This window comes from Nostoc foliaceum FACHB-393 (assembly GCF_014698505.1).
Lineage (GTDB): Bacteria > Cyanobacteriota > Cyanobacteriia > Cyanobacteriales > Nostocaceae > Nostoc > Nostoc foliaceum_A.
In genome coordinates this window covers 1-57,671 of the sequence record NZ_JACJTD010000028.1, presented here as the reverse complement: position 1 = coordinate 57,671, position 57,671 = coordinate 1, and the positions used below count along the sequence as shown (strand labels likewise).

44 protein-coding genes and 1 pseudogene (1 of these 45 running past the window's edge) are annotated in these 57,671 nt (G+C 42.6%); 27 read left to right on the top strand and 18 right to left on the bottom strand.

Translation table 11 applies throughout. The features are described 5' to 3' along the window. From H6G92_RS21965 to nifJ, 10 genes are all read left to right on the top strand, one after another. Positions 1–4,707, top strand: partial view of a HAMP domain-containing protein gene (locus H6G92_RS21965; RefSeq protein WP_190895718.1) — the 3' portion only. 1,890 nt of this gene lie to the left of the window's left edge; only the last 4,707 of its 6,597 coding nucleotides appear in the window; its start codon lies off the left edge, out of view; it ends in the stop codon at positions 4,705–4,707. 49 nt (positions 4,708–4,756) lie between these two features. Next, entirely contained in the window at positions 4,757–5,734 is a 978-nt protein-coding gene (locus H6G92_RS21960; protein ID WP_190895717.1) for an SDR family NAD(P)-dependent oxidoreductase, read from the top strand. A 106-nt stretch (positions 5,735–5,840) separates the two neighbouring features. Continuing rightward, on the top strand, positions 5,841–8,180 hold the full coding sequence (locus H6G92_RS21955) for a cation:proton antiporter domain-containing protein (RefSeq protein WP_190895716.1): 2,340 nt from the start codon (positions 5,841–5,843) through the stop codon (positions 8,178–8,180). Positions 8,181–8,526: 346 nt separating this feature from the next. Beyond that, positions 8,527–9,129 carry a TetR/AcrR family transcriptional regulator gene (locus H6G92_RS21950; RefSeq protein WP_190895715.1) on the top strand — a complete coding sequence of 201 codons (603 nt, stop codon included), beginning with the start codon at positions 8,527–8,529 and terminating at the stop codon, positions 9,127–9,129. 270 nt (positions 9,130–9,399) lie between these two features. After that, positions 9,400–10,689: an ABC exporter membrane fusion protein gene (locus H6G92_RS21945; RefSeq protein WP_190895760.1), complete on the top strand. Its 1,290-nt coding sequence runs from the start codon at positions 9,400–9,402 to the stop codon at positions 10,687–10,689. 153 nt (positions 10,690–10,842) lie between these two features. After that, positions 10,843–11,178 (top strand): DUF2834 domain-containing protein, encoded by a 336-nt coding sequence (locus H6G92_RS21940; protein WP_190895714.1) that lies wholly within the window; start codon positions 10,843–10,845, stop codon positions 11,176–11,178. Positions 11,179–11,192: 14 nt separating this feature from the next. Next, positions 11,193–12,359, top strand: a complete 1,167-nt coding sequence (gene devC / locus H6G92_RS21935) for an ABC transporter permease DevC (protein WP_190895713.1) — start codon at positions 11,193–11,195, stop codon at positions 12,357–12,359. A gap of 65 nt (positions 12,360–12,424) precedes the next feature. Continuing rightward, positions 12,425–13,177, top strand: coding sequence for a DevA family ABC transporter ATP-binding protein (locus H6G92_RS21930; RefSeq protein ID WP_190895712.1), 753 nt, complete (start codon positions 12,425–12,427; stop codon positions 13,175–13,177). 26 nt (positions 13,178–13,203) lie between these two features. Beyond that, positions 13,204–14,061: a nucleotidyltransferase family protein gene (locus H6G92_RS21925; protein WP_190895711.1), complete on the top strand. Its 858-nt coding sequence runs from the start codon at positions 13,204–13,206 to the stop codon at positions 14,059–14,061. 319 nt (positions 14,062–14,380) lie between these two features. Next, positions 14,381–18,019, top strand: a complete 3,639-nt coding sequence (gene nifJ, locus H6G92_RS21920) for a pyruvate:ferredoxin (flavodoxin) oxidoreductase (RefSeq protein ID WP_190895710.1) — start codon at positions 14,381–14,383, stop codon at positions 18,017–18,019. Between the two features lie 24 nt (positions 18,020–18,043). Here the strand turns inward: nifJ and H6G92_RS21915 are convergent, their stop codons facing one another. Beyond that, positions 18,044–18,958 carry a DUF1338 domain-containing protein gene (locus H6G92_RS21915; protein WP_190895709.1) on the bottom strand — a complete coding sequence of 305 codons (915 nt, stop codon included), beginning with the start codon at positions 18,956–18,958 and terminating at the stop codon, positions 18,044–18,046. A 100-nt stretch (positions 18,959–19,058) separates the two neighbouring features. Then, positions 19,059–20,378, bottom strand: a complete 1,320-nt coding sequence (locus H6G92_RS21910; protein ID WP_190895708.1) for an acetyl ornithine aminotransferase family protein — start codon at positions 20,376–20,378, stop codon at positions 19,059–19,061. Positions 20,379–20,654: 276 nt separating this feature from the next. Between H6G92_RS21910 and H6G92_RS21905 the strand changes: the two are divergent. The 5 genes and pseudogenes from H6G92_RS21905 to H6G92_RS21885 form a co-directional block, all read left to right on the top strand. After that, positions 20,655–20,910: pseudogene (locus H6G92_RS21905) on the top strand (DUF4277 domain-containing protein); the annotation flags it as partial. 458 nt (positions 20,911–21,368) lie between these two features. After that, complete coding sequence (locus H6G92_RS21900) at positions 21,369–24,719, top strand: PAS domain-containing protein (protein ID WP_190895706.1); 3,351 nt, start codon at positions 21,369–21,371, stop codon at positions 24,717–24,719. 314 nt (positions 24,720–25,033) lie between these two features. Beyond that, positions 25,034–25,531: a response regulator gene (locus H6G92_RS21895; protein ID WP_190895705.1), complete on the top strand. Its 498-nt coding sequence runs from the start codon at positions 25,034–25,036 to the stop codon at positions 25,529–25,531. Continuing rightward, a complete protein-coding gene (locus tag H6G92_RS21890) occupies positions 25,497–27,386 on the top strand; it encodes a hybrid sensor histidine kinase/response regulator (protein WP_190895704.1) in 1,890 nt (629 codons plus the stop codon). Before H6G92_RS21895 ends, H6G92_RS21890 begins: the two co-directional genes overlap by 35 nt. Positions 27,387–27,489: 103 nt before the next feature. Beyond that, positions 27,490–27,873, top strand: coding sequence for a nuclear transport factor 2 family protein (locus tag H6G92_RS21885; RefSeq protein ID WP_190895703.1), 384 nt, complete (start codon positions 27,490–27,492; stop codon positions 27,871–27,873). A 137-nt stretch (positions 27,874–28,010) separates the two neighbouring features. Here H6G92_RS21885 and pyrR read toward each other — a convergent pair whose 3' ends face one another. From pyrR to H6G92_RS21870, 3 genes are all read right to left on the bottom strand, one after another. Beyond that, a complete protein-coding gene (gene pyrR, locus H6G92_RS21880) occupies positions 28,011–28,559 on the bottom strand; it encodes a bifunctional pyr operon transcriptional regulator/uracil phosphoribosyltransferase PyrR (RefSeq protein WP_190895702.1) in 549 nt (182 codons plus the stop codon). A 64-nt stretch (positions 28,560–28,623) separates the two neighbouring features. Next, the gene (gene cbiB, locus H6G92_RS21875) at positions 28,624–29,595 is read right to left on the bottom strand and encodes an adenosylcobinamide-phosphate synthase CbiB (protein WP_190895701.1); all 972 of its coding nucleotides are present in this window, start codon (positions 29,593–29,595) and stop codon (positions 28,624–28,626) included. A 57-nt stretch (positions 29,596–29,652) separates the two neighbouring features. Beyond that, a complete protein-coding gene (locus H6G92_RS21870) occupies positions 29,653–30,093 on the bottom strand; it encodes an Rrf2 family transcriptional regulator (protein WP_190895700.1) in 441 nt (146 codons plus the stop codon). 384 nt (positions 30,094–30,477) lie between these two features. Here H6G92_RS21870 and H6G92_RS21865 point away from each other — a divergent pair, with 384 nt between their 5' ends. Continuing rightward, the gene (locus H6G92_RS21865; RefSeq protein ID WP_190895699.1) at positions 30,478–30,891 is read left to right on the top strand and encodes an AbrB family transcriptional regulator; all 414 of its coding nucleotides are present in this window, start codon (positions 30,478–30,480) and stop codon (positions 30,889–30,891) included. 61 nt (positions 30,892–30,952) lie between these two features. On the opposite strand, the gene H6G92_RS21860 is transcribed toward H6G92_RS21865, so the two are convergent. Further along, positions 30,953–32,857, bottom strand: coding sequence for a chloride channel protein (locus H6G92_RS21860; protein ID WP_190895698.1), 1,905 nt, complete (start codon positions 32,855–32,857; stop codon positions 30,953–30,955). Positions 32,858–33,313: 456 nt separating this feature from the next. On the opposite strand from H6G92_RS21860, the gene H6G92_RS21855 reads away from it, so the two are divergent. From H6G92_RS21855 to H6G92_RS21845, 3 genes are all read left to right on the top strand, one after another. After that, the gene (locus tag H6G92_RS21855; RefSeq protein WP_190895697.1) at positions 33,314–33,700 is read left to right on the top strand and encodes a hypothetical protein; all 387 of its coding nucleotides are present in this window, start codon (positions 33,314–33,316) and stop codon (positions 33,698–33,700) included. A 162-nt stretch (positions 33,701–33,862) separates the two neighbouring features. Next, a complete protein-coding gene (locus H6G92_RS21850; RefSeq protein ID WP_199344922.1) occupies positions 33,863–33,973 on the top strand; it encodes a DUF3303 domain-containing protein in 111 nt (36 codons plus the stop codon). Between the two features lie 215 nt (positions 33,974–34,188). Next, positions 34,189–34,800: a hypothetical protein gene (locus tag H6G92_RS21845; RefSeq protein WP_190895756.1), complete on the top strand. Its 612-nt coding sequence runs from the start codon at positions 34,189–34,191 to the stop codon at positions 34,798–34,800. Between the two features lie 105 nt (positions 34,801–34,905). Here H6G92_RS21845 and H6G92_RS21840 read toward each other — a convergent pair whose 3' ends face one another. After that, positions 34,906–35,274, bottom strand: coding sequence for a Dethiobiotin synthetase (locus H6G92_RS21840; protein WP_190895696.1), 369 nt, complete (start codon positions 35,272–35,274; stop codon positions 34,906–34,908). Positions 35,275–35,475: 201 nt separating this feature from the next. On the opposite strand from H6G92_RS21840, the gene H6G92_RS21835 reads away from it, so the two are divergent. After that, complete coding sequence (locus tag H6G92_RS21835) at positions 35,476–35,712, top strand: hypothetical protein (RefSeq protein ID WP_190895695.1); 237 nt, start codon at positions 35,476–35,478, stop codon at positions 35,710–35,712. A gap of 41 nt (positions 35,713–35,753) precedes the next feature. Here the strand turns inward: H6G92_RS21835 and H6G92_RS40420 are convergent, their stop codons facing one another. Next, a complete protein-coding gene (locus H6G92_RS40420) occupies positions 35,754–35,876 on the bottom strand; it encodes a hypothetical protein (RefSeq protein WP_277926771.1) in 123 nt (40 codons plus the stop codon). A gap of 422 nt (positions 35,877–36,298) precedes the next feature. On the opposite strand from H6G92_RS40420, the gene psaC reads away from it, so the two are divergent. The 3 genes from psaC to H6G92_RS21820 all read left to right on the top strand — a co-directional run bounded on the left by psaC (position 36,299) and on the right by H6G92_RS21820 (position 39,514). Beyond that, complete coding sequence (gene psaC / locus H6G92_RS21830; RefSeq protein WP_012411495.1) at positions 36,299–36,544, top strand: photosystem I iron-sulfur center protein PsaC; 246 nt, start codon at positions 36,299–36,301, stop codon at positions 36,542–36,544. A 417-nt stretch (positions 36,545–36,961) separates the two neighbouring features. After that, complete coding sequence (gene glmS, locus H6G92_RS21825; protein WP_190895694.1) at positions 36,962–38,851, top strand: glutamine--fructose-6-phosphate transaminase (isomerizing); 1,890 nt, start codon at positions 36,962–36,964, stop codon at positions 38,849–38,851. An 87-nt stretch (positions 38,852–38,938) separates the two neighbouring features. After that, on the top strand, positions 38,939–39,514 hold the full coding sequence (locus H6G92_RS21820) for a Uma2 family endonuclease (RefSeq protein WP_190895693.1): 576 nt from the start codon (positions 38,939–38,941) through the stop codon (positions 39,512–39,514). An 83-nt stretch (positions 39,515–39,597) separates the two neighbouring features. Here the strand turns inward: H6G92_RS21820 and H6G92_RS21815 are convergent, their stop codons facing one another. Next, complete coding sequence (locus H6G92_RS21815) at positions 39,598–42,705, bottom strand: HEAT repeat domain-containing protein (protein ID WP_190895692.1); 3,108 nt, start codon at positions 42,703–42,705, stop codon at positions 39,598–39,600. Between the two features lie 75 nt (positions 42,706–42,780). Continuing rightward, a complete protein-coding gene (locus H6G92_RS21810) occupies positions 42,781–43,161 on the bottom strand; it encodes a CU044_2847 family protein (protein ID WP_190895691.1) in 381 nt (126 codons plus the stop codon). A 737-nt stretch (positions 43,162–43,898) separates the two neighbouring features. Here H6G92_RS21810 and H6G92_RS21805 point away from each other — a divergent pair. Continuing rightward, on the top strand, positions 43,899–44,258 hold the full coding sequence (locus tag H6G92_RS21805) for a hypothetical protein (protein ID WP_190895690.1): 360 nt from the start codon (positions 43,899–43,901) through the stop codon (positions 44,256–44,258). A 104-nt stretch (positions 44,259–44,362) separates the two neighbouring features. On the opposite strand, the gene H6G92_RS21800 is transcribed toward H6G92_RS21805, so the two are convergent. From H6G92_RS21800 to H6G92_RS21775, 6 genes are all read right to left on the bottom strand, one after another. After that, positions 44,363–45,667 carry a hypothetical protein gene (locus H6G92_RS21800; RefSeq protein ID WP_190895689.1) on the bottom strand — a complete coding sequence of 435 codons (1,305 nt, stop codon included), beginning with the start codon at positions 45,665–45,667 and terminating at the stop codon, positions 44,363–44,365. 569 nt (positions 45,668–46,236) lie between these two features. Beyond that, on the bottom strand, positions 46,237–47,157 hold the full coding sequence (gene prmA, locus H6G92_RS21795; protein ID WP_190895688.1) for a 50S ribosomal protein L11 methyltransferase: 921 nt from the start codon (positions 47,155–47,157) through the stop codon (positions 46,237–46,239). A gap of 164 nt (positions 47,158–47,321) precedes the next feature. After that, complete coding sequence (serA, locus tag H6G92_RS21790; protein ID WP_190895687.1) at positions 47,322–48,902, bottom strand: phosphoglycerate dehydrogenase; 1,581 nt, start codon at positions 48,900–48,902, stop codon at positions 47,322–47,324. Positions 48,903–49,665: 763 nt separating this feature from the next. Then, entirely contained in the window at positions 49,666–51,276 is a 1,611-nt protein-coding gene (locus H6G92_RS21785) for a histidine kinase N-terminal 7TM domain-containing diguanylate cyclase (protein WP_190895686.1), read from the bottom strand. 138 nt (positions 51,277–51,414) lie between these two features. Continuing rightward, complete coding sequence (locus tag H6G92_RS21780) at positions 51,415–52,269, bottom strand: HIT family protein (protein ID WP_190895685.1); 855 nt, start codon at positions 52,267–52,269, stop codon at positions 51,415–51,417. Between the two features lie 135 nt (positions 52,270–52,404). Continuing rightward, positions 52,405–53,229, bottom strand: coding sequence for a Uma2 family endonuclease (locus tag H6G92_RS21775; RefSeq protein ID WP_190895684.1), 825 nt, complete (start codon positions 53,227–53,229; stop codon positions 52,405–52,407). Positions 53,230–53,291: 62 nt separating this feature from the next. Between H6G92_RS21775 and H6G92_RS41175 the strand changes: the two genes are divergently transcribed. After that, positions 53,292–53,468, top strand: coding sequence for a hypothetical protein (locus tag H6G92_RS41175; RefSeq protein WP_390625448.1), 177 nt, complete (start codon positions 53,292–53,294; stop codon positions 53,466–53,468). A gap of 14 nt (positions 53,469–53,482) precedes the next feature. On the opposite strand, the gene H6G92_RS21770 is transcribed toward H6G92_RS41175, so the two are convergent. Continuing rightward, the gene (locus H6G92_RS21770) at positions 53,483–53,950 is read right to left on the bottom strand and encodes a MarR family winged helix-turn-helix transcriptional regulator (protein ID WP_190895683.1); all 468 of its coding nucleotides are present in this window, start codon (positions 53,948–53,950) and stop codon (positions 53,483–53,485) included. Positions 53,951–54,027: 77 nt separating this feature from the next. Beyond that, positions 54,028–55,677, bottom strand: a complete 1,650-nt coding sequence (locus tag H6G92_RS21765; RefSeq protein ID WP_190895682.1) for an ArnT family glycosyltransferase — start codon at positions 55,675–55,677, stop codon at positions 54,028–54,030. A 128-nt stretch (positions 55,678–55,805) separates the two neighbouring features. Between H6G92_RS21765 and H6G92_RS21760 the strand changes: the two genes are divergently transcribed. Together H6G92_RS21760 and H6G92_RS21755 are read left to right on the top strand one after the other, a co-directional pair. Continuing rightward, positions 55,806–56,450 carry a class I SAM-dependent methyltransferase gene (locus H6G92_RS21760; protein ID WP_190895681.1) on the top strand — a complete coding sequence of 215 codons (645 nt, stop codon included), beginning with the start codon at positions 55,806–55,808 and terminating at the stop codon, positions 56,448–56,450. Between the two features lie 134 nt (positions 56,451–56,584). Next, entirely contained in the window at positions 56,585–57,040 is a 456-nt protein-coding gene (locus H6G92_RS21755) for an EVE domain-containing protein (RefSeq protein ID WP_190895680.1), read from the top strand. Positions 57,041–57,671 lie beyond the last annotated feature (631 nt).

Here is a 57,671-nt window from a genome sequence, read left to right as displayed (position 1 = left end):
GGGAAGTTGGGCGTGCAAGCAGAAGTTAAAGGAGTTGCTGGCACTTGGAAAGATTTAACTGACAGCGTGAATTTCATGGCGGGAAGCTTAACGGCACAAGTGCGGAATATTGCCGAAGTGACTACCGCCGTTGCAACAGGCGACCTTTCCAAGAAAATCACTGTCGATGTCAAAGGTGAAATTCTGGAGTTGAAAAACACCATTAATACAATGGTGGATCAACTCAGTTCCTTTGCAAGTGAAGTGACGCGGGTGGCGCGTGAGGTGGGAACTGAAGGTAAATTGGGTGTACAAGCAGAAGTGAAAGACGTTGCGGGTACTTGGAAAGATTTAACCGACAGCGTGAACTTCATGGCGGGAAGTTTAACGGCACAGGTGCGGAACATTGCCGAAGTTACAACTGCGATCGCCAATGGTGATCTATCTAAGAAAATTACTGTTGCTGTCAAAGGCGAAATTCTGGAACTCAAGAATACCATCAATATCATGGTGGATCAACTCAACTCCTTTGCATCGGAAGTAACGCGGGTTGCCCGTGAGGTGGGAAGCGAGGGTAAACTGGGTGTACAAGCAGATGTGCGCGGCGTGGCTGGTACTTGGAAAGACTTAACCGACAGCGTGAACTTCATGGCGGGAAGTTTAACGGCACAGGTGCGAAACATTGCCGCCGTCACCACCGCCGTAGCTAATGGCGACTTATCTAAGAAAATCTCCGTTGATGTCAAAGGTGAAATTTTGGAGTTGAAAAACACCGTCAACACAATGGTGGATCAACTCAACTCCTTTGCAAGTGAAGTGACGCGGGTAGCGCGGGAGGTGGGAACAGAAGGGAAGTTGGGCGTACAAGCGGAAGTTAAAGGTGTAGCCGGAACTTGGAAAGATTTAACTGACAGCGTAAACTTCATGGCGGGAAGTTTGACGGCGCAAGTGCGGAACATTGCCGAAGTTACTACGGCGGTAGCAAATGGCGACTTATCCAAGAAAATCACCGTTGATGTGAAAGGTGAAATTCAAGAGCTTAAAAACACCATTAATACAATGGTGGATCAGCTAAATTCTTTTGCATCGGAAGTTACAAGGGTTGCCCGTGAAGTGGGAACGGAAGGGAAATTAGGCGTGCAAGCTTACGTCAGAGGAGTAGCAGGCACTTGGAAAGATTTGACGGATAACGTTAACTCGATGGCGGGTAACCTCACGGGACAAGTTCGCAACATCGCGGAAGTTACCAAAGCGGTAGCTAATGGCGACTTATCTAAAAAAATTACCGTCGATGCCAGAGGCGAAATTTTGGACTTGAAGAACACCACCAACACAATGGTGGATCAACTTAGTTCCTTTGCATCAGAAGTAACGCGGGTGGCGCGGGAAGTAGGAACTGAAGGGAAGTTGGGCGGACAAGCGCAAGTGCAAGGTGTTGCAGGGACTTGGAAAGATTTAACAGATAACGTTAACTCGATGGCGGGGAACTTAACGGCACAAGTGCGCGGTATCGCCAGAGTTGTAACGGCAGTTGCTAACGGTGACTTGAAACGGAAACTGATGTTAGATGCCAAGGGAGAAATTGAAACCTTGGCAGAGACAATCAACGAGATGATTGATACCCTAGCGACATTTGCCAATCAAGTAACCACAGTGGCGCGAGAAGTGGGAATTGAAGGGAAGTTGGGAGGACAAGCGAGAGTCCCTGGGGCGGCTGGGACTTGGAAAGATTTGACAGATAATGTGAACGAACTCGCTGCTACACTGACAACCCAGTTGCGAGCGATCGCAGAAGTTGCTACAGCTGTAACTAAGGGCGATTTAACTCGTTCAATTGCCGTCGAGGCACTAGGCGAAGTAGCGATACTCAAAGACAATATCAACCAGATGATTGCCAACCTGCGGGAGACAACGCAGAAAAATACTGAGCAAGATTGGTTGAAAACTAACCTAGCCAAGTTTACCCGAATGCTGCAAGGGCAGCGAGACTTGGAAACCGTATCTAAACTAATTCTCTCAGAACTAGCACCCTTGGTAGGAGCGCAACACGGCGTATTCTTCCTGATGGACTCAGCAGAAAATACAGCGTATTTGAAACTAATTAGTAGCTACGCTTACCGGGAACGCAGACATCTGGCTAACCGCTTCCACTTGGGTGAAGGTTTGGTGGGACAATGCGCTTTAGAAAAAGAGCGAATTCTATTGACCGACGTACCAAGTGATTATGTCAGAATTACCTCTGGTTTAGGAGAAGCGTCTCCACTTAACGCGGTGGTGTTACCTGTACTCTTTGAAGGACAGGTGACAGCAGTCATAGAATTAGCTTCCTTCCGTCGCTTTAGTGAAATTCATCTAACATTCTTCGACCAGCTTACCGAAAGTATAGCGATCGTCCTCAACACGATCGCAGCATCCATGCGAACCGAAGAACTACTAAAGCAGTCGCAATCTTTGGCTGAAGAACTCCAAACCCAGCAAAATGAACTCCGGGAAACCAACAAGCGCTTAGAACAACAAGCCCAATCACTCAAAACCTCAGAAGACTTACTCAAAGGACAACAAGAGGAGTTGCAACAAACTAACGCTGAGTTAGAAGAAAAGGCAGAGTTGTTAGCCATACAAAAGCAAGAAGTCGAGCGCAAAAATCGGGAAATCGAACAAGCAAGAATGTCTTTGGAAGACAAGGCTGAACAACTAGCCCTTTCTTCAAAATATAAGTCTGAGTTTCTCGCCAATATGTCCCATGAACTGCGGACACCGTTGAACAGCTTGTTGATTTTGGCGAAGTTGTTGGCAGATAACATTGATCACAACCTCACTGCCAAGCAAGTCGAATACAGCCAGACAATTTACTCAGCAGGTACTGATTTGTTGGCGTTAATCAATGACATTCTGGATCTCGCTAAAATTGAATCTGGAACTATGTCGATTGACATGACCCAAATGCCATTATCAGAGTTGGGCGACCAGATTGAGCGTACCTTCCGGCAAATAGCTCAGAACAAAGGACTTGCCTTCGCAATTGAATTTACTCCCGAATTGCCAAACAGCATTTATACAGATGTCAAACGCTTACAACAGGTGTTGAAAAATCTGCTCTCCAACGCTTTTAAATTTACAGAGCAAGGAGAAGTCCGCTTGCGGATTGCGGTAGCGAAGCAAGGATGGAGCAATGACCAGGAAACTTTGAATCGCGCCCAAAATGTCATCGCCTTCTCAGTCAGCGATACAGGTATTGGCATTGCCCCCGACAAGCAAAAAGTAATTTTTGAGGCATTTCAGCAAGCCGATGGCTCTACCAGTCGGAGATACGGTGGTACCGGATTGGGCTTATCAATTAGCCGCGAAATCGCTCGTCTCTTTGGCGGCGAAATTAAACTGGTCAGTCAACCAGGTCAAGGTAGCACCTTTACGTTCTTTTTCCCACAATTGATTTCTGACTCTACATCGACATTTCCCACTCCTGGTTCAGCACAGACGCGATTAATTGCGTCTGTACCTACTACTTCCCACTCCCCACTCCTAAATGACGATCGCGCTGCAATTGAAAGAGGCGATCGCGTGTTACTAATTGTCGAGGATGACATTAATTTTGCGCGCATCCTTCTAGAGATGGCGCAACAGCAAGGATTCAAGGTGATCACAGCCCAAACAGGCAGTACAGGTTTGATGCTAGCGCAGCAATTCCAACCTTCAGCCGTTTTGCTAGATATCAGGTTGCCAGAAATGGATGGTTGGACGGTATTAGATCGTCTGAAACATGACCCAAATACCCGTCACATTCCTGTACATATCATGACAGTTGAGGAAGGGAGACAACGCGGTTTGCAACTAGGTGCGATCGCATATCTGCAAAAGCCCTTAACCAGTGAAACAATATCTGAGGCGTTGGCCAAAATTAAAGGTTTTGTTGAGCGCCAAATAAAAAATTTGTTAGTAGTCGAAGACGACGACACTCAACGGCTTAGTATTGTTGAGTTAATTGGCAACAGCGATGTTGCTACTACTGCTGTAGGCACAGGTACAGCAGCTCTAGAAGCTATTCGCTCCCAGCATTTTGATTGCCTCGTTCTCGATTTAGGGCTACCCGACATGACCGGGTTTGAACTGATCGAGCAGATAAAGCTTCTACCCCACGGCAAAAATTTACCAATTATTGTCTATACAGGTAGAGAAATTAGCAAAGTTCAAGAAACGGAACTCAGACGGATTGCCGAAACAATCATCATTAAAGATGTGCGATCGCCCGAACGTCTCCTTGATGAAACAGCATTATTTTTACACCGAGTCCAAGCAAATTTACCTGCACCCAAACGCCAAATACTTGAACAACTGCATTCCATAGACTACTTACTCGCTGGCAAGAAAGCGCTAATTGTCGATGACGATGTGCGTAATATTTTTGCGCTGACAAGTATGCTAGAGCGTTATCAAATACAGGTTTTATATGCTGAAAATGGCATTGCGGGGATTACTCTGTTGGAAACTACACCAGATATTGATGTCGTTTTGATGGACGTAATGATGCCAGAAATGGATGGTTACGAAACAACACGCTTAATCCGCCAAAACGAGCAATTTCAATCTTTGCCAATCATTGCGCTGACCGCTAAAGCCATGCAAGGCGATCGCGAAAAGTGTATTGAAGCCGGTGCATCAGACTACATCACCAAACCCGTGGATACTGAGCAACTGCTTTCACTCTTGCGGGTTTGGTTATACCGATGAAGGAGGCAGGGGGCAGGGGGTAGCAAGAGAGCAGAGAAAAGGGATTATTATGAGACATCTTGAGGGTAGAGTGGCATTAGTCACAGGTGCTACGCGGGGGATTGGTAGGGGAATTGCTATTGGCTTGGGTGAGGCTGGGGCAACTGTATATGTTACCGGGCGCAGCCTCAATAACTCTTCCAGTGATGCAGTTTCAGGGAGTCTTAGCGAAACGCAATCAGCCATAGAGGAAGTTGGTGGTGTGTGCATTCCCGTCCGAGTAGACCACAGCGACGATGAGCAGGTGCGTTTACTGTTTGAGCGCATCCAAGATGAGCAGGATGGACAACTCGACCTACTGGTGAATAATGCTTACTCAGGAGTTCAGGCATTAAAAGACGCTTATGGGCAGCCCTTTTGGGATTGTGAACCAAGTCTTTGGGATGCTAGTAATAACGTTGGTCTTCGTAGCCACTATGTTGCGAGTGTTTTTGCTGCCCGAATGATGACCAAGCGGAACTCTGGACTAATTTGCACCATTTCCTCGTGGGGTAGTATGTCTTATATATTTAATACAGCATACGGTGCTGGGAAAGCAGCTTGCGATCGCCTAGCAGCTGATATGGCTGTTGAGTTAAAACCCCATAATGTCGCTTCTGTTTCAATTTGGCCAGGTATTGTTGGTACTGAGCTTTTTTCCCGTTTTGCTTCTGAAATGAATCAAACCAATGATCCTGAAAAGAATAACTCATTTCTTAGCGATCGCTACAACTGGGAAACTCCCTTATTAACTGGACGGGTGATTGCTGCACTTGCTTGTGAGCCAAATGTCATGAGCCGTACAGGGCGTGTACAGATTGTTGCCGAACTAGCTAAGAAATATGGAATTGTAGATGAAAATGGCGATCGCCCTGCATCTCTACGCTCTTTACGTTTTGTGCTGCCGGCTGCATTACCTCTACTGAGAAATTACTCATGGCTCATACCCGATATTAAAGTGCCGTGGTCACTGCTGCTACTGAATGCCCTTAGCTCGCCTAAAATTTAATGCCCAATATGCAAATTTTGTCGCACCTTCACCAAACAAGCTGTTTGCGATCGTAAAAGTTTGTATCCTGAATTAATAGGTCTTAATTAAAGTTCTTTTAAAACTGGTGCAAGAAGATTTTAGGCTAATTGTTGATTTAGTTTTAGTTTTGGGTGTTGCAGCCTGCGGTGGGCTGTTGGCGGCACTTTTGCGGCAACCTGTGCTGTTAGGGTATCTGATTGGCGGGATGATCATTGGCCCAGCCGGACTGGGATTGATTAAAGAACTTATTCAAGTAGAGACTCTGGCACAGTTCGGGGTTGCCTTTTTATTATTCGCCTTGGGTGTGGAATTTTCCTTTGCGGAACTCAAGAAGGTAAAAGCGATCGCTCTTGGCGGAGGGGGACTTCAGATTGCTCTGACAATTTTGGTGACAGTTGTAGTATGCGCATTAACCGGAGCCTGGGGAGCCTTACCTGCTAAGGGCATGTTTTTGGGGTGTATTCTGTCCTTGTCTTCCACAGCCGTTGTTCTCAAGTGCTTGATGGAACGCAACGAAACAGAAACGCCTCACGGGCAAGTGATGCTAGGGATTTTGGTAGTACAGGACTTGGCACTGGGACTGATGTTAGCAGTCTTGCCAGCCCTCAACCAACCCGCAGAAACCATTGGTATCACTGTCCTCACAGCGCTAGCTTCGATTGGTTTATTTGCTGCTGGTGCAATAGCTGCGGGGATTTGGCTAATACCGCCTTTGTTGCGACTGTTAGCCCGTACCGAAAGCCGAGAACTATTTTTATTAGGAGTTGTAGCCCTGTGTTTAGGCATTGCCCTATTGACAGAGCATTTGGGGCTGTCGATTGAAATGGGGGCGTTTGTCGCGGGTTTGATGATTTCTGAGGTGGAATACGCCGATCAAACCCTGACTTATGTGGAACCACTGCGAGATATCTTTGCCAGTTTATTTTTTGCCGCTATTGGGATGTTAATTGACCCAGTGTTTCTGTGGAATAATCTGGAATTGATTTTAGGATTGGTGGCGCTAGTTTTCGTAGGTAAATTTCTGATTATCACGCCCTTAGTAAAGCTGTTCCGCTACCCTTTGAAAACAGCCATAATCGCCGGTTTGGGACTGGCGCAAATTGGGGAATTTTCTTTTGTTCTCGCCAGTGAAGGGCAATCATTAGGGCTGGTGTCCCGGCAGATATACTTATTAATTTTGGGAACCACCGCAGTCACTCTCATGCTTACTCCCTTTGTCCTGCGGTTAGTGCCATTTTTATTTAATTTTGCCGAATCAATGCCTTGGTTGAAACCGTATTTACAAGAAGATCAGGTACGGGATGTGTCGGAAGATTTGCCTTTCAAAGACCATGTGGTAGTCTGCGGCTATGGGCGAGTGGGCAAGAATTTGGTGAAGTTGTTGCAGCAACACGACCTGCCGATGGTAATCATCGACCAATCAGAGAGTAGAATTCAACAGTTACGTGAGGCTGGGCTGCCTTATGTCTATGGCAATTGCGTGAGTTTACATGTTTTGGAAACCGCCGGGGTGAATCATGCCAAAGGAATGGCGATCGCACTTCCAGACCCCATGAGTACCCGTCTTTGCTTGAAACGCGCTCTGGAATTGTGCCCAGAATTAGATTTGGTTGTCCGTGCTACCCAGGATAAAAATATTGAGGTGCTGTATCAATTGGGAGCAAAAGAAGTTGTCCAACCAGAGTTTGAAGCCAGCTTAGAAATGGCAACTCATTTATTAACAAGCTTAGGCTTGTTGTCGCCAGCTGTCGTCCAACGCGAAATGCAGCAAATCCGCAACGATCATTATTTAGATTTGCGACCAGAGCGTTCTGCAACTGAAGTAGCCCGCGATTTGCGCCAAGCAACTCGCGATCTAAATCAGCGCTGGTATCCTCTACCATCTAATTCGCCCTTAATTGGTATGAGTATAGAGGAAGCAGATATGCGCTACTTAACAGGAGCGAGTTTGATGGCAATTCGCCGCGCTAATGGTGATGAAATCGATTATCCCAATAATCAAACTAGATTAGAGGATGGCGATCGCTTGCTGGTAGTCGGAGCAGATGAAGAACTGGCAGCTTTGGCAGAATTTGCTAAAGGACAAGCTGCTGTTCCCGGAGAAAATAGTGCTTGCCAGTGGATTACAGTTAATGCAGATACGCCAACCCTAGGTAAAACCCTTGCAGATTTAGATATCAGCAAGCAATTTGGAGTACAGGTACAGGCGATCCGGCGCGATGGCAAGTTTATCCGCTATCCTGATGGCGGCATGGATTTGCGAGTTGGCGACCAAGTATTATTATGTGGTGGCTTGACAGGTCTGAGCCAACTACAACAGTTATTTGCGATCGCTAGTTCAGTACCTCTTTCTATCCCAGTGGTGAAAGCTGCTGAGGCAGAAGCCCTCAAAGAGTTTCTGCCTGCGGATAGTGTAATTGATTAACTAATTCGGAATTTGGGTGAGGGCGAATACCTGATTAACAGCAGCCGTCGATGCGCCGGATGCTAAAATCCCTATGGAAATGATGTGCTTGCCGATGAAGTAGGAATCGCATCAATACGGTTCGGATAAGGTTTTTTGATGAAAGTTATAGATCACAAAGACGCGATAAATCGCCGCGCCGTTTTTACAATAATCAGTCCTTTGTAGAGACGGCGATTTATCGCGTCTCTTCCCTTAACCGAACCGTATTGCAAGGTAAATCAATCAACTATGTATTTACATATCACTAGCAAAGATGTTACTCTAATGCATAACGAGCGTTCGATATAAAATAAATAACTGAGACATGCCTAAGATTGTTGACCATGAGCAATACCGTAAAGAACTGCTCGATAAGTGCTTTGATTTATTTGCCCAAAAAGGCTATGGTTCCATCACTATGCGCCAAATTGCTGAAGGATTAGGGGTTTCTACTGGTACGTTGTACCACTATTTTCCTAGTAAACAAGCTCTATTTGAGCAATTGGCCCAAGAGATATGTGAGCAGGATTTAAGTGCAGCATTAGCTGAACTAGAAGGAGCACAAACTTTGCAAGAGTCGATGGAAGCACTAGGAAGATACTTAGTAAAAAACGAAGATTACTTCATTAAATGGACTTACATTTGGATTGATTTTTGTCAACACAAAGACTCTAAGGAAATGTTAAACAATAGTGTTTTTAAGCGGACTAATAAGCTTTATCAGCAGGCAGCCTGTGATTTTTTGGGTATTCAAGACCCGGTATTAGCTTCCTTTGTCTTGAGCTTTGTCAATGGTTTAATTCTAGAGAAATTATGGGGTGATGAAACAATTGATTTTATTGAACAATGTGCATTATTAGGAAAAATGCTAACGGCATACTTGCCCCAATATGTAGTAGGAACCAGTAGTGTAAGTAAGTCGGCGTAAATAATTATTGTTGCAATAAGGCAGGGAGCAGGGAGAGAAAGAATTTGAGCTTTATTTACTTTTATTTACATAGTTTGGTTTTATTGCACCGACTTACTTAATAGGCTTTTTATAATGTTTGATAGCTATATTTCGTACCTCTCTAATTTCCAAAATGCTTTATATATAAGAATGAGAAATAATTGTATTCAAACAAAATTGATAACTTTTGGTTATCATTAGCAATTAAATTTTTACACAAAAAACAAAACTTTTATGAGAACAAAAGAGATGGTTGAAAAGCTGTCATCCAAAGCTTCCAGTAAAGGGTTAATTTCATTAGTAATTGCAGCTACTGCTATTACAGGTGGAATTGTTATTTATGGGATTTCTCAGTTTGGGCTAGTTGGTCAAACTGAGAAATCTGAGCCAGTTGAAACCACGCCCAAAATTCAAAAAGTGGCCGCCTTAGGACGGCTAGAACCGGAAGCAGAGGTAATTAGCTTGTTTGCGCCCTTAGCATTGGATGGCGATCGCATTGCCCAAATTTTAGTCAAAGAGGGCGATCGCGTTAAAGCCGGACAGATTGTGGCAATATTAGATGCTCGCGATCGCTTGCAAACTGCTGTAATACAAGCTCAACAACAAGTTAGAGTTACTCAAGCTAAACTCGCTCAAGTTGAAGCAGGAGCAAAAGCAGGAGAAATTCAGGCCCAGCAGGCAAGTGTTGAACGCCTCCAAGCTCAATCTCAAGGAGACAAAACAGCGCAACAGGAAGCGATATTCCGCATAGAGGCACAGTGGCAAGGAGACAGAATAGCGCAAGAGGCAACCATCAAGAAGCTAGAGGCAGAACTCAAAAATGCCGAAGCTGAATATCAACGTTATCAGCAGCTATATTCTCAAGGTGCAGTTTCTAATTCTTTGTATGATAGTAAGGGCTTGACCGTAGAAACTGCCAAACAGCAAGTAGACGAAGCTAAAGCAGTTCTCAACCGAATTAACACCACAGCTAGCAAACAATTATCTGAAGCCAAAGCAGCACTTGCCCGCACTAACGCCACTGGTAGCAAACAAGTTAGTGAAGCCAAAGCCACACTCACCAGTATTGCAGAAGTTAGACCTGTAGACGTAGCTGCCGCCAAGACAGAAGTTGAAAATGCGATCGCTACACTTAAACATGCCCAAACAGAGTTGGCGGGTGCTTACATCAAAGCACCGATGGCGGGACAGATCATCAAAATTCATACGCGAGTCGGAGAAAAAATTAGTGATTCTGGCATTGCAGACTTAGCGCAAACAAACCAGATGATGGCGATCGCAGAAGTTTATCAAACCGACATCAGCAAAGTGAAACTAGGACAACAGGCAGTTATTAGCAGTCAAGCATTTGCTGGTGAACTGCGAGGAACCGTTGCCCAAATTGGCTTGCAGGTGAATAGACAAAACGTTTTCAGCAACCAGCCAGGGGAAAACCTTGATAGCCGAGTAGTTGAGGTGAAAATTCGCCTCAATCCTGAAGACAGTAAGCGAGTTGCAGGTTTCACTAACTTACAGGTACAGACAGCAATTGAAATATAGAGTTGTTGTTCGCTGTCTCGTGTATTCCAACATTATTAAGACTTACGCAAAATCATGAAAAAACGAACTGCCAAGTGCGCCAAGTGCGCCAAGTAATAAGAGTTGTAGAGGGTTTTTGCGTTAGTCCTGATTATTTATAAGGTGAATTCAATCATGATTAAAGTCATATATCTTTTGCTTTGTGTACTTGGCTTCGTTCTACCTTACTCCCAGTTTGTTCCATTTCTCTTAGAGGATGGTCTTGATATAAAGCTGTTTTTTGAACAACTCTTTGCTAATAAAATTTCTGGATTTTTTGGTATGGATGTGATTGTTTCATCGCTAGTTCTCTGGACATTCGTATTTTGGGAAGGAACACGTCTAAAAATGCAAAATCTCTGGGTTTACGTTGTCTGTAATCTTTTGGTTGGTGTTTCTTTAGGTCTTCCCTTATTTCTTTTCATGCGAGAGCGCCAGCTTGAACAGCAAGCTGAAACACTGGATTATTAAAGGGTTTTTTAAATATGTTTCCTAAAATATTTCGCAAAACGCCGCTAGCATGGCGGCAGTTAATGAAAGAAAAAACGCGTTTGGCTGTCGCAGTCGCAGGTATTACCTTTGCCGATATGCTGATGTTTATCCAGTTGGGATTTGAAAGTGCGCTTTTTGATGCAGCTGTGAAACCTCATCGCAATTTACAGGCAGATTTGGTTTTAATTAATCCCCAATTTCAAACTTTGTTTTCTGTAAAAAACTTTTCCAGAGAACGACTGTATCAAACATTAGGTTATGAAGGTGTTCAGTCAGTTAATTCTGTCTACATCAGCACTGGACAGTGGCGGAATCCTGAAACACGTCTTGAGCGTGCCATTTTGGTTTGGGGTGTTGATCCAGTACAACCCGCATTTAAATCGCCTGAAATTAACCAAAATCAGGAGCATCTTAAACAGTTGTATCAAGTTATATTTGACCAGGCAGGTCGTCCAGAATACGGCGCAGTTGCCGATATATTTAAGAAAACAGGCAAATTTGACACAGAACTGAATAGTAAAGCTGTCTTTGTTAAAGGCTTGTTTACTGATGGTGCTTCCTTTGCTGCCGATGGGAATGTGATCACCAGTGACTCTACTTTTCTCCAGCTATTCCCAGAACGTCAACCCGATCGCATCGAAGTTGGGTTAATTACACTTCAACCAGATGCCGATGTAGAAAAAGTGCGATCGCAACTTGTCAATGGACTACCTCAAGATGTCAGAGTTCTCACTCCAGAGGAATTTGCCAAAGTGGAGAGAACTTATTGGGAAGCCGGTACTGGCATTGGTTTTATTTTCGGTTTAGGTACTGGAGTTGGGTTTATCGTTGGCATCGTGATTGTCTACCAAATCCTTTACTCTGATGTTTCTGACCACTTGCCAGAATATGCCACCCTCAAAGCAATGGGATACACCGATAATTATCTCTTGGGAGTTCTAATTCAAGAAGCATTGTTATTGGCTATCTTAGGTTTTCTGCCTGGATTCATCCTTTCTTTTGGGTTGTATCAAGTCACCTACGCTGCGACGATGCTTCCTATTTTTATGAAAATGGAACGGGCGATACAAGTTTGGATTTTGACTGTGATTATGTGTAGTGTTTCTGGTGCGATCGCAATGCGGAAGTTACGATCTGCTGACCCTGCTGATGTTTTTTAGACGCGATGAATCGCGTCTCTACGAAAATTAGGAATTATCTCTCCCTTAATGCCCTATAAAATCCTATGTTGCAAAAATCTTTACCAGAAAATTCCAACTCAATACTTTCTGTTTTAGAACCTGTGATTTCTGTTAGCAACCTTAACCATTATTTTGGTGAAGGTGGGCTTCGCAAACAAGTATTATTCGACATTAATTTGGAGATTAAGGCTGGGGAAATCGTTATTATGACTGGCCCCTCTGGATCGGGGAAAACCACCTTGTTAACCTTAATGGGTGGATTGCGTTCTGCCCAAGAAGGTAGTCTCAAAATCTTAGGGGAGGAAATTTGTGGTGCGAAAAAGCAGCAGTTAACTAAGCTTCGCCGCCAGATTGGCTATATTTTCCAAGCTCATAATCTGATGACTTTTTTAACAGCTAGAGAAAATGTGCGAATGTCTCTAGAGTTGCACGACGATTTTTTGAATCAGGATATCAACGCCAAAGCGATCGCCATTTTGGAAACTGTCGGTTTAGGTGATCGTGTAAATTACTACCCAGAGAAACTATCTGGAGGGCAAAAGCAACGAGTAGCGATCGCTCGTGCTTTAGTTAGCCATCCTAAAATTGTCTTAGCAGATGAACCCACTGCTGCACTTGACAAAAAATCTGGGCGCGATGTTGTAGAAATAATGCAGAAGCTAGCTAAAGAACAAGGCTGCACGATTTTGCTAGTTACTCATGATAATCGCATCCTCGATATTGCCGATCGCATCATTTATATGGAGGATGGTCAGTTGAAGACAGATGGCGTAGATTCTATCACAACAAGCAAGTAATACTAATTCGTAATTTGCAAAAATCTATGAATAAAGAATTGCCTCAATTCATCAACCATATTGTTTCAAGTTTGCAGTCAATTGAGGGAATTACAGCGATCGCACTGGGTGGTTCACGGGCGCGGGGCAACCATACTAACAAGTCAGATGTGGATTTGGGAATTTATTACAATCCAGAAAATCCGCCCGATTTAATTGCTTTAAATCGCCTCGCCTGTGAGCTTGATGATAACCATCGCGTAAATTTGATTACTGCGATCGGGGAATGGGGAAAGTGGATTAACGGTGGTGGTTGGCTACAGGTTCAAGGTGTAGGTGTGGATTTTCTCTATCGTGATTTGGCGAAGGTTAATCGTGTTATTGATGATTGCCATATAGGGCGCATTACTATTGATTATCAACCAGGACATCCTCATGGGTTTGTATCCTCAATTTATATGGGAGAAATTGCTCTTTGTCAGGTACTTTACGACCCTGATGGTGTTTTAGAAGCTTTAAAGGTAAAAACAAAACCGTATCCAGTTGGGCTGAAACAGGCAACTATTGATACTTTCGCTTGGGAAATAAGTTTTTCACTGTTGGTTGCAAAAAAGGCGATCGCCCGCAATGATGTTGTTTATGCAGCAGGTTGTTGTTTCCGCAGTGTGGCGTGTATGAATCAAGTTTTATTCGCGCTCAATGAAGATTACCTGTTGAATGAAAAGGGGGCGCTCGCAATTGCTAATAGGTTTGCGATTTGCCCGCAGGACTATCAAAAAAGGGTTGAGCGAGCGTTTGCACTTTTAGCTGCCGATGCAAAGTCAATAACTGAAGCGATCGCGATTATTGATGCGATTGAGGATGATTTGAGTCAATGGTATGGAAACCGACGATTAGTAATCTAATATTCCCGTCCCTGTACCCCAGAAAAAAGAATAAATTATCTAAAAGCCTTTTCAAACAAAGACTTTGGTCATTGAGTACATTATTAATACATATTAATAGATACAGTATTGCGGATGAGATATTAATAGATGCAGTATTGATTGAAAGTTAATTTAAAAGCCTAAAGGTATCAACAAACTATCTTTTAAACACGGAGTAAATCCTACCGTGAAATTTTTAATGCAGATAATATACTTACTTTCTAATACTGGCTATTTCTGATTCTTATATTCATACGTTCTGATAATGCAGCTTAGAGGCGGGGACAAAAATCCAATTATGAACAAAACCTTTGCAACCATCGACGGGAATGAGGCTGTTGCCCGTGTTGCTTACAAATTAAATGAGGTGATTGCCATTTATCCCATCACCCCCTCTTCAGCGATGGGTGAATGGGCAGATGCTTGGTCAGCAGAAAGTCGTTCCAACCTCTGGGGTACTGTTCCCAGCGTTGTGCAGATGCAGAGCGAAGGGGGAGCGGCTGGTGCTGTGCATGGGGCATTGCAAACAGGTTCTCTGAGTACCACCTTCACGGCATCTCAGGGATTATTGTTGATGATACCCAACTTCTACAAAATTGCTGGTGAGTTGACTAGCGCCGTGGTTCACGTTGCAGCCCGTTCCTTGGCTACCCACGCTTTATCAATTTTTGGCGACCATAGCGACGTGATGGCAGCCCGTGCTACTGGGTTTGCTCTGCTTTGTTCCGCTTCGGTGCAGGAAAGTCAAGATTTTGCTCTCATCGCCCATGCTGCTACACTGGAGACGCGAGTCTCGTTTATGCATTTCTTTGACGGCTTCCGCACATCACATGAAGTGCAGAAAGTCAAACTGCTCTCAGATGACGATTTGCGATCGCTAATTCACGATAATCTAATACTCGCCCACCGCAGCCGTGCCCTCACCCCAGATCGTCCAGTCTTGCGGGGGACTGCCCAAAACCCCGATGTTTACTTCCAAGGACGTGAAGGCGCTAACCCTTATTACAACGCTTGTCCAGATATTGTCCAGCGCATCATGGATGAATTTGGAGAACGCACGGGAAGGCATTATAAAATCTATGAATATTACGGTGCTAACGATGCTGATCGCGTTATTGTTCTTATGGGTTCAGGTTGTGAAACCGTCCATGAAACAGTAGATTACCTTAACGCCCGTGGTGAAAAACTTGGCGTGGTGAAAGTGCGACTTTACCGTCCCTTTGATGTCCAAAGGTTTGTTGCAGTATTACCAACCAGTGTACAAGCGATCGCAGTTCTCGACCGCACTAAAGAAGCAGGTAGCGCCGGGGAGCCTTTGTATTTAGATGTTGTGGCTGCTATCCATGAAGCGTGGGGGGATAAGAGAGCAGGGGGAGCAGGGGAGGCAGGGGGAGAAAATACTTTCTCATACCCTAAAATTGTGGGTGGTCGTTATGGTCTTTCTTCTAAGGAATTTACTCCGGCGATGGTGAAGGGAATTTTTAATAACCTTGCCCAAGCTAAACCAAAAAATCACTTTACTATTGGGATTAATGACGACGTTAGTCATACTTCCTTGAGTTTTGACCCTAAATTCTCTACAGAATCGGATAATGTTGTTAGGGCAATGTTCTATGGGTTAGGTGCTGATGGCACTGTTGGGGCTAACAAAAACTCCATCAAGATTATTGGTGAAGAAACCGACAATTACGCCCAAGGCTATTTTGTCTACGATTCCAAAAAATCTGGCTCGATAACCGTCTCTCATCTACGTTTTGGTAAAGAGCCAATTCGCTCCACCTACCTAATTGACCAAGCCAACTTTATTGGTTGTCATCATTGGGGATTTCTGGAACGCATAGATATTTTGAAGGCTGCTATTCCTGGGGCGACTTTGCTGCTTAACAGTCCTTATGATGCAGATAGCGTCTGGGAATATCTACCGTTGAAGGTGCAGCAGCAAATTATCGACAAGCATTTGAAATTATACGTAATCAATGCTAGCCAAGTTGCCCGTGAAAGTGGAATGGGTGGAAGAATTAACACCATTATGCAGGTATGCTTCTTTGCTTTAGCAGGTGTCTTGCCGCAAGAAGAAGCGATCGCTAAAATCAAACAAGCGATAGATAAGACTTACGGTAAAAAAGGCGCAGAAGTTGTCCGCATGAACCTGCAAGCTGTAGACAACACCCTAGACAACTTGCATAAAGTAGATGTCCCACAAACAATCCTCAATACAGACGCGATTAATCGCGTCTCTACAAGAGAGTGGGTAGAGACGCGATTAATCGCGTCTCCCCACGCTCCCGAATTTATGCGAGAAGTTCTGGGCAAAATTATGGTGTGGGAAGGTGATGACTTACCTGTTAGCTCACTACCAGTTGACGGCACTTTTCCCGTAGGTACTGCCAAATGGGAAAAACGTAACGTTGCCGAAGAGATACCTGTGTGGGAGCCGGATGTCTGCGTACAATGTGGTAAGTGCGTCATGGTTTGTCCCCATAGTGCCATCCGTGCCAAAGCTTATCAACCGAATGAGTTAGTCAATGCACCAGAAACATTTAAGTCAACTGGTGCAAAAGATAAAGACTTTGCCAATCAAAAATTTACCATTCAAGTTGCTCCAGAAGATTGTACGGGATGCACTATTTGTGTAAATATTTGCCCTGCTAAAGATAAATCTGAGCCATCGCGAAAAGCGATTAATATGGCACAACAGTTGCCATTGCGAGAACAAGAGCGGAACAACTGGGATTTCTTTTTGAGTTTACCCAATCCTGATAGGCGATCGCTAAAATTAAACCAGATTCGTCAACAACAACTGCAAGAACCTTTATTTGAATTCTCTGGTGCTTGTGCAGGTTGTGGTGAAACACCTTATTTAAAATTATTAACACAACTGTTTGGCGATCGCGCCGTCATCGCCAATGCTACAGGTTGTTCCTCAATTTATGGTGGTAATCTCCCCACAACTCCTTGGACAACCAACGCCCAAGGACGCGGCCCGGCCTGGTCTAATAATCTATTTGAAGATAACGCCGAATTCGGTTTTGGCTTCCGCCTTTCTCTCGACAAACAAGCCGAGTTTGCAGCGGAATTGTTGCAAAAATTGGGGAGTGAAATAGATGAAAACCTTGTCCACTCCATCCTCAAAGCTGAACAAAAATCCGAGGCTGATATTTGGGAACAGCGCGAAAGAATAGAATTGTTGCAGCAAAGGTTAGATGAAATTGTAACTTTTGACCCCAATCTAAAATCTCAAATCCAAAATCTCAAATCCCTTGCAGACTACTTGGTGAGAAAAAGCGTCTGGATTGTTGGTGGTGATGGTTGGGCTTATGACATTGATTTTGGCGGCATTGATCATGTAATTGCTAGTGGTCGAAATGTCAACATTTTGGTGATGGATACAGAAGTGTATTCTAATACAGGCGGTCAATCTTCTAAAGCCACGCCACGAGCAGCCGTTGCTAAATATGCCGCCAGTGGCAAGCCTGCACCAAAAAAAGACTTAGGGATGATTGCCATGACCTACGGAAATGTTTACGTAGCGAGTGTAGCCCTTGGCGCTAGAGATGAACATACTCTCAAAGCATTTTTGGAAGCAGAAGCTTATGATGGGCCATCACTGATTATTGCTTACAGCCATTGCATCGCCCACGGCATTAACATGACCACAGGGATGAATCATCAAAAAACTCTGGTAGAATCAGGTCGTTGGTTGCTGTATCGGCATAATCCAGAGTTACTCAACCAGGGTAAAAATCCATTGCAATTGGATATGCGATCGCCTACGCAATCTGTAGAACATTCGATGTATCAAGAAAATCGCTTCAAGATGCTTACCAAGAGCAAACCCGACGTTGCCAAGCACTTGTTAGAACAAGCCCAAGCTGAGGTAGATACACGTTGGCAGATGTACCAATATCTGGCAAAACGCGATATTTCCAACCCTTGAAGCCTTGGTAAGACTTACTCTGAACTACTTAGAAAGACGAGTCATTTCAAACAGTTGCTGGGCATTACTTCCTAAAAAAGCATCGAAAAGTACCTGCTTTCCAGGCTCCACTTCTACTAGATAGCGCTGGGCAATTTCATAATAGGCATAAGTCCAAGGGATCTGAGTTTCTGCGCCACTATTATCATCTAACACTGTTACCATTTCCGTTACTGCTTGAGTTGCAGTTTGCCGCAAACCACAAGCAACATTTCCCTCTATCTCTGCTTTCATTGGTACACCCAGGTTAGCCAAAGCACTGGCGGTACTATCAATGTCTGGATATTGTGGAGTATTCTGGCCGTTGACGTAGCCTGTGAAATGGTTGACACCATATCCATGCAGCAACACCCAAGCCCCATACTGAGTAACTTCATTCACCTCTTCGACAACAGAACGCTGGGGAGGTAGCCAAGGGCGGGTAAAGACTTGCTGGAATTGTTTAGCAATGGTTTCAACGTTTCCGTATTGTTTGAGAATAGTAAGGGGTGAAGTCAGTTCGTCTGGGATTGAAGATACTGTTTTAGAGATGAGTTGGGCAATATTAGCAGGCAATTCATCGACAATCAACTCGCTGATAAACAGCTTAGGTAAGTGAATTTCTTCTTGCTGCGGATGACGGTAATGACGAGCATACAGATGAGTTTGAGCAAAATTATACTCTCCAGCCGCCTCGTAACCTAAAGCTTCTGCAAGTTGCGCGAGGTAGTCAATTCCCAAGTTAACTTGACCCTGTGGAGTATCTACTAATAAACGCAGAGACCGAAAGGCGATGTGGTCATTGGTAACTGTTCCACCCGCAGCAGTAATCATTTGTTGATAGGTACGGGCATGATTTACTCTGGCGCTATATTCTTGCCAAAGTAATTTCCATAAATTAAGGGCTATTTCGGGTTTCATATAGATTAGTCATTAGTTATTAATCATTTGTCAAGGAAGGGCCAAGAGTCAAAAGTTAGGAAATCTCCCTCTGCGCACCACTCCTCACTCCCCTAATATTTTAAGAATTTAAAATCTCGCTGATAATTTGAACGGCAATTTTAATTTGGTCGCTGTCGATAACTAGAGGGGGACAGAAACGAATTGCTGCTTTACCGCAACCTAGCAATAATAAACCGCGTAAAAATGCTTCTTGGATAATGCGATCGCGCAATTTATGATCAAGATTACCCTGTTCATCCAATAAGTCCACCGCTACCATCAAACCCTTACCTCGTGGTGGTGATACTCTGGGAAATTTTTGATGCAACTGGGTAAGACTAGCTTGTAAAATTTCTCCCATCTGGGTAGCATTGGTCATCAAATCACTTTCCAGGAGTCGCAGTGTGGCAATACCAGCAGCACAAGCTACGGGATTCCCGCCAAATGTGGTCGCGTGAGAACCGGGAGGCCAAGTCATTAACTCTGGTCTAGCAAGTATCGCTCCTAATGGCAGACCACTGGCGATACCTTTAGCAGTGGTAATGATATCAGGCATGACTCCCCAATGCTCGATCGCAAATAAGCGACCAGTCCGCCCCATCCCCGCTTGCACTTCATCCACTACCATCAGAATACCGTGGCGATCGCAAATATCCCGAATCCGTTTTAAAAAACCATCTTCGGGGACGATATACCCACCCTCTCCTTGAATCGGTTCGACTACGATCGCCGCTACTTCTTGCGGTGGTAGAATTGTGCCAAATAGCTGTTGTTCCAGGTAATCCAAACTAGCGTGAGTACCATAGGGGATATGAGTCACCCCAGGAACTAAAGGCCCAAAGTTAGCTCGCTGCACTGCTTTGGAACCAGTGAGAGACATTGCCCCATAAGTGCGTCCGTGAAATGCGCCTAAGAATGCTACGATTAGCGATCGCTTGGTGTAATATCTAGCTAGTTTGATCGCTCCTTCGTTAGATTCTGCCCCGGAATTGGTGAAAAATACTTTTGCGGGAAACCCAGTATTACTCTGTGGCTGGGGAAAGGGAGCGCGAATCGCTAATTGTTCCGCTAGTTCCACCATTGGCTCATAATAAAAATCCGTCCCTGACATGTGCAGCAGACGTTCGGACTGTTCTTGAATTGCTTTGACAACTTCCGGGTGGGCGTGTCCGGTGGCGGTAACGGCAATACCTGCGGTCATATCCAGAAATACATTACCATCCACATCTTCTACCATACAGCCTTGCCCGCGAGATACAACTAACGGGTAATCGCGGGTATAAGAAGGGGAAGTTACGGCGCGATCGCGTTGTACAATTGCTTGAGCACAAGGCCCAGGTAAGGAAGTTACTAAACGTGGTGTACGAGGTAAATTTAAGTTAATAGGAATACTTAACATAATTTTTTCCAATCTTTTAAAGATTACTGATGATTAAACGCTAAAGGCTGATTGCTTACAGTAGCATTTGATTCCGTTGGTGTAAGAATTACGCATTTACCGAAAAATTAGAGTAAACGTCTGCGATTACGGAAAATTACAGATAATTTTTCATGAATCCTTAGAGGTATTTAACGAAAAAGCTTCACGGTCAAGACTTTCGAATTTTTTTAAGACTCTTGCCCGTTTTTATAACACACATTCCGCAGGTGCCGCGTCATATTGTATTTTTGAAGCATGACAGCTTCACCATTACATATCAGGCTACAAGATATTGACCTCCGTGGTATAGTCGCAGATATATGTAATGAGATGAACTTAGTAGAGCAAATCAATCGTCTACTAGGGACTCATCCTCAAAAAATCATCAATCAGTGCAGGTCAGGTTATAAAAGCAATATCTTAAATGGCTTGGGTTCGTAAGCGTCTGGTTATACTTAGAAAGAGAAATTTTTTGTAAGGTAAAGATACAGAATATTTGTTGGCAGAAGGAGAATTGCTATATGCAAAAATTAATAAAAGTCTCTGAGATAATCAACCAATTACTTGGGCATCTGGACAGAAGTTACGCCGCGATCAGTATGAAATTAAACAAGAGTTAGGACAGGGATACTTCGCTATTACTTATCTTGCTGAGGATCGGGATGGTAAGAATAATGTTGTGATAAAAACATTGAACCCGAATTTGCTTAATCAATTAAGTAACGAAGACCGCGATCGCTTCCAGTACTCACCAACCATAACTACCAGTATAATTTAGAATAAAGCAATCGTACTGTAACCTCTGTATTCCTGGGGCTAGGAACAATAATATTTTTTATGTTTCTCTACAAATTAATTATCTGACCGTAAAACTAATTAAATTGTAGGGTTAAAATTTTTTTGCAATCCAAAATTAAATACTTAAAATTGGCACAGTCTATTGCTTAATCGCAAAAAACAAGGGAAAAAATGAGTAACCTGATTCTAGTTGTAGACGACGACAATTTAATGCGATCGCATCTGTGTGAGCAATTGACAGAAGCAGGGTATCAGGTGGTAGAAGCGAGTAACGGTTTAGAGGCGATCGCTACCTATACTCGCCTCCACCCAGATATAGTACTGTTGGATGTCATGATGCCAGTGATGGATGGGTTTAGCTGCTGCGCTCAACTGCAAGCACTCCCCGATGGCAAAGAGACACCAGTGTTAATGATTACTAGTTTTTCTGATCAGGCAACCGTAGAAAAAGCTTTTGCTGTGGGTGCAACTGACTTTATTACCAAGCCGATTCAATGGCCAATATTGCGTCAAAGATTGCGCCGGATTCTGGAAGCTAGTCGGACTGTGCAGGAATTACGACAGCAAACTGCACAGGCACAATTGCGGGAAGCACAACTCACGATGGCATTAGATGCTGCTCGCATGGGCATCTGGAACTGGGATCTGCTGACGAACAAAATTTCTTGGTCAGATCATCTGGAAGCACTTTTTGGCTTAGAGAAAGGGATTTTCAACTACACCTATGAAGCTTTCATCTGCTGCATTCATCCCCACGATCGCGATTTCGTCAGGCGATCGCATCAGCAAGCTATTCGGGATGGAGTCAAATATAACATCGAATTTCGAGTTGTTTTACCCGATGGGAGAATTCGTGTTTTAGCCAGCAAAGGAGTTGCCTTTAAAGATGCATCTGGGGTGGCTGTGCAAATGTCTGGGGTATACATGGACATCACCAAGCGCAAGCAAGCCGAGGAGGCGCTAGAAGTTCGTGCTAACCAGCAAGCGATGGTGGCAGAACTAAGTCAACTGGCCCTAGCTAGTACAGACTTGACTACACTGATGAACTCATGTGTAACAATCGTCGCCCAATGCCTAAAAGTTCAGTCTTGCAAAATTTTGGAACTACTGCCAGATAATCATAGATTGCTGTTACGCGCCGGAGTCGGTTGGCAACCTGGACTTGTGGGAAAGGCAACCGTTAGCGCGGGGATAAATTCTCAAGCTGGCTACACCCTGCTTTCCAAGGAACCGGTAATTGTTAATGATCTGAGCGCCGAAACACGATTCAATGGGCCACCACTCTTACATGAGCATCAAGTGGTCAGCGGTATTAGCGTAGTGATTCATGGCAAAGAGCGTCCTTTTGGTGTATTCGGGGCACACACAACCAGACACCACACCTTCACCAAAGATGATATTTCTTTTCTCCAAGCTGTTGCCAATGTTCTAGCTACAGCCATTGAGCGCCAACACGTGGAAGACGCACTCAAAGAAAGTGAAGAACGCTGTCAGTTAGCCGTGCAGGGCAATAATGATGGCATTTGGGACTGGGATGTTAAAAATGATCAAGTTTTTTTCTCAACTCGCTGGAAGCAAATGCTTGGTTACGAAGAACATGAGATTTCCAATCATTTAGACGAATGGGCTACACGAGTGCATCCAGATGATATCGGATTTGTCAGACAAGCGATCGCCGATCACTTTGCTAAAGTTACCCCATTTTTCATCAGCGAACATCGAGTCCGGTGTAAAGATAACACCTATAAATGGGTTTTGGATCGCGGTCAGGCAGTATGGGATAAAGATAATGTAGTGCGGATGACAAATTGCTATACAGATATCACCGAACGCAAACTGGCAGAAGAACAACTGCGTCAGAGCGAAGAACGTTTCCAAATAGTTGCCCGTGCTACCAATGATCTTTTATGGGACTGGGATTTGCTGACTAATGAGGTGTGGTGGAATCAAGCTTTACAAACGCTCTTTGGTTACTCGAAAGAGGAAATAACATTCACTGCTCATTGGTGGAGTGAACACATACATCCAGAGGACAGGCAGAGAATCGCCACCCAAGCATACGCACTAATAAATAGTGGTGAAAAATTCTGGCTAAATGAATACCGCTTTCGCCGCAGTGATGGTTCTTATGCTTACGTCTTCGATCGCGGTTATGTCGTCCATGACAAAACAGGCAAACCAGTGCGGATGATGGGCGCGATGATGGATATTACCGAACGGCAAGCCGTACTACGCGATCGCAATCGGGCACAAGCAGAATTAGAACGCCAAAACTTGCGATCGCAATTGTTCGCTAATATCACCCTGAAAATTCGTCAGTCTTTACAAATCGATGATATTCTTCAAACCAGTGTCATAGAGGTGCAAAAGCTACTGCTTGCTGACCGTGTATTAATCTTGCGCCTACAGCCAAATGGCTCTTTTCTCGCTGTTCAAGAGGCAGTAGTTCCCGGTTTGCCTGTTGTGCTGGGGCAGCAAATTATCGACTCTTGCTTTCGCAACGATTACATCGAGCAGTACCGCCAAGGGCGAATTAGTTCTATTAACAATATACAAGAAGCTAATATCCAACCTTGCCACGTCGAATTGCTGCAACGATTCGCCGTTAGAGCTAACCTTGTAGTCCCAATTTTCCTCAAAAATCAACTGTGGGGGCTACTAATTGCCCATCAGTGCGCCCATCCCCGCCAGTGGACTAACTCGGAAATTGAACTTTTGCAACAGCTAGCAGATCAAATAGGTATTGCCTCATCTCAAAGCCTAATTCTAGAACAAGAAACTCGGCAAAGGCAAGAACTCACCCGTTCCAATGAAGAACTGAAACAATTTGCATTTGTCGCCTCCCACGATTTGCAAGAGCCACTGCGTAAGATTAAAACTTTTGGCGATCGGCTCAAAACGACCTGTGGCGACACATTAACCGAACAGGGGCGTGACTATCTAGAACGAATGCAGAATGCTGCATCGAGAATGCAGACATTGATTGAAGACTTGTTAACACTTTCACGAGTTACTACCAGAGCACAGCCTTTTGTATCAGTAAATCTCACAAAAATTGCCCAAGAGGTAGTATCTGATTTAGAAATTTATATCCAGCAAACTGGAGGAACTGTAGAAATAGGAGAGTTACCCACCATTAAAGCTGATCCTTTACAGATGCGTCAATTATTGCAAAACATCATTGGTAACGCTCTCAAATTCCACCGCCCACAAATACCACCTATTATTAGAATCTATAGTACAATTTTAGAGAATCAAGCAGATAACAACATATCTGCTAATTCTGAACTTTGTCAAATCATCGTAGAAGATAATGGTATTGGCTTTGATGAAAAATATCTTGATCGCATTTTTAATGTTTTTCAACGTTTGCACAGTAGCATTGAATACGAAGGTACTGGCATAGGTTTAGCGATCTGCCGGAAAATTATTGAGCGTCATCATGGAAATATCACAGCCCAAAGCCAACCTGGGCAAGGAGCGAAATTTATGATCGCATTGTCAGTTGATTCCCACTCTTAATTTTTATTCCTGGGGAGGGATTAATCCTAGATCCCAAAATTAGCTTAATTGTACAATTGCACCCTGTAATTTGTAGGACTTATGCATTGTACAAATTGGTCATGATGTTAAGTATTAATGAGATTCGATTATTTCAGGCTATTGGCAACACTACCACAGGGCTTTCTCGTTATCATAACGAAAAAATAAAACTTTCATATCTAAGACATATAAATTGCATATTTGATGCTTTATGTCAACGTAAGAGTTGCCATCTGTACCGGGTTAATAACTTGATTCATACTAATAAACGAATGCAAAGGAGACGATGCATAGTGAAGGGTCGACAAATAAACGTCACGATTTTAATGGCTGATGACGATGAAGATGACGGCATCTTGGTTCGTGAGGCGTTGGCAGAAAGTCAATTGCCAATTGAACTATACATCGTCAGAAATGGTGAAGAGTTGATGGATTATTTATATCATCGTGGTCGATATGCTAACACCAGCAGTTCACCGCATCCGGGTTTGATTTTATTAGATTTGAATATGCCAAGAATTGGCGGTCTTGAGGCGCTCAAAGAGATAAAAACTGACCCACAACTACGGCGAATTCCAGTTGTAGTACTGTCAACATCACGAAGAGAAGAAGATATATATAATACTTACCATTTTGGTGCCAACTCCTTTATCACTAAGCCAGTGGCTTTTGCCTCATTTGTTGAGGTCATGAAGACTCTAGTTAAATACTGGTTTGAAATTGTGAAGCTACCACTAGAAGCAGTGGGAGAAAAACATGGACAACAGCACCATCAAAGTTCTGTTCATTGATGATGACGAAGACGACTATATTTTGACTCGTTATTGGTTTAGTGAATTTCAGGTAGCAAACTGCCAACTGGAATGGGTAAATAATTATGAAGCAGCAAGGAATGCGATCGCTCGCCACCAACATGACATTTATCTTGTAGACTACCGTTTAGGGCCACACAATGGACTGGAACTTTTGCGCGAAGCAATTGCCAACGGCTGTTGTTCTCCAATAATTTTGCTGACAGGTCAGGGCGACTGGGAAATAGATATCGAAGCGATGAAAGCCGGAGCCGCAGATTACCTAGAAAAAAGCCAGTTGACTGCACCTTTATTAGAGCGTTCTATCCGCTATGCCATTGAACGCAAGCAAACAGAACAGAAAATCCGCGAACAAGCCGCTTTACTAGATGTTGCCACCGATGCAATTTTTGTATGTGATTTAGACGATAAAATTTTATTTTGGAACAAAGCTGCGGAGAGTCTGTACGGTTGGAAAAAAGAAGCAGCTATTAATAAAAAGATACGAGTTCTCTGGCATGAAAAACATGTGTCTCAAGTTCAAGAAGCACTCAGTATTTTGATGCAAAATGGTTCTTGGGAGGGCGAACTACAACAAAAAACAAAATCAGGTAAAGAAATTATTGTTGAAAGCCGTTGGACACTAGTACATGAATTCGGTAATCAAGCACAATCTATTCTCGTTGTTAACACTGATATTACACAGAAAAAACAACTAGAAGCACAATTTCTCCGCGCCCAGCGATTAGAAAGTATTGGCACCTTAGCCAGTGGTATCGCCCACGACCTGAATAATGTTCTTGCCCCGATTTTGATGACAGCGCAACTGTTAGAGTCACAAGTTAATGATGAGCGTTCTCGCCGACTGTTACCAATATTGATCACAAATGCAAAACGTGGGGCAAGCTTAGTTAAGCAAGTATTATCTTTTACCCGTGGGCTGGAAGGCGATCGCACAGTCTTACAATTAAAGCATTTAATAATTGAAATTCAGCAAATTATGAGAGAAACTTTTCCCAAATCCATTGAAGTTTCCACTCAAATTCCGCAAAATCTTTGGACTGTAACCGGCGATGCTACCCAACTGCATCAAGTACTGATGAATTTGTGCGTTAATGCTCGTGATGCTATGCCAAATGGTGGAACTTTAAAAATATTGGCGGAAAATCTCTTTATTGATGAAAATTACGCCAACATGCATATTGAAGCTAAAGTTGGTCACCACATTGTGATTACTGTTAGTGATGGCGGAATTGGTATTAAATCAGAAATATTAGATCGGATATTTGAGCCGTTTTTTACTACTAAAGAACTTGGTAAAGGTACTGGTCTTGGTTTGTCTACAGTACTTGGCATTATTAAAAGCCACGGTGGTTTTATTGACGTATCTAGTAAACAGGGAAAAGGTAGCCAATTTAAGGTGTATTTACCAGCACAAGAGGCGGCAGAAACTGTAGAAGAACAAGAACAGGGATTACCTTCAGGGCAAGGAGAATTAATTTTAGTCGTTGATGATGAAGCTGCCATTCGAGATGTGACAAAAACATCTCTAGAAAGCCATAATTACAAAGCAATCACAGCTAGTGATGGCATTGAAGCAATAGCCTTATATGCAGAACATCGAGATGAAATATCTCTTGTATTAACTGATATGGTTATGCCGTCTATGGATGGGATAACTACTATCCGCACCCTGCGAAAAATTAACCCAGATGTAAAAATTATTGCTGTCAGTGGGTTGAGTTCGACTGATAAAGTTAATACAGCTTATGACATGGGCATCAAAGCCTTTTTATCCAAGCCTTATACAGCTAGCCAATTATTGCAAACTATTAGCACCGTTAAAAAGAGTTAGGAGTTGGGGGTTGGGTATTGGTATTGATAATTACTAATTTGTCAAAATTGAGAGTTATAATTTAGTAACTCCTAACTCATAACTTTTAAATATTTGATTACCCATGATGAAGGATGAAGTACTAGCGGCTAATGCAGCTTTTTATCGTGCTTTTGAAAGAAAAGATATTGAGATAATGAGTGCAGTATGGTCACAAGGAACTGGTAGTTTTTGCATTCATCCTGGAAGTAATATACTGCGAGGTTGGAAAGAAATTCGCACCTCTTGGGAGCAGATATTTAAAAACACTGCTTATATCGAAATAAACACTGATATAATTGCTACAGAAATAACGGATAATATTGCCTATGTTGTACTGAGGGAAAATGTGTTCCAAGTAGTAGGTGGAAGAAGACTTGAAGCACAATCAACAGCTACAAATGTATTTCATTTTCTTGGTGGAAAGTGGTATTTAGTTCATCATCACGGTAGCCCAATTTTGCGGTGAGGAAGTGGGGGATAGAGAAGGAAAGGGATATCGTGTCTGGTTAAAGACTTATCATTTAGACCGCAGGGAGCAGGGAGCAGGGGGCAGGGGGAAAGAGGCTTTTGCGCTTTTTGCACAGATGCGGGAATTATAACTAATTAGGCGGACATGATATGACTAATCAACTCTACTGCATCTCGTCCATCGCAATTTTGTAAGTAAACTTTGACAACTTCTTCTTTAGCAGTAGGCAATTTCTTGCCAATAAAATCTGGATGAATTGGTAATTCTCGATGACCCCTATCTACTAACACAGCTAAACGAATCACTTCTGGTCTACCGTAGTCGTTGACTGCATTTAAAGCAGCGCGAATCGTTCGTCCTTTGAAAATCACATCATCCACCAGTACAACTGTTTTTCCCGTAAGGTCAAAAGGAATTTCGCTTTTCGTTGGAGTCCGCAATCCAATTTTGTCGAGGTCATCTCGATAAAATGTAATGTCCAAAGCGCCGACTGACACGGCTACACCTTCCAGCGTCTCAATTTGACGCGCCAACAACTCGGCTAATAAAGCGCCTCTGGTATAAATACCAAGAAGTACCAGTTGAGACAAATCACGTGTCCTTTCCACAATTTGAGAGGCAAGACGAGTCAAGGTACGACGGATTTCTTCGGATGAGAGAATTTCAACTACTTTGGCAGACATAGCGAGTGATAAGTTAAGGGTGATGAGTTAAGAGTTAGGAGTTTTGATTATTTAACATTTATCTTTATCGATTGGGGAGTATTAAGAATATAGCGATCGCTATTCCTAACCATAGCAAAGAACAATATCGAGTCAGCTGTAAAGCATTTTGAATGGAAGTTACAGTAATGGGATAAATAGCATCTCCTAGCAGTGGTTTGTACTTAGCTGTCCCGCGATACCAATTTGTACCCCCCATCTGCACACCCAAGAAAGCAGCATAGGCGCACTCACTCCAGCCAGAATTGGGACTAGGGTCATTAATTGCATCCCGACGACAAATTCGCCAAACATGCATCGGTTTACCAGATAACAGCGCCACAGTCACGACTGTTAACCGACAAGGTAGCCAAGTTAAACAATCTTCCAACCGCGCACAAAACCATCCCAAATAAGTATAGGGTGCTTCTCGGTAGCCCACCATTGAATCAAGGGTACTACTGGCTTTGTATGCTAAAGCCAAGGGAGTTGCCCCCACGATTGGTATAAAGATACCAACAATTGCATAAAAAAGCGGAGCCATCACCCCATCGGTAGCATTTTCTGCAACCGTTTCTAAAACGGCTCGCAAAATTTCTGCTTGTGAAAGCTTTTGTGTATCTCGACCAACGTAATTACTTAAAACTTTACGAGCCTTCTCTAAATCTCCCGCTGTTAAAGGTTCTAAAACAGCCACCGCTGCTGTTCGCAAACTTCTGCCAGCAAAACAACTAGCCAAAAGAATGCTATCTATTGCAATTCCCAATAACGGATGAACCCATCTGGCACTATGAATAATCAAAAAGCCAACAAGACCGCTACCAATTATTAGGATAAGACCTAGGGCAATTCCAGCTAGGCGTTGTGTTAGAGAATTTTGACACAATTGGAGAAAAAATTTCGTCAAGTGAGAAATTGCCCACCCCATAATTTGCACTGGATGAGGCCAATTCCAAGGATCGCCAATTAAGTAATCTAAAAGTGCAGCAATTATTAAGATATAGATGCTTTTAGTCATAAGTTACGAGTCAAGGGTTAAGAATCAAGGGTCAATATTTGGACTATTGACTCTTGACTAAACCACAAAACTAGCTTCTTCTCCAAGGGAAGCTTGCCAGCTACGAGCATCGTAATAAAGGTCTGCCAAAGTAATACTGTACAAAGCTTCTTTGAGCTTTTGGTTGAGTCTCTGCCAAAGGCTAAATGTTACCCAATCTTCAGCTTGTCCAGGTGCTGGGGTGTGATGGGGTAAATGGCTAGTCTCGCCCACTGCTTCTAAAATTTGTCCTATAGATATTTGTGCAGGCTCTCTTGCTAATTGGTACCCGCCGATGCTACCACGAATTGATTTTACTAAAGACGCACGACGCATTTCTATTAGTAGTTTTTCGAGGTAAGGAGCTGGGATATCTTGGCGTTTAGCGATCGCTCTCACAGATACTGGGCCATATTTTGGCTGTAAACTCAAATCTAGCAGTGCCTTCACACTGTAGTGTCCTCTGGTAGTTAGTTTCATTTTGGCCAGCTTGATTGTTTGATTTTTTGTCTTTTGTCATTTGTAAATAACCAATGACTAAGGATCAGTTTTACTTATCATTCTGTGACTCAGTTATCATCCTCAGCAAGTAAACGACTTTTTGAGCGTTAGTTTAGAAAACTTAAAACTTGTATAGTCTAGCAGTGATTCACTAACTATATATATATAGTTATCAGCATTGCCAGCATTATCTAAAATAGATTGTCTTGGCAATATTGGTAATGGCATAACAATTGTGCCTATGAGTGTAATATACTTGGCTAGGTTGAGATAAAAACTAAAGGATTATGTTCCTATTAGCTCAACCTCAGCTAAAATAAAATCGATTCAAACACTTCAAACATTCATTTTCGACCTAAGTTGATGCCTAAACAGAAAAAAATTGAACCCCTACTCGGTGAAGAACTGCTCAAAAAAGTTAAAGAGCTAGAGAGCGAGAGCAAAGAAGACAAAGCCAAGAAGTGCGGCTACTATACCGTTACCAAAAATGGTATAGAGCGCGTCAATATGATGAAGTTCTTAAATGCCCTAATTGATGCCGAAGGCATTCAGTTGGACAGTACACCCAGTGCTAATGGGCGCGGTGGACGTAGTGCTAGCTATAGAATTAGTGTGCAATCGAATGGTAACTTACTTATAGGTTCAGCTTATACAAAACAGATGAATCTGAAACCAGGAGATGAGTTTTTGATCACTTTAGGCAAAAAGCACATTCGTCTGAGACAGGTAGACCCAGAAGATCGGGAAGATGATGAAACCATAGAAGCCACTGCTTAATAAATAGTCATTAGTCAATTGTCATTTGTGAAACCAATGACTAATGACCAATGACTAATGACTAATGACTAATAACTATATCTGTGGTGGGTAAGACTGGTAAATAGTGGCGAAGTGCCTTGCGCGTAACTGCTAAATTGCAGGTTAGTGCAATTTGCTCTCTTTCTAGTAAACCCAAAATGCGATCAGGTTTGTCTCGTGCTACCACTGGTAATTGATGCAAACCTCGAAGACTCATGCGGTCTAGAGCTTCAGATAATAGTTCATCCTGCCATGCATAAAGGATTTCAGTAGTACAAATGTCTATGAGGGTTTGACTCGATAAATTATCTGGAATTTCAGTTAAGGAATTTGGGTAAGTTTGCCAAATAGCAAGGGCACGGTTAATATCTTCCAGAGAAAGTATACCAACTAATTGCTCTGCTTCATCAATTACTAAAGCACTGCGGACGCGATCGCGGATCATTTCCACAGCTGCATCTAACACTCCAAGAGTTGCAGGTAATTTTTTTGGGCAGGGATACATCGCATCTTCTACCAAAATTTGCTGCACGATTTCCGCTTGTTCATCTTTCAATTCCGAAAGACCAATCTGTTGTAAGTTAGAGTTAGAGTTAAAAGTTGGTTTAATCCTTTCTACTAGCCAAACACTCAAACCCACAGCTGCCATCAACGGTAAAACAATGCGATAGTCGCGGGTTAATTCAAACAGCATTAAAATAGCCGTTAACGGTGCTCTGACACTAGCAGCTAGTACTGCTGCCATTCCCACCATTGCGTAAGCTGGGGGAGCCGCCATTTGATCGCAAATTGTCGGGAATGCCACAGCCAAAATTTTGGCGTAAGCCGAGCCAAAAGAAGCACCTAAAAACATTGCTGGTGCGAACAAACCGCCGATAAAACCACTACCTGTACTAATTGCAGTCATCAGTAGCTTCACGACCAACAGCACCACTAACAGGTAGAGTGGAAACTCCACATCCTGAAGCATTGCTTCTACAGTTTCATAACCGACACCTAAAATTTGCGGGAAGTGCAAAGCAACTGCGCCAATCATCACACCGCCAATAATGGGATGAATCGGCTGAGGAATTCGTCCCAAAACTTCAAATCCTGGAACCTTTCCAGCAAAGCAGGCTTTTGCTCCCCGAATTGATTGAGTATAAGCCAGAGAAACTAGGCTGGCCCCTAAACCCAAGCCAAGATAAAGGGGTAATTCCAAAGGACTGAGGACTTGGTAAGCAGGTAAATCAAAAGCTGGTTGTGCCCCCAAACCAATTTGGGCAATTAGTGCTGCTACCACCGCCGCTAGCAGTACCACACTCACAGCAGAAGTAGCGAAAGATGTCGCTCCCATCACCACCTCTAGGGCAAAAAATACCCCAGCGATGGGAGCATTAAATCCAGCCGCAAGTCCAGCCGCCGCGCCAGCACCTAAAAGCAAACGTTGTCGTTCTTGAGATACATTCAGGATCACAGAGAACAACATCCCAAAATTTGCGCCAATTTCTACACTCGGCCCCTCTGGCCCCAAAGAAGCACCGCTTCCCAAAGAAACAGATGCAGCCAGCATCTTCGTAACTGGTCGTAGTGGTCGCCTAATCTCTGTTCCCTGAGAAGCGGCAATGAGAGATGAAAGTCCAGGGCCAAAGTCTTGAGTGCGCCAGCGCATCAAGCCAACGATTAATCCGCCAAGGGTTGGAACGCAGGCTAAAGTCCAAGCACCCCAGACACCGATTTGACCCATTAAATTTTCCAGCATCAGCTGGTGAATCAACTGGATTAAATAGTGAAAGGTGACTACACCCATACCTGTACCACCGCCAATGAGCATGGCTAAAAACAGGACAACGGTTTCTGGGGATGGTTGAAAACGATTAATGAGGTGAGCTAAACGAGCGGAAGGTGTAGGAAAGGCAGGTTGTTCCGTTACCTTCCTCAGTTGAGTGGGAGGCAAGAGAGTCATTGAGAGGCGGGGTAAATGTAAGAAAAAATTTAAATTTTTATCTGTTACTTCTCATTGTGAGCCATTATTTAGCAACCAGACAAGTAGACTTTATTTGCTTGATTTACAAACCTTTAGCAAAAAATGTCGTTGTGCAAAATTTTTGTGGGGAGAATGGTTAAATGGGAGACAATTGTTATTTGAGGGTCAACTATAGCTAGTAGGGTGCGAGTGAGCGCCAACGCTATTCTTTCTAGAGATAACAGAGTTTTTGTCGGCTGGGTGGACGCACCCGCAAACATTAACAAGGAGTCATCCTTGCCGAAATCTAGTTATACTCGTGTTGCGACCATTGAGCCATCTTTGGTAGTAATACAATGTATGTGTGATTTATGGCTGATTTCAGACCACACATTGATCCCAATTCAATATAGCTATTGTTATAGAGCGAGTAAATGGACTAGGCGGACGAGGTAAATGAATATACACACCTTTGATAATCATTATGTTACTTGCCCAATTTGCCAAAGAAATGCTACGCCCAAACCAGTTAAAACTCGCATGGGCTTGTTTTGCTGTCCCTATTGCCAGGAACGGCTAGTAGTTTGCCAAAGCGGTCATTATGTCCGCGATCCGTTTACTTGGAGACAATTGATGATGTCTTCGGCGCTACGTCGGCAAAGCCGACCTTTAGCTAGGATTATCAGAGATTTTGTCTTGCTCAAGCGTCCTATGGTAGCCTTGGCTGTAGGAAGTGCCATTTTCTTTAGTGCGATCGCCCTGACTCAAGAAAGGACAAACTACGATAACCAAATTTTTCCCACAACAGAGAAAGTTAATAAACCAGAAAACAAAACTCAGTAAATGGAATACCTTGGTATAAATCAAATCTTACTTTGATTTTTGTAAATATTATAACTAAATACTTCTATGAAACCGTGTCTTATTCGCCCCAAATAGGACACGGTTTTACATCATGTCCGCTTAAAGTAATTCGAGTGTGAGCAAGGAGACAAAATTTTATTTATGGTGATTGAGCGATTTAAGGACGGTAAAGCTAAAAAGATATACCACCGATTTCGAGAGAAAGGCCGCATGATGCCTGAAGGTTTGAAATACTTTGATAGCTGGGTTTAGGTCAACTATGATCGTTGCTTTCAGGCGTTCGGCTCTGACTCAATGTCTAATTAGAGGTAGCAGCCCCTAATCAGCCAGAGCATTATGAACGAGAGAATAAGTAAGATCCCTGATGTCTTAAGTTGAGTTGACACTTGAAATAATCTTGCTGAAAAACGGGAAGACTATGGTTACTACCTAATGGGCAAATTTCCATGAAAATCCTGAACAGCAAAATGCTCAAAAAATCTCTACTTAACTGTCTGATTTTGCCTTTTTCTCTAGTGCCCGCGATGTGTGTGGGAACGCTTTTTAATTCCCAAGCCAATGCTTTACCAGGGCAAAGTACAGAGGAAGTAGGCACCTGGATTAAAGCCCATCCCACACTCCGTCCCAGAAGTGGGGAGCAATTATTTGTGCAAAAGAGTGATACTGCTGCCCAACGTTTCACTTTTCAAGCGTCGGTATTGCCTCCCGGTAGGGTGGAATTTTCCAAAGACCGTGGCAGAATTCGGAGTGAGCGAATTTCTATGTATGATGCCATTAACGGGATGACATTTGCCCGTCTCCAAGAATCCTTGCGGGTGATTTATGGCTTGGAGATTTATCAAGACTACGATCGCGCCCAAGTCGTGTATCAGTATCCCAACCAAAAGGTAGTTAACTCGGCGCGTCTTGCCAAAACTCCAATTCGGGAAGCTTTAAAGGGAGAATTACGAGTAGGCGATCGCTATGTATATTGGGTGGAAATTGCCCAACCCAAGACTGGCAAAGCTTTTACCGGTCAAATGACAGTTTTGCTCAAAACTGACTTAGACAAGTTAGAAAGTGAACTGCAAATTCGGTAATGGGCGTTGGGCATTGGGCATTGGTTATTCCCCGTGTCTGCCTTGTCCCCTCATCCCCTTTGCCCCACTCATCTCTTCTCATTTAAATATTACTGAATTGGTGTTCTACAACTTCCCCAATCCCATAGGAGAGAGGGTCTGCCATATACCCGAAAAGATACTTTCAGATGCTAAGGAAATTCGTAATAAATCTTCCTTCAGTAGTGGTGGCCAATCTATCCCGGCTTTACGCCCTGCGGCAAATAGCTGTTGCGCCTTAATACTTAACTGATAAAGGGCCAAAGCCAGTTCTCGGTCTAGGCTCTTTGCATCTTTGAGGGCTTCAAACACCACTTTCAATGCCAACAAAATTGAGGTGATCTGACCGGGTACCGGTGGTTTCCCCTGTTTCATACGCGTTAACAGCGCATCTGGGTTTTCCTCGGTTGTGATTGTCTGATCTATGAGGAGTTTCCGAGCTGTTTCGTAATTCATGTAGTCAGTTTAGCGTACATTTTGCTTCAGCAGGAATACCTAATTAAAAAGTCATAAAACTGGCTTTTAGTTATTTATAGCAATCTCATTTGATTTGTGAAAAGATAAACTTGGAGAAAATGATGCGGGATTTGCGATACTCTAGTTAACCAGATAGACCATATCTTTGAAAAATACGCCCTGCTTGGAATCAGAAGCAAAATGATATCACCGAATTTACTAGAAATTGAGCGCTCCGTCCGTGCCTTGTCTGTAGAAGAACAACTTTGGCTGCTAGAAAGTATTGCTCGACAAATCCGAGAAAGTGAGTATAAAAAAGATAATTTGGCTGATGTGGAAAATTCAGAAGACCAACTGGACGTGATAGCTAATGAGGTAAAGATTCCAACAGAAATTACTGCTATAACTGATGAATTTGCAATTTCAGAAATCCTCTGATCTGGAAAAGTAAAAATTATGAGTTTGGTAGATTTAAAAAGTCAAATATACAAGTTATCGGTGAGCGATCGCTTAAAATTGCTGATTGCGTTGGCGAAGCCTTGCCGAAGGCATCGTCTGTTGACAGCAACGCGATCATAAAAAGCAGCTTCTAAATTGATCATCTGTGGTATTTGGCAGTAATAGCGATCGCAATCATCAGATTATTACCGCTATAGTTAATTTGGGAATTTTGATGGAAAGTTAACATTAAATTATAAATTGGCTCTATTTGACGATATATAGTTGCCAATCAATAAGTAGCATAGATAACTTTCGCATTTAGTCTTGTAGATTGATTTTTGTTTCATTAGTCTTTACGATTAAACCCCATCATGATACGTCAGTGGGGTAAATACGCTTCTATGATGTTGCTGATTAATAGGGCAAGAGAGACGATCTCGGAAAAACAACTGATCAAGGGTGCTCATTACATTGTTTGAAGTTATGTAGCCTTTTGATTACGGCCTATCAACCACTGCGGTAAACTATGCGTTGATTATGATTCTTTCGCAGAGAAGAACACTCGGAAGGAGCGGCTTTTTCAATGTCTCATACCGTAAAAATCTACGATACCTGCATTGGCTGTACCCAATGCGTCCGCGCTTGCCCTACTGATGTACTAGAGATGGTTCCTTGGGATGGCTGTAAAGCTGCTCAAATTGCCTCTTCACCCCGTACAGAAGACTGCGTGGGCTGTAAGCGCTGCGAAACCGCTTGTCCCACTGACTTTTTGAGCATCCGGGTTTACCTGGGCGCTGAAACAACTCGCAGTATGGGTCTGGCTTACTAAAAAGCTCAGTGCTGAGTCACCGAACTCCTGATCGCGATGCAGGTCTACTGCCCAACCGTTCTTCCAGAACTGTTGCCTTGTATCCTTCGGACTCAAGGAAGAGGCGCAAGCCTTTGCACCTCTTTGCAGTGATACAGACCATCGAAGAAAGCCTCCGTTCAGAGTTCTCGCTGAGTTCAGAGTCTTGAGTCCTGAGGCAAAAGAAGTAAATCAAAAAAACAATTTCTTGATTCTTCACTCAGCACTCAGAACTCAGAACTCAGTGTTCAAGAATTTTAAAGTTTCTTTATAGCAAGCATCTTTAGCAATACCTAGTGGTAGAGGGAGTTAATTACTCCCTTTTTTCTTTGCAAAACGTCGAGTTTGTGGTGAACACTATACTGGATTTAATCATCCTGAAAAAAAGTGGTGTGAACAATGTGCGGAATCGTTGGATATATAGGCACTCAAGCGGCGACAGACATTTTACTAGCTGGGCTGGAAAAACTGGAGTACAGGGGCTATGATTCGGCTGGAATCGCTACTGTTTGGGAAGGTGAGGTTAATTGTGTACGGGCAAAGGGCAAACTGCATAACCTGCGTTCTAAACTGGAACAAATAGAAACCCCTGCCCAAATTGGTATTGGTCACACACGCTGGGCAACTCATGGTAAACCAGAAGAGTACAACGCCCATCCCCATTTGGATACGGCAAAGCGAGTGGCGGTAGTGCAAAATGGCATTATCGAAAATTATCGCGAATTACGCGAGGAACTCAAAGTAAAAGGACACGAATTTCGCTCTGAAACCGATACCGAAGTCATTCCCCATCTCATAGCCGAATTTTTAAAGGATCTTCCCCCCTCTTCTCCTTCATCTGCCTCATCTCCCTTCCTAGAGGCAATTCGTCAAGCCGTTAACCACTTACGCGGGGCGTTTGCACTTGCAGTTATTTCTGCTGACTACCCCGATGAATTGATTGTTGTCCGCCAACAGGCACCTTTGGTAATTGGTTTTGGTCAAGGGGAGTTCTTTTGTGCATCTGACACGCCAGCGATCGTTGCCTACACCCGTGCAGTGCTACCTCTGGAAAATGGAGAGATTGCCCGTCTCACACCTTTGGGCGTTGAGATTTACAATTTTGCTGGCGATAGGCTGAAAAAACAACCCCGGCTACTCAACTTCAATCCTGCAATGGTAGAAAAGCAGGGGTTCAAACACTTCATGCTCAAAGAAATCCATGAGCAACCAGGGGTAGTCAGAGCTAGTTTAGACGCTTACTTTAATCCAGGCGAATCTACCGAATCGCCAATCAATCTTGGTTTACCTGGAGATTTATACACCGATTTAGAACAAATTCAGATCCTCGCTTGTGGTACAAGTTGGCACGCAGCATTAATAGGAAAATATTTAATCGAACAATTAGCAGGAATTACAACTCAGGTACATTACGCTTCTGAGTATCGCTATGCACCATCACCTTTGACATCTAATACTTTGATCATTGGTGTTACCCAATCAGGCGAAACCGCTGATACCCTAGCAGCTTTGGCGATGGAAAAAGAACGTCGCCAAGGAAAAGAACCTAAATATCAAGCGCGACTACTAGGCATTACTAATCGCCCCGAAAGCAGCCTTGGTGATATGGTACCGCATATCATCAGTACCCTAGCGGGAATTGAAATTGGGGTAGCGGCGACAAAAACTTTTACCGCCCAACTGATGGCATTTTATGCTTTGGCATTGGATTTAGCTGCTCGTCGCCAGACAGTTTCAAAAGATACATTAGAGAAAATTATTAATGGGTTGCGGCAGATTCCCAAAGAAATTGAGGCAACTTTAGAAACTCAGGAACGTTTAACCGAACAGCTAGCCCATGAATTCGCCGAAACCCAAGATTTCATTTTTGTGGGAAGGGGAATTAACTTTCCTATTGCTTTGGAAGGGGCGTTGAAATTAAAAGAAATCAGCTATATTCACGCCGAAGGGTATCCGGCTGGAGAGATGAAACATGGCCCGATCGCTCTATTAGATGCGAAAGTACCAGTAGTTGCGATCGCAATTCCTGGTAGTGTTTACGAAAAAGTTATTTCTAATGCTCAAGAAGCCAAAGCTAGAGATTCTCGGTTAATTGGCGTGACTCCCGTCAACGATGGCGAAGCTGCGGAAATCTTTAACGATCTTCTTCCCGTCTCTCATGTGGAAGAATTACTTTCTCCAATTCTGACAGTAGTTCCTTTGCAATTATTGGCTTATCATATTGCCGCCCGTCGCGGTTTGGATGTCGATCAGCCCCGGAATTTGGCCAAGTCTGTAACGGTGGAATAGTTTATTAATAGAGGTAGTAGCGTCTGGGCGCTACTACAAATTTTTTGAGGACTACCTCAAAAAAACCCTTTATTTAAAAGTAGCGCGATGACACAGACAACTACAGAGCGTTTATACTCTTTTGAAGAATATCTTACTTATGACGATGGTACTGATAGCCGTTATGAACTGGTGGATGGGAAACTAGAACTTAGGAATCCATCACCTTTTAGACATTTGCTGATTTCTAAATTCATTGAACTGGCATTTGAGGCAGAAATCAAGGGCTTGAGTTTACCTTGGCTATGCTTTAGAGAGGCGGGGGTAAGAATGGGATGGCGAAAGTCAAGATTTCCTGATGTTTATGTTGTCACGGCTGAACAGGTGATGGAATTTCTTGATGAGTCTGCTGTTTGTCAGTCTGCGCCGATGTTAGTAGTGGAAGTTGTCAGTCCTGATTCAGTGAAACGCGATTATCGGTATAAACGTTGTGAATATGCAGCGTTAGAGATTCCTGAATATTGGATTGTAGATCCAATAGAGTCAAAAATTACAGTTTTATTATTGTCAGAGGGATTGTACGAGGAAAAAGAGTTTAACGGGAGTCAGCAAATTGTGTCTGCAACTTTCCCGAAAATAGTGCTGACAGTTGAACAAGTTTTAGCTGCGGGTAATGTTGGTTAGAAAATAGTGATGCTTAGGTTGGGCTGCGCCTACGCAGCTCCTGGTAGTGTATATGAAAAGGTGCTTTCTAAGGCTCAAGAAGCCTAAGCTAGAGATTGCAAACGACGCTTCACAAATGTCAGTATTCGATTAAATCTAACTAACTCAGGATAAACAGGAATAAAAGACAGCTTTTGCTTGCTATATCTAACTGCTAACGTCCTTGCTGAAGTAAAAATTTCGCCTTCATAAATGTCTATTTCCGAAAGGTAGATGATTTTGTTTAACGCTTCTGCATTGCCAATTTTACCCAAAGCCTCTGCCGCGTAGCATCTCACGTATGATTCAGAGTCCTTGAGGGCGGCGATTAATTCCGGCACAGCTTCTGCATTGCCAATTTTACCCAAAGCCGATGCCGCGTAGTATCTCACGTATGATTCAGAGTCCTTGAGGGCGGCGATTAATTCCGGCACAGCTTCTGCATTGCCAATTTTACCCAAAACCTCTGCCGCGTAGCGTCTCACGTCAGATTCAGAGTCCTTGAGAGCGGCGATTAATTCCGGCACAGCTTCTGCATTGCCAATTTTACCCAAAACCTCTGCCACGTAGCGTCTCACGTCAGATTCAGAGTCCTTGAGAGCGGCGATTAATTCCGGCACAGCTTCTGCGCCAATATTACCCAAAGCCGATGCCGCGTAGCGTCTCACGTCAGATTCAGAGTCCTTGAGGGCGGCGATTAATTCCGGCACAGCTTCTGCATTGCCAATTTTACCCAAAGCCTCTGCCGCGTAGTATCTCACGTATGATTCAGAGTCCTTGAGGGCGGCGATTAATTTCTGAGACATCTGCGAATTGACTTTTCCCAATGCCACTACAACCGATTCAATAAAAATAGCTTTGGGGTAACGTCGCCAAAACTTGTAAATCTTGTTGATTATCTCGGCAATTAATTTTGGTTTTTGGCTGATTCCACCAGAAGCTTCTCCATTCTGCTGAACTTCAACAATACATCTCCCCGCCAATAATAACAGCGTCCGAAAAATATCATCTTTTTCTTTAAACAACGCTTCTATCAACAGCATGGGATTTTTCATTAAACTCGCCAATAAAGTCAAAGTTTCATGAGAATCATATCCCCAAAATAGTTTTTTTGCTAAAGCAATACCATCAGTCTTATCATTTTCAATGGTTTCATTAAGATAATATGCTGTGAAATATTCCTGAAAGGTGCGATGTAAAAATAAATATTGCTCTCCTTTTCGTGCAAGCTTTTGAATAATTCCATCTGCTTCCGAAAGTTCTTTAATTAATTCTTCAGTAGTTTGATTTCGGAAATCGCGGATTTCTTGCTTATTTAAAGATTCTTCAATTACCTTATGCAATTCATTCCGAGAAAAAACTTCTTTGCCTTCACTGCTAAACTTATATGCCAAATCAGCCAATAACTTCTTTTTAGCAATTACATTTTCGGGGGATAATCGATTATTATCATCCCTCCATTGACTTAACATATAATCTACAGCTTTTTTATAAACTTGGGCGCGACGTGCGGGAAGTGTTAGCCCTTTAGTTTGATACAAGCTACATAGCAAAGATAAAAGTAGGGGATTTTGTGCTAAACCAGCAATTTGTGGTTTCTTTTGTATTTCAACAATCAGCCCTTCTGCGGAAACAGAATCATCCTCAATATAACCAGCCGCATTTTTAAACCAAATTTGAATATATGCTTCTGTTTGCTTTTGACTAAAAGGAACAATTTCAACTTCCTTAGCACTATCTACAAAAGCACCACCATAACCGACAATTCTGGAAGTACAAATAATTGAACAGTTATAATTTTTCAGAAAACGGTTGAGCCTTTCTTTTAAACGAAGGCGATATTGTTGTGGAACTTCATCCAAAGCGTCTAAAAGTAAAAGACATTTACCATTCTTTAATTTCTCTCCTAATAAATCTTTGATAGATTTTGCTGTTTTTGGATAATCTCTCTCAATAATTCGAGGAATAGCATCAATAATTTCTCCCTCAGCTTCAGCCAAATCAGATAAGCGCAAAAACAACGGAAATATTACATCATTTACACCTAATTTTGACCTAACCCCCCAGCCCCCTCCCCTTGTAAGCAAAGGCGTGTCTTGCTCCCCTACCCTTGTAGGGGAGGGGTTGGGGGAGAGGTTTCTTAATTTCTCCCTTTCCTCACGAGCAATTAACCCAGTTTCCATCCTTAATAAGGTAGATTTTCCCATACCTGGGTCAGCCAAAACCATAATTTTTTGGTTTTCTTTTTTTGCCTCTTCCCAGTCAACAACAACTCGCTTTGTTTCCTCTTCTTTTCTCTTTTGCAATTCCTCATCAAAACCTTTCATGGCATAGAGACGCTTAAATTCTGCCTCACCTTCTGTATATGCCCAACTTGTTTCTATTTCATGTTTGTATTTTCTTTCTAGAGTTACTTGAATCGGGATATATTGCTCTTTTAGGATAATTTTTTCTTTAGTATGGAACAGTTTAATATCTTTAAAATATTCTTCAATATCTGCCAAAAAGTTGCAAACAGCATTTTTCTCTGGTTCTAATTCTAGCTTATCTAAGCTATCAAGAAGATTATCCCAGCGAATTACATAACTTGCATCGCTTTTACTGCATTGAATCACTCCCACCACACCGCCCAACTCTTCAGCCAAAACGGCACCGCCACTACTTCCCGATTCAACCTTTGCATCAAGTTGGTGGGACAAAAACGTAGAATTTTCCGGTGGAAGCTTATTCCAGGGATTATTAAACTTTATTCCATTTTGATTCTTAATTGTATAAGTTGAAGCTACATTCAAAGGCGCACTAGCACGAATACTTTGGGCAAAAACATCAAATCCTTCCGGGAAATTAGCCTTTTTTGCTGGCGGAAAACCAAAGACTTTTACTGATGTTGATAGATGTTTAGGATTAATAAGTGGAACCGCCTTAGCAGACTCAACATCTATTTTTAAAATCGCAATATCTACTTCTAAATTTGAGAATTCTTTGCACCACTCCGCCGCATAAACTTGTCCTTGATATTCTACTCTGAGTGCATCCAACAAATAGATAACGTGATGACAGGTAACAAGATAACCATCAGCACGAATAATAAACCCAGAACCAACAGTACCCCCATTAGAATCGAGGATTTTGACCATTGATTCTCTCAATTCATCCAGGGTGTAATTGCTCATTTGGTGAAATATTCTAAAAATGGCTTAAAACTGTGATTCTGAGCAAAGATTTTAGTCCGCGCAAGCGGATTAAACTTATGTAGCCGCAGGGTTTAGCCTGTCGGGTTTCTGTGGTGATTTTCCCTGACTTAAATCCCACTCAATTGTTACCTTCACATTAGCTTGTGCGCTTCCCTTAGTCACAAAAGGAACTCCTGTTTCTCCTCCAGCTTGCAAGCCAAATTCCATCGTCACTTTACTTGGTGCTTTATCAGTTATCCCTTGCTTCACGCTATTGAGTATCAGTCCAGAATAATTGCGTACCGTACTAATCATCATTTTTTGTAGCCTTTCTGACCTTTCTTGGATGTCGTCAATATATCCAACGGCTTGCAATTCATCAGTATCAGCGTCATCGTATTGAATATAGATTTTTTCTCCATCGGAACCAATAATTTCTGTTATCTTTGCTGACATACGTGTATTATTACTGTATTACCTTGAGCATCTATACTTTACCAAATGTTGCTCAATTTCTAGTTTTCCGCTTTGGATCTATGCATTGCTGGTAAAATTAGATTTGGGTATCGCATTGCTAGTAAGAGCAATTAGCTTTGCAGCCGGAAATCAATTACTGCTAAATTACCCGCCTTAATACGCCCGATGCATTGGCTACGGTGTGTACAGAAGTTGAATTACCCCCCTCAATCCTCCCTTGCAAAGGGGGGAAGCCGGAAATCTAGTTCCCTCCCTTTTGCAAGGAGAGGGCTAGGGTGGGGTATTTTTAAATTCTTCCCTGTAGGAACTTCCGTCTTCACGTTTCCGTGTTTCGCGCAGCCTGTAGCAGCTTCCGCCTTCCCTGTAGGAACTTCCGTCTTCACGTTTCCGTGTTTCGCGCAGCCTGTAGCAGCTTCCGCCTTCCCTGTAGGAACTTCCGTTTTCACGTTTCCGTGTTTTGCGCAGTCTGTAGCAGCTTCCGCCAAGACGTTATGAGAAACAGACTTGTGTTACAGCATCTTCCCTTAAATAGAATACGCTTTTGAGGCACAGTACTGCTGTGCCTCAACAATAAATATGGTTTTTATTGGCAAAAAATGTTGTAAGGTACTCAAGTTTTAGACTTTTTCAGAAAAATCAACAATTTCACGTATGACAACTTCTTCAACAATTGTCCACTATAGAGTTATCAGTAATTTAGAAATTGAGTATTAATTATGGCGAGATCGAAACGCAATTCACGTACTCTTGGCAAAGCTGAAATACGTTTAGCAAGCATTAAATCTATTAGTCCAACTCTCGATGTTGGAGAGAAGTTAACAGTCAAAGATTATACTGAAAAAATCGAAAGCCTCAGAAAATCTCTAGAAGCATACAATACCACCCTCTCTACTATTGATGTCTTACTAACCCAGATCGTTGAAAATGAACAGGATTTAGCAGACTATTCTGAGAAGATTTTGCGTGGTATTGCTTATAAATATGGTAACAATAGCCATGAATATCAGATGGCTGGAGGTATTCGTAAAAGCGATCGCAAGCGTACTGTGCGTCAAAGCATGGTTTTGTTGAAGTAAGTAGACGCATTACTGCGATCGCATAGATCAACAACCAAAATTACTGATTTGGCTTTGTCTGCGGAGCGATCGCACCCAATTAACGATACCATCAAGGTCTGGAATTATTGATTTTGATTGTTTGAGATCACAGTACTAGTTTTTTCGTTTTCTAGTTCTCTCATTAAAGAATCAAAACCACTAGTATTGTTTCCACCTTTGGCAAACAAAGACTGAATTTTATTTATTATCGCACTCATATTGTCGGAGAAAAACCTACCAAGATTATTAACAAAGTTTTTCAGTTTCTCAAATATCCCAATTTCTACAGTTGAGTACTTATTGACAATTGGATATACAACTTTTCCTTTTTCTGTTTCATAGTACTCTTGCTCAGGCATCAACATAGATGTAAGTGGTTGCACCTGTTTTGCCATATCTGCTTCAGTTCGTTTATGGCTGAGGAATAAAACATCGTAAACCTTTCCATTCCAGCTAGCCCAATAATGGTTTTGGAAAAACCAGCGCTTACCATCATCACAATTAGGCTTTTTGCCTTGGTATGGTGTAACTCCAGCTTCACTTAAAAAAGGTTTGGCGATGCTTTCAACTGTTATTTTCTCGATGCCAAAATATTCTTCTGCAACTTTTTTAAAAGCACGGGCTAATGTCTGGCAATCTCCTTCTGGAGAGCCTTTTAATAGAGTTTCTTGGCTCTTGCTCACCATTGTGTATTGAAATTGGATATTTCCAAAGTTTTTGAATAGTTGTTCCAGTATTTTATCTTCTGGTAATGTATCGTCTATGCCATTTACTAGTGTTTTGGCTAGTGAGTACTCTTGTAAAAATTTTTGTTTTTTGTCTGCTGAGTTATTTGCTGCTAATATTTCTTCAGAGTTTGCTTGTTGGTTCCTGGTGTCTGCTAGGGTCGTCTGCTGTCCTTCCTGGGTTTGCAGAGTCGGTGGATTAATTTGGTTGACTACAGAAGTAGCTACTCTATCCGCTTCTTGCTCATACTGATCTCCTGGTTGACCAATAGTGAGTTTTGGCTGTATTAGTAGTTCCCGAAGGGGTTGCATTTGTGCAATTGACCCACTATCAGCACGTTTTATCACCATTTTGCTCAGGTTATGACCAAAGTGGGAAGAGTGTTCCTTTCCTTGCTGTAACGACTCATTCATCTTTGCCTGCAATACAGTGAGTCGTTCCTGTCCCTCTGGCGTGATAGTACCATGCTTGGCTTGGATTTGGAGTTTTGTGGCCTCAAACTGATACTGTTGAAATTTCTGATTCTCTACTTTTGCCTGTACTATAGGCTTGTTGGAGCTAAGTTGAAAGTGAGTAGTTAACAGGTGCGATTGCAACTGACCTTGCTCTGACTTAGAAGCGGATGAGTCAGCTTTTTTGTGGATTTGTAGCCGTTCTTTCATCGCTGGTTTCAAAAGTCAATAGTGGTTAATCTATATATTATGTCACTTCAGATTGCTTGATTATTTATACTTAAGTCGAATCCTGTTAAAACAAAGCATCCACTTTGTCCCCTTACGTCTGACTAAAATTTCTAGTAAAGCTTGGTAAAAATCCAGTTACCATCAGACAAGAAGCTTAAATCGCTTGTCTTAAAAAGCTTGTCGTTTCCCACATCTGACTCTCCCCGCTTCGTTGCGATCTCGCCTTGGAATAAGGGACTTCCAGAAATTAAATTATCCAATTTCTGGACTTCACTACGACTATCCCTCCCCCTGCTCCCTGCCCCCTGCCCCCTGCCTCTATAGCGATGGTATATTTTTTTATTTGGAAGTCCCTAAACTCCAAGGCTAATAGCTAAAGTCCTCTAAAGCGGACTGAGCAGATGATTTTAGTGTACTGGAGCAGACTTTGGCTATCAGCCTTGCACTTCAGTGCAGGGCGGGATTTCGGTTAGGAGGATACTTTGACTATTACAAAAATGTGGGTAATGACAAGAAACTTCCGCCACAGTACACTACCACCTACTGGGTTAGGAACGCCGTACATTCAAGCAACACCATTCTTTTCGTTTCCATAGGGTTGCAACTACCCAACCATTCTCTTCTAAGGCATCAGCAACAGCTTTAGATTGTTCTAGCAAGATACCACTGAAGATAGCCCAAGTATCAGGTTTAGCGATCGCACTCATTTCTGGAACCAAATCAATAATTACATGAGCCAAAATATTGCAAACGATACCATCTACTGGTTTCTCAATCAGTTTTTTCAAAACGTCTACACTTCCTAGTGCTGGTAGTAAACGTTCTGGGCTAATGTCGTTCAAGGCACCATTGCTGATAGTTGATTGCACCGCCAAAGGGTCATTATCTACTGCATAGACTTTCTCTGCCCCCAGTAGCAGCGCCCCAATGGAAAGGATACCAGAACCGCAGCCAATATCCGCAATTACCAGATGTTCATGTTTGCCACTAGTACCCACAAATGATTGAGGAACTTCACTCAGCCGCATTTCCAAGGATTCCAAACATAGTTGAGTGGTGGCATGGTTGCCCGTACCAAATGCTACACCAGGATCAAGACGAATTACTAAGCGTTCCGTTGTTTCTGGTGATGGTAGCCACGCGGGGTTAATTAGGAAGCGATCGCCTATTTCTTGGGGATGCCAATATTGTTTCCAGCTAGTCGCCCAATCTTCCTCATCAATTAACTGCCATTGGAGTGAGGGAGATGAAACTCCTACACAGAGGGCATCTTGGCGCAGCCACAGCGACAGCGCTGCCAAATCTAGTAGCTGTGTTTGAATTGTCGATAAGTAAGCCCTGACTAAAGATGAATTTCCTTTGTTTTCACTTGCTGTTCCCCGACAGCCAAAATCTTCCAGTCGCCAAAAGATCGAATCTTCTAGGTCTGGCTCACATAAAATCTGTAGTTCCCACCAAGTGTTTGCCATTTTTGAGTGCTGTTAGCGCTAGCGGGGCGTTCAGCCCATCGTGAGTGGTGAGTGCTGAGTTTAAGAGTTAAGAGAGTTATGAGTTATCAGTTAGGAGTTAGGGGTTTTTAACTTTTAACTCCTCATTATTCACTCCTAACTTTTATTTACTCAGCACTCAGCACTCATAGTGTTACTGTATAAGCGTCCCGAATACCAGGGACTTTTATAATTTCATCCAAAATGCCCTCAGGTAAAGGGTCATCTATACTCAAAGCCATTACGGCATCACCACGGACGATTTTACGACCTACTTGCATACTGGCAATATTCACATTGAAACTGCCGAGTAGGGAACCGAGTTTACCAATAATACCCGGCATATCGCGGTGCAGGGTAAACAGCATATATTTGCTGGGAGGGACATTAATCGGGAAACCGTCAACATCAGTCAGGTGGATTTCCCGCTCACCCAACAAAGCGCCGGTGACAGAGTGAGTACCTAAAGTACCCGTGGCTTCTAGATGCAGTGTGCCCGCATAGTCTCTGATGGAAGCATCGCGGGTTTCAATCACTCGAATTCCGCGTTCTTTGGCTTCTATGCTGGCATTTACGTAATTTACTCGTTCCCGCAAAGCTTGGTAAAGTAAACCTTTTAGGGCAGCTACAATCAAAGGCTGACTTTTGTTGGTAGCGAGTTCCCCTTGTAGTCGAATATTGAGGACTTCCACCCGTCCGCCAGCTAGCTGTCCTACTAGATTACCTAGAGTTTCTGCTAGTTGCATGTAAGGTTTGAGTTCTTCCAACACATCGGGGCCGAGTCCGGGAATGTTGACGGCTGAACGAGCTGGTAGTCCTAAAATTACATCCCGGATTTGTTCGGCAACATCAATAGCCACATTCACTTGAGCTTCTGCGGTAGATGCTCCCAAGTGGGGAGTGAGGATAACTTCTTTACCTAGCGATCGCAATTCCGATTCACCCAGTGGTTCTGACTCGAACACATCCAAGGCTGCACCGCCGATTTTACCCGCTTTCAAAGCTGCTGCTAAAGCTACTTCATCAATGATCCCACCACGAGCGCAGTTGACAATCCGGGCTGTGGGTTTCATCTTTGCCAGAGTTGTGGCATTGATTAAGTGGGTGGTTTCTGGGGTTTTGGGGATGTGTAGGGTGATATAGTCTGCTTGCTGGAAGAGTAAATCTAGCTCAACTAACTGACAGCCAAGTTGTTCGGCTCGTTCTGTGGAAATAAAAGGGTCATAAGCTAGGAGTTTCATCCCCATTGTCTTAGCTACAGCCGCAACATGGGAGCCAATTTTACCCAAACCGACAACGCCGAGAGTTTTTTTGTAGACTTCCGCGCCGACAAAACTATTGCGATCCCACGCACCGCGTTTCACCGAAGCGTTAGCATCGGGGATGTGGCGAGATAAAGCCAAAATCATCGCTAGCGCGTGTTCAGCCGCAGCAATTGTATTTCCCTCTGGAGAATTGACTACGACAATTCCCCGACGGGTGGCAGCGGGAACATCCACATTATCCACACCCACACCAGCACGACCGATGATTTTTAGCTGGGTGCCGGCTTCAATAATTTCTTGGGTGACGCGCGTACTAGAACGAATCATCAGCGCGTCATACTCACCAATAATTTCGATCAGTTCTGCTGGTTTTAGACCTATTTTGACATCAACGGTAGCAACTTGCGAAAGAATGTCAATTCCAGCTTGGTCAATAGAATCGGAGACAAGAACCTTAGACATGATTACTTCATTTAAAGCTACAGGTTTTGCTGCACAGGACTTTTTAGTTTAGTCTTTATCTGTCGCAATTCAGCAAAAATTATTCGTTTTAATATCAACTTAACCTTTACTTGCGCTACGTGCTGATGGTATTGGAGCGTGAGTTGCTCCCGGTGGGTGCTGCCTCCTAAGTATTTGAAGATGAGTGGCTGTTTGTACCACCCTGTCGCTAAATATAAAGCATTAATAGCACTAAGCACTTATATATTTATTAATAGTTAAGAGTTACTAAAATTTTATCAGCTTAAGCAGCTTCCTTGATGACATAGAAATACCTGGATTCTTGACTGGCCTGCAACTTTAGCTAAAGCAATGCTCTGCACAACCAGGAAACGAGCCAGTGATTATTATATCTGTCAAATCTTGGCTGTTTGTCAATACCACAAGTGGTATCCCTTAGTCAAAGTAAAACATTGCATCATCAAGATAATTGGATTGTGAAAGGATAAATTATTGCGGTGTAACAGGATAATAGATGTATTGGTATGATGAGCAAGGACAACAGTATCTTACGCCCGCAGAACAAATAAAACAAGAAACATAACACGCTCACCAAGCAGCACAAAAAGTGTAATAATTGACAGAACAATTAAGAGCGCTGGGAATAGATCCAGATAATCTGGGTTAATTGAAATATTTTGCAATATTTTCAACAAAACCGAAAACTTAGGTTTTTTAAATTTATGTATTTTTCATCAATGATTGTTGAAATTTCTACATCTCATCAATTAGATTGTACGCACTTGATACAATTGCGCCCATCTAATTTAGCAGCATATAACGCTTTATCCACTACTAGCAATAACTCATCACTGGTTTTTCCATGATCTGGAAACATGCCCACTCCACCCGAAACCGTCGTATCTATTTCTTTACCTCCAGATTCCAACAGTGAAGCTTGAAACGATAACCGGATTTTTTCGGCGTGCTGAAACGCTTTCTCCTGTGTCAGACCAGGTAAAACCAATACAAACTCCTCACCACCATATCTGCACACAATGTTTGGAGAGTCACTATAGTTGCGAAGAATGTCTGCAAATGCCTGAATTACGCGATCGCCAACTTGATGACCGAATGTATCATTAATATTTTTAAAATAATCGATATCCATAATTATCAAGGCAACTCTACCAAAATCCCGCGTTGCTCGTATTAGTTCTTGTGGAAATATCTCGTCAAAATAACGCCGATTAAACAAGCCTGTCAGTCCGTCCCGCATAGCCTGTTCTCGTAACTGAACTTGTAAGACTTTAATTTCGAGTACCTGTTTTTGCAAATATTCATTCGCCTGTCGCAGCTCGGATTCAGCCTGATAACGTTGGGTAACGTCACGCAAAACAAGCAAACGGCCTGTTAACTGCTTGCGCTCATTGTGTAATGAGGTAATTAGTAGCTCTACATAACAAGGAGTTACCGAATCTATGAATATCTCTGTTTTGTCACTTTCATGAGCATGGTAAAGCCTGACAATTTCTGGCAAAATGGCCAGAACTTGAGCAGCAGGCTGTCCAATATACTGCTTTTTTACCCCAATCAGTCGTTTTAGTGCCGGATTAAAGTCAATAATCCGGTTTTGGGCATCTAACACCAGTACACCGTCACTCATATTCTCAATCAGCGTGTCTCTAGCTACAGGAACGAGGTCAAACATCCGAAAGCGAAAAAGGCTAACAAAATAGAACAACCCGGCCAGCATGAAACTCATGGGAGTGATGTTTAGACCAGGAGGAGTGAGGCGAAGCATATACAAGCTAGCGCCTAATATTGGTAATATTGCACCAGCTAATGCCATGCTTGACTGCCGACGAGACAGAACTGATGGCAGTAAGGCTTTCTGAATAAGCATTACTACCCCTGTAACCGTGTAGAGGTAAACGCAGACCATGACCCAAAAAAAACCAAGATTATGTTGATAAATCACAAAATTAGTTCCTTTTGGATCTGGCAAAAAGCCAGACCAGACTAAACCATGCCATTCGTTTGTTGCTACCAAAATTACATTGAAGGTAGGAATAGCCCATAGCAACGCTGTATTTCGAGGCGTTAGCCAACGATTTTTATTCGTGAAGTGCATTGCAAATATGAGGAAGAGCGTAATTACACTGCCTGAGCCGACATACTCCAGCTTTGACCAAAATATTTTTTCTCGGAGGATAATTGCTGCTGCTTCCATTGCTGCAACTGTAGCGTATCCTGCGATCGCTAGCATCATCGAAATGAAAGGCTTGCTAGCCAAAGAAATTGAACGACGCTGCCAAGCTGCAAACGCAACAGTAATTGAGATGATTACAGTAACGCTCAGAATAACAAAGTAGAGGTTGTACTGAAAATGCATGGTAACGAAGCACTTAAGTGATGATCTCAACCTTATGAGATAAGTTTGAACAAGTCATGAGGTTCCAGCTATTTTAATAATCACTTGAAAGCGGTTAAGTTACAGCAGAATTATGATTCCTGAATTTTTACAGAAAAACTATTGCTTTTTAGGAATAACGTTCCTGATTCCACTTTTAGTAGAGACAGTATCACCTTTGTAGCGAGGGATGATATGAATACTGGCGTGCATAATATTTTGACCAGCGGCTCGATTGATGTTCATTCCTATATTAAAGCCATCAGGTTCAAATTCTGCTTTAAGAATTTCTTGTACTTTATTCACCATAAACCAGCAAGCAGATTGCTCTTTTAATGGTAGTTCAAAATAACTGCTAACATGACGCTTGGGAATAACCAAAACATGACCTTTACTTATTGGATAGCCATCAAAAATAGCATAAGCCGTTGCTGATTCAGTTAATAATTTTAGATTTCTATGGGGATTACAGAATATACAATAATTAGCTGAATTTCGCTGATGATTATAGTGAACATATTCATATACTTCCCGATGCTCATCTAAGCAAACTGAAAGGAAGGGAAGTTTAACAATACATTGATATGTCGGTTTTTTGTGGATATAATGTTCTCGAAATCCTTCTCTTTTGATATCCCTTCTTACAGCATAATAAGCTTTACCTCCTGGTTTTAATAAGTGTGATACTTCCATAAGAACATTCGTTTGTTCTTCAGTGAATAAAACATTTAAAACATAGAAGCAAATTATTGTATCAAATTTAGTGTCAGGATATTCTGGGAAATAATAAGGATCATAGCCTGTAATATCAAAACCTTTTTGGCGTAATATTTTAACATCATTACCAACGCCACAACCAAAGTCTAGTATTTTGCCTTGTAAAAGGTTTTGATTTAATAAAAGCTGTGCAGGAAATGACAGATAATTTCTTTCGATCGCAGTAAGATGGCTGAACTGATTTTTTTGCTGTTTCATAGAATTTTGGTGCAGATGTCCCAAAATTATTATTCCCAGCATCCCTTTAGGTTATGTGATGTCTACGATGGTCACGTAGCTCTCTCTGCCGTACCCCTCCGGGGAAGCAAGCTACGCGGAGCGTGCGGGCTACGCCTAAGCATCAGGGTCAATACCTAGCTCACGTAACTTAGCTGCTAATATATCAGCACGCTGGCGTTCCTGTTCAGCACGCTGGCGTTCCTGTTCAGCACGCTGGCGTTCCTGTTCAGCACGCTGGCGTTCCTGTTCAGCACGTTGGCTTTCCTGTTCAGCGCGTTGGCGTTCTTGTTGGGCTTGTTCGCTGCTCCACAACAGCAAATTTCCTTCTGTATCCCACCAGCGCAGCCAATTCATAGTTTGACATAATCTTTCACCTTGCCAAATTCCGAGAAATAACTCTAACTCAGGAATCCAGTAACGGCCATTAGCGTCTGCTTGCTGCAAAGTATATTGCCCATTTTGCAAGCATCGTAGTTCTATGCTTGGTTCGTAAGGGTCGTAGGTTACGTAGGTTGGAACTTGGAGAATCTTTTCGTAATAATAGAGTTTACCGTAGGGTGGAGTTGAGCGGACTGATAGTTCTCCACCTTCTGTATCTGAGAGAAATTCCATCACCACAGCTACAGCCGCGCCTTCTAAATTCGGGGTATAGCTGCGACGAACTACATTTGTTCCTACAGACTGCACTTGAGGAACGTAAAACCAATCAGGGGCTTTAACGACAATTTTTTTGTTGACTGTGGCTACAAGTCCAAAATTAGAGCCAATCAGCATTTGAGGTTGGATGCGTCCTGTGCTTCCCAAAGCATCGGTAAGCGCAGCAGCGATCGCAGGTTGTTGAATATTTTCCACTGGATCGTCAGGTAAAATGAAGTCGGCTGGAAGTGCTTCCCAAGTAACAATTGGTTCTTTTTGGATGGGGTTAACTTGTAGAACCATAAAACTACTCCTAATATCCATGCACAGTATATTAGTTATAGACTTTAAAAGAAAACTCTGATATTCCCAAGGATTTTAATTTACAGCAATATTTAGAAACTATTCGTGAACGCTACGGCAATCTGAAGTTAGATAGTTTAGAATGCCTAATATTTCCAGAAAAAATCCTTAATTTTTTAGCATACGTAATTAATATTGTTTCAAAACAAATCTTTACAGCACTTCCCCCGGTTGGGTGATTGTGGCATTATCTTTAGGAGAGGTTAGCGATCGCCCGATTCAATATTTGGGAAAACAGTTCCCGGTCAGCAAAGGAAATACCGTCCATCGCCTCATCACGAACGGCTGCGGCGATTGGTGGTAAGACAGCTTCTAGTTCCTTACCTGCATCCGTTAACCAAATTCGCCAGATGCGGCGATCGTGAGTGTCACGTTCTCGACGCACCAAGCCGCGTTCTTCCATCCGATCTAGTACGCCTGTTAAAGTCCCTCCCACTTGTTTGAGTTTGTCACCAATACTAGAAGTGGGTAAACCATCTTCTTGCCACAAACAGCACAACACCAACCAGTGAAATGGCGTAAGTCCAAAAGGTTCTAGCCTTTCAGTAAACTTGCGACTGAGCAGTTGTGAGACTAATTTGATTCTGTAGCCCAAATTGTATGGTGCGAGATTTTGCTGCCACGAATCTAAAGCTGGGGAGGGATTAGATGTAGAAACCATTTAGCAAAATACTTAGTATACGTACTATTATCATAACTAGAACGATTTTTTTTAGCAATAGTTGCCTTACATCTATCTTAGGGAAGAACTTGAATCAACTGGGACTCTTTGACTGTACCGATAATGCGGTGAGGTCGAGATAATTTAGAGGACTGGTCAGCATAGATCCAAGCATAGCTCAAAGCTGGTACTTGGGAAATAGAAACTACTGGTTGGGGACGAGTAGGAAGATAGAAATTAAGCAGTACTTTGGTTTTAGCGTCTATATCCACATAATAGGTAGGATGAGATTGGAGAATTGAAGCGATCGCACTTTGTTGTAAAAAAGGTTTCAAACCAGGGTTATAGTCACTTAACAGGCCTATGCTACCCATCGTCGCCAAAGCCAGCCAACAGGGAATTAACCAACCTGCAATCCAATAACGCGCTGTGAGAAACTTTTTGTCAAAGTGGTAACGAGCAATCCACACCACAGGCAAAATTAACCAACCCAAGCCCATAGCCAAGCCAATAGTTGCATACTTGTGGATGTCAGAACTACCCCAACTAAAAATGCCAATACTCGCTATAACAAGTAAAACACCTAATCCACCCAAGCCATAACTGAGGTTTCGGGGAAGATTCTTCTTTGCAAAAAGATTTATTCTACCTTGTTGAAGAGGGAATTGTGGGGGAATTCCTGTCTGGTAAATATTGCCTAGCCAGTTTAAACCCACAGATGCAAACAAAGCGATGAACGGATAAAGGCAAAGACTATAGTGAGATAAACGAGTGCTAAAAATACTAATTTCTACAAATAAAACAAGTGGAAATCCAACTAATATTAACTGGTAACGAGGAATGGGACGACGGAGAGTTAAAAATAAACCTAAAAGTCCGAAAAAAGCCCAAGGAAATGCTTTTACAGGAATATTCCAGACATAGAATAGTAGCCCATTAGACTCCCGTTCTTCAGAACCTAGCTGCACAACAAACTTGAGTAACTCCTCAAAACTTTGGCTTCCGTAGTGCAGCCAGCTTAACCACAGCCAAATACAGGTAGGTATTAAACCTACGAAAAAACCTAAATATAAAATTGGGTTAGTAAGATGACGATGACGGCGATGTTCCCAAATTAAATAAGGTAATAAAGCTATAATTGGCAAAAAAATCATAAAGCTTCTGACTAAGAAGCCTAAACCTAAACTTAAACCAGCTAGAAAACTCCAAAAATAGCGAGATTTAGGATATAATTCTGTTTTTATTAAAGACAAAATAGCTAAAAGTACCAAGAAAATCATTGGCCCATCAGGTGTACTTAAGCGAGAACATTGCAGCCAGAGAAATTCTACACTTAAAATTGCAGCAGCTAGCCAACCTAATTTTTTGCCTAGCATAATTTTGCCAATTTCATACACCAGCCACAAGCTAAAAATGCCAGCAATCATACTAGGAAGACGCGCACTAGTATCACTGATACCAAACAGCTTGTAAAAACTGGCAATTATCCAATAAGGGCCAGGAGTTTTATGATGTGCTCTTTCCCAAGGAGCTATCCAATTACCAGAATCAAACATCAGACGGGCACGTGATGCGTAAAGCCCTTCATCATGTGCCATCAGGCTATTATGTCCAGCAGTAAATAGTAATAAGGGCAGTATCCAAACTAACAAACTAAGATATGGTAATGATGCGACTAGGCGGATCTGTCGCCAAATATGCTGTAAGAAGTGTAGTTTATATAACATTGAATTGATAAAAATTGAATACTGCTATTTAGGTATCCTGCTGTTATTAAAATATGTTACATAGTGTTTGTGAAAAAATATCTGAAATTGCCGCAATTTTCAAAAAAAGTACTCCAAAACAGAGATTCATGCAGTTAAGACCGAATCAACGCCTAAAATTAGACGACACAGACGATAAGCTGTTCTATGCTTATCCCCGCTTTGTCACCCATGTAGATGAAGGATTTATTCAACAGCTAACGGATTTATACCGCGATCGCCTGAAACCCAACACCCGCATTTTTGATATGATGAGCAGTTGGGTGTCTCATCTGCCAGAAGAGATGGAGTTTGACCATGTGGAAGGACACGGACTCAACGCCGAGGAATTAGCACGTAATCCGCGCTTAAATCATTATTTTGTGCAAAATTTTAACGAAAAACCGCAGCTACCTTTGCCAGATGAAGATTTTGATGCTGTTCTCAATTGTGTATCTGTGCAGTATGTGCAATATCCAGAAGCAGTATTTTCCGAAATTTACCGCATCTTGAAACCCGGCGGTGTTGCAATTATCAGTTTTTCTAACCGCATGTTTTTTGAAAAGGCGATTCAAGCTTGGCGGGAGGCTTCAGAATCACAGCGAGTGGAATTAGTCAAAGCTTACTTCGCATCAGTTCCAGGATTTACAACCGCAGAAGTTATAGCTCATAAATCAACATTACCGAATATCTTACAGTGGTTGGGTGCAGCTGGAGGAGATCCGTTTTATGCCGTTATAGCTTATCGTAGTTAAGCCAAATATTCACTAGTGCAAGAAGGCTTGTAGTAAGGACTTTAGTGCTTAAAAAATAAGGACTAAAGTCCTTACTACGAACTTAGTTACCTGCTCAAAATTAAAATGCTTTTGTATATAGATAATTTTTGTAAATGAATTATTGGCTAATGAAATCAGAGCCAGAAGCCTATAGCATTGCTGACCTTCAACAGCAAAAAGAGACTATCTGGGACGGTGTTCGCAACTATCAAGCTCGCAACTTTTTGCGCCAAATGGATGAAGGAGACTTAGCTTTTTTTTATCATTCCAATGCTAATCCTCCTAATATTGCTGGGTTAATGCGTGTAGTGAAAAAAAATATTGCTGACCCGAACCAGTTTGAGCCAGAAAGTAAATACTACGACCCGAAATCAAGTTCCGAATTTCCTCGCTGGCAAACTGTTGTAGTGGAATTTGTTGAGACTTTTTCTAACCCTATCTTGCTATCAATGCTCAAAGAGAAGTTTAGCGCCGAAGAGTTTATGTTGGTGAGACAAGGTAATCGGTTATCGGTGATGCCCGTCCCTGAAGCAGTAGCCCTGAAGATTCTGGCGATGAAAACCTCCTAGTTGAAATATTACTAAGGGAGCATCCCAGTTTTAAGACTGAGAGAAAATGAAGTCAGAAAAACTGGGTGCAAGGTGACTGATGATGACACCCGAACAGAAGCAAAACCTGACTTTTACCGTTATCTTTTTTCCAAAGAGCGATCGCTTCCCCCTAAATTAAAATCCTATTCTCTAGTTGATAAATTGTTGAGAATTTATCGTGGCTTAAAACCCTTACTATTTCGATGTTTTCACACTTCAGGGTAAAGGTCACGGTGAAGATAAGTTTTCTTCACGAGTTCCTCATATTGTTATGTCTATAACTATATTCATCGAACTCAGAATTAGACCCAATCAAGGAGTTTGAGTGTTATGAGGAAAATAGGAGTTTTTGTGGCTCCCCCTCTATAAACCTACGGTGTACACACAAGTCTGAAGTAGTTTAAGAAGCTGGTTTTTACCCCACCCTAACCCTCCCCTTGTAAAGGGGAGGGAACTAGATTTCCGGCTTCCCCCCTTTCCAAGGCTACGGTGTACACACAAGTAGAAGTAAACTACTAGGGGAAGAGATTTGAGGGGGCAGAGAGAGTGGAAAATCCAATAAGAATTCATGCTCAACTGTGGTGCAAAAAAGCATTTGGCGACCCAAGGT

Bases quoted from the DNA above. Each gene is read 5' to 3' on its own strand.
- H6G92_RS21910 (WP_190895708.1), bottom strand. From the start codon at position 20,378: ATGTTAAGTATTCCTATTAACTTAAATTTACCTCGTACACCACGTTTA.
- H6G92_RS21950 (WP_190895715.1), top strand. From the start codon at position 8,527: ATGCCTAAGATTGTTGACCATGAGCAATACCGTAAAGAACTGCTCGAT.
- H6G92_RS21780 (WP_190895685.1), bottom strand. From the start codon at position 52,269: ATGAAACAGCAAAAAAATCAGTTCAGCCATCTTACTGCGATCGAAAGA.
- glmS (WP_190895694.1), top strand. From the start codon at position 36,962: ATGTGCGGAATCGTTGGATATATAGGCACTCAAGCGGCGACAGACATT.
- H6G92_RS21870 (WP_190895700.1), bottom strand. From the start codon at position 30,093: ATGAAACTAACTACCAGAGGACACTACAGTGTGAAGGCACTGCTAGAT.
- H6G92_RS21815 (WP_190895692.1), bottom strand. From the start codon at position 42,705: ATGAGCAATTACACCCTGGATGAATTGAGAGAATCAATGGTCAAAATC.
- H6G92_RS21940 (WP_190895714.1), top strand. From the start codon at position 10,843: ATGATTAAAGTCATATATCTTTTGCTTTGTGTACTTGGCTTCGTTCTA.
- H6G92_RS21800 (WP_190895689.1), bottom strand. From the start codon at position 45,667: ATGAAAGAACGGCTACAAATCCACAAAAAAGCTGACTCATCCGCTTCT.
- H6G92_RS21945 (WP_190895760.1), top strand. From the start codon at position 9,400: ATGGTTGAAAAGCTGTCATCCAAAGCTTCCAGTAAAGGGTTAATTTCA.
- H6G92_RS21775 (WP_190895684.1), bottom strand. From the start codon at position 53,229: ATGGTTCTACAAGTTAACCCCATCCAAAAAGAACCAATTGTTACTTGG.
- H6G92_RS21930 (WP_190895712.1), top strand. From the start codon at position 12,425: ATGTTGCAAAAATCTTTACCAGAAAATTCCAACTCAATACTTTCTGTT.
- H6G92_RS21900 (WP_190895706.1), top strand. From the start codon at position 21,369: ATGAGTAACCTGATTCTAGTTGTAGACGACGACAATTTAATGCGATCG.
- pyrR (WP_190895702.1), bottom strand. From the start codon at position 28,559: ATGTCTGCCAAAGTAGTTGAAATTCTCTCATCCGAAGAAATCCGTCGT.
- cbiB (WP_190895701.1), bottom strand. From the start codon at position 29,595: ATGACTAAAAGCATCTATATCTTAATAATTGCTGCACTTTTAGATTAC.
- prmA (WP_190895688.1), bottom strand. From the start codon at position 47,157: ATGGCAAACACTTGGTGGGAACTACAGATTTTATGTGAGCCAGACCTA.
- H6G92_RS21925 (WP_190895711.1), top strand. From the start codon at position 13,204: ATGAATAAAGAATTGCCTCAATTCATCAACCATATTGTTTCAAGTTTG.
- H6G92_RS21850 (WP_199344922.1), top strand. From the start codon at position 33,863: ATGGTGATTGAGCGATTTAAGGACGGTAAAGCTAAAAAGATATACCAC.
- nifJ (WP_190895710.1), top strand. From the start codon at position 14,381: ATGAACAAAACCTTTGCAACCATCGACGGGAATGAGGCTGTTGCCCGT.
- H6G92_RS21915 (WP_190895709.1), bottom strand. From the start codon at position 18,958: ATGAAACCCGAAATAGCCCTTAATTTATGGAAATTACTTTGGCAAGAA.
- H6G92_RS21785 (WP_190895686.1), bottom strand. From the start codon at position 51,276: ATGCATTTTCAGTACAACCTCTACTTTGTTATTCTGAGCGTTACTGTA.
- H6G92_RS21865 (WP_190895699.1), top strand. From the start codon at position 30,478: ATGCCTAAACAGAAAAAAATTGAACCCCTACTCGGTGAAGAACTGCTC.
- H6G92_RS21755 (WP_190895680.1), top strand. From the start codon at position 56,585: ATGAATTATTGGCTAATGAAATCAGAGCCAGAAGCCTATAGCATTGCT.
- devC (WP_190895713.1), top strand. From the start codon at position 11,193: ATGTTTCCTAAAATATTTCGCAAAACGCCGCTAGCATGGCGGCAGTTA.
- H6G92_RS21820 (WP_190895693.1), top strand. From the start codon at position 38,939: ATGACACAGACAACTACAGAGCGTTTATACTCTTTTGAAGAATATCTT.
- H6G92_RS21860 (WP_190895698.1), bottom strand. From the start codon at position 32,857: ATGACTCTCTTGCCTCCCACTCAACTGAGGAAGGTAACGGAACAACCT.
- H6G92_RS21885 (WP_190895703.1), top strand. From the start codon at position 27,490: ATGATGAAGGATGAAGTACTAGCGGCTAATGCAGCTTTTTATCGTGCT.
- H6G92_RS40420 (WP_277926771.1), bottom strand. From the start codon at position 35,876: ATGATCAATTTAGAAGCTGCTTTTTATGATCGCGTTGCTGTCAACAGA.
- H6G92_RS21960 (WP_190895717.1), top strand. From the start codon at position 4,757: ATGAGACATCTTGAGGGTAGAGTGGCATTAGTCACAGGTGCTACGCGG.
- H6G92_RS21845 (WP_190895756.1), top strand. From the start codon at position 34,189: ATGCTCAAAAAATCTCTACTTAACTGTCTGATTTTGCCTTTTTCTCTA.
- H6G92_RS21840 (WP_190895696.1), bottom strand. From the start codon at position 35,274: ATGAATTACGAAACAGCTCGGAAACTCCTCATAGATCAGACAATCACA.
- H6G92_RS21770 (WP_190895683.1), bottom strand. From the start codon at position 53,950: ATGGTTTCTACATCTAATCCCTCCCCAGCTTTAGATTCGTGGCAGCAA.
- H6G92_RS21765 (WP_190895682.1), bottom strand. From the start codon at position 55,677: ATGTTATATAAACTACACTTCTTACAGCATATTTGGCGACAGATCCGC.
- serA (WP_190895687.1), bottom strand. From the start codon at position 48,902: ATGTCTAAGGTTCTTGTCTCCGATTCTATTGACCAAGCTGGAATTGAC.
- H6G92_RS21855 (WP_190895697.1), top strand. From the start codon at position 33,314: ATGAATATACACACCTTTGATAATCATTATGTTACTTGCCCAATTTGC.
- H6G92_RS21760 (WP_190895681.1), top strand. From the start codon at position 55,806: ATGCAGTTAAGACCGAATCAACGCCTAAAATTAGACGACACAGACGAT.
- H6G92_RS21835 (WP_190895695.1), top strand. From the start codon at position 35,476: ATGATATCACCGAATTTACTAGAAATTGAGCGCTCCGTCCGTGCCTTG.
- H6G92_RS21890 (WP_190895704.1), top strand. From the start codon at position 25,497: ATGGACAACAGCACCATCAAAGTTCTGTTCATTGATGATGACGAAGAC.
- psaC (WP_012411495.1), top strand. From the start codon at position 36,299: ATGTCTCATACCGTAAAAATCTACGATACCTGCATTGGCTGTACCCAA.
- H6G92_RS21805 (WP_190895690.1), top strand. From the start codon at position 43,899: ATGGCGAGATCGAAACGCAATTCACGTACTCTTGGCAAAGCTGAAATA.
- H6G92_RS21810 (WP_190895691.1), bottom strand. From the start codon at position 43,161: ATGTCAGCAAAGATAACAGAAATTATTGGTTCCGATGGAGAAAAAATC.